This is a genomic window from Escherichia sp. E4385, from assembly GCF_963883145.1.
Lineage (GTDB): Bacteria > Pseudomonadota > Gammaproteobacteria > Enterobacterales > Enterobacteriaceae > Escherichia.
In genome coordinates, this window is record NZ_CAWOOJ010000022.1 from 1 (window position 1) to 56,450 (window position 56,450).

Annotated in this window: 54 protein-coding genes, 1 tRNA gene, 1 pseudogene and 1 other annotated feature (1 of these 57 running past the window's edge); of the genes and pseudogenes, 34 read left to right on the top strand and 22 right to left on the bottom strand. The window is 50.5% G+C overall.

Annotated features, from left to right (window positions below; all coding sequences use genetic code 11):
* The first annotated feature begins 93 nt into the window (after nt 1-93).
* Nucleotides 94-492 carry a YidB family protein gene (locus AACS80_RS21395; protein WP_205712847.1) on the top strand — a complete coding sequence of 133 codons (399 nt, stop codon included), beginning with the start codon at nt 94-96 and terminating at the stop codon, nt 490-492.
* 114 nt (nt 493-606) lie between these two features.
* Nucleotides 607-1,419, top strand: a complete 813-nt coding sequence (gene yidA / locus AACS80_RS21400) for a sugar-phosphatase (RefSeq protein WP_130215106.1) — start codon at nt 607-609, stop codon at nt 1,417-1,419.
* A 43-nt stretch (nt 1,420-1,462) separates the two neighbouring features.
* On the opposite strand, the gene AACS80_RS21405 is transcribed toward yidA, so the two are convergent.
* Complete coding sequence (locus tag AACS80_RS21405) at nt 1,463-2,119, bottom strand: YidX family protein (RefSeq protein WP_135410594.1); 657 nt, start codon at nt 2,117-2,119, stop codon at nt 1,463-1,465.
* A gap of 277 nt (nt 2,120-2,396) precedes the next feature.
* On the opposite strand from AACS80_RS21405, the gene dgoR reads away from it, so the two are divergent.
* The 7 genes from dgoR to AACS80_RS21440 all read left to right on the top strand — a co-directional run bounded on the left by dgoR (nt 2,397) and on the right by AACS80_RS21440 (nt 9,339).
* A complete protein-coding gene (gene dgoR, locus AACS80_RS21410; RefSeq protein WP_135408397.1) occupies nt 2,397-3,086 on the top strand; it encodes a D-galactonate utilization transcriptional regulator DgoR in 690 nt (229 codons plus the stop codon).
* A 75-nt stretch (nt 3,087-3,161) separates the two neighbouring features.
* Nucleotides 3,162-4,310, top strand: coding sequence for a galactonate dehydratase (dgoD, locus tag AACS80_RS21415; RefSeq protein WP_135408399.1), 1,149 nt, complete (start codon nt 3,162-3,164; stop codon nt 4,308-4,310).
* Nucleotides 4,311-4,367: 57 nt separating this feature from the next.
* Nucleotides 4,368-5,423, top strand: coding sequence for an alcohol dehydrogenase catalytic domain-containing protein (locus AACS80_RS21420; RefSeq protein WP_130261112.1), 1,056 nt, complete (start codon nt 4,368-4,370; stop codon nt 5,421-5,423).
* Nucleotides 5,424-5,433: 10 nt separating this feature from the next.
* Nucleotides 5,434-6,201, top strand: coding sequence for a gluconate 5-dehydrogenase (idnO, locus tag AACS80_RS21425; RefSeq protein WP_135410593.1), 768 nt, complete (start codon nt 5,434-5,436; stop codon nt 6,199-6,201).
* Between the two features lie 64 nt (nt 6,202-6,265).
* The gene (locus AACS80_RS21430) at nt 6,266-7,285 is read left to right on the top strand and encodes a TRAP transporter substrate-binding protein (RefSeq protein WP_130261110.1); all 1,020 of its coding nucleotides are present in this window, start codon (nt 6,266-6,268) and stop codon (nt 7,283-7,285) included.
* 89 nt (nt 7,286-7,374) lie between these two features.
* Complete coding sequence (locus tag AACS80_RS21435; protein ID WP_138183988.1) at nt 7,375-7,881, top strand: TRAP transporter small permease; 507 nt, start codon at nt 7,375-7,377, stop codon at nt 7,879-7,881.
* A gap of 177 nt (nt 7,882-8,058) precedes the next feature.
* Nucleotides 8,059-9,339, top strand: a complete 1,281-nt coding sequence (locus AACS80_RS21440) for a TRAP transporter large permease (protein ID WP_130261108.1) — start codon at nt 8,059-8,061, stop codon at nt 9,337-9,339.
* A 2-nt stretch (nt 9,340-9,341) separates the two neighbouring features.
* Here AACS80_RS21440 and cbrA read toward each other — a convergent pair whose 3' ends face one another.
* Nucleotides 9,342-10,412 (bottom strand): colicin M resistance lipid reductase CbrA, encoded by a 1,071-nt coding sequence (gene cbrA, locus AACS80_RS21445; protein WP_135410590.1) that lies wholly within the window; start codon nt 10,410-10,412, stop codon nt 9,342-9,344.
* Nucleotides 10,413-10,512: 100 nt separating this feature from the next.
* On the opposite strand from cbrA, the gene AACS80_RS21450 reads away from it, so the two are divergent.
* Nucleotides 10,513-11,727, top strand: coding sequence for a DUF3748 domain-containing protein (locus AACS80_RS21450; protein ID WP_205713203.1), 1,215 nt, complete (start codon nt 10,513-10,515; stop codon nt 11,725-11,727).
* A gap of 1 nt (nt 11,728) precedes the next feature.
* Here AACS80_RS21450 and AACS80_RS21455 read toward each other — a convergent pair whose 3' ends face one another.
* Nucleotides 11,729-12,061, bottom strand: coding sequence for a YceK/YidQ family lipoprotein (locus AACS80_RS21455; protein ID WP_130206784.1), 333 nt, complete (start codon nt 12,059-12,061; stop codon nt 11,729-11,731).
* A 238-nt stretch (nt 12,062-12,299) separates the two neighbouring features.
* Nucleotides 12,300-12,372: a sequence feature (ROSE (Repression Of Heat Shock gene Expression) occurs in the 5'-region of heat shock genes and acts as an RNA thermometer to modulate expression.), on the top strand.
* On the opposite strand from AACS80_RS21455, the gene ibpA reads away from it, so the two are divergent.
* From ibpA to AACS80_RS21470, 3 genes are all read left to right on the top strand, one after another.
* Complete coding sequence (gene ibpA, locus AACS80_RS21460) at nt 12,366-12,779, top strand: small heat shock chaperone IbpA (RefSeq protein ID WP_001243437.1); 414 nt, start codon at nt 12,366-12,368, stop codon at nt 12,777-12,779. (Overlaps the previous feature by 7 nt.)
* A gap of 110 nt (nt 12,780-12,889) precedes the next feature.
* Complete coding sequence (ibpB, locus tag AACS80_RS21465; RefSeq protein ID WP_001243426.1) at nt 12,890-13,318, top strand: small heat shock chaperone IbpB; 429 nt, start codon at nt 12,890-12,892, stop codon at nt 13,316-13,318.
* A 196-nt stretch (nt 13,319-13,514) separates the two neighbouring features.
* A complete protein-coding gene (locus tag AACS80_RS21470; RefSeq protein ID WP_130206782.1) occupies nt 13,515-15,176 on the top strand; it encodes a putative transporter in 1,662 nt (553 codons plus the stop codon).
* A 77-nt stretch (nt 15,177-15,253) separates the two neighbouring features.
* Here the strand turns inward: AACS80_RS21470 and yidI are convergent, their stop codons facing one another.
* The gene (gene yidI, locus AACS80_RS21475; protein WP_130261106.1) at nt 15,254-15,703 is read right to left on the bottom strand and encodes a protein YidI; all 450 of its coding nucleotides are present in this window, start codon (nt 15,701-15,703) and stop codon (nt 15,254-15,256) included.
* A 108-nt stretch (nt 15,704-15,811) separates the two neighbouring features.
* Between yidI and AACS80_RS21480 the strand changes: the two genes are divergently transcribed.
* The 3 genes from AACS80_RS21480 to AACS80_RS21490 are packed head-to-tail and all read left to right on the top strand — an operon-like array spanning nt 15,812 to nt 17,005.
* A complete protein-coding gene (locus AACS80_RS21480; protein WP_000703955.1) occupies nt 15,812-16,159 on the top strand; it encodes a YidH family protein in 348 nt (115 codons plus the stop codon).
* Entirely contained in the window at nt 16,149-16,511 is a 363-nt protein-coding gene (locus AACS80_RS21485) for a DUF202 domain-containing protein (RefSeq protein ID WP_130206779.1), read from the top strand. Before AACS80_RS21480 ends, AACS80_RS21485 begins: the two co-directional genes overlap by 11 nt.
* On the top strand, nt 16,508-17,005 hold the full coding sequence (locus AACS80_RS21490) for a radical SAM protein (protein ID WP_130206778.1): 498 nt from the start codon (nt 16,508-16,510) through the stop codon (nt 17,003-17,005). The genes AACS80_RS21485 and AACS80_RS21490 overlap by 4 nt, the downstream gene beginning before the upstream one ends.
* A 7-nt stretch (nt 17,006-17,012) precedes the next feature.
* On the opposite strand, the gene emrD is transcribed toward AACS80_RS21490, so the two are convergent.
* Nucleotides 17,013-18,197, bottom strand: a complete 1,185-nt coding sequence (gene emrD, locus AACS80_RS21495; RefSeq protein ID WP_130261104.1) for a multidrug efflux MFS transporter EmrD — start codon at nt 18,195-18,197, stop codon at nt 17,013-17,015.
* 297 nt (nt 18,198-18,494) lie between these two features.
* On the bottom strand, nt 18,495-18,584 hold the full coding sequence (gene tisB, locus AACS80_RS21500; RefSeq protein ID WP_135408417.1) for a type I toxin-antitoxin system toxin TisB: 90 nt from the start codon (nt 18,582-18,584) through the stop codon (nt 18,495-18,497).
* Nucleotides 18,585-19,147: 563 nt separating this feature from the next.
* Here tisB and ivbL point away from each other — a divergent pair.
* The 7 genes from ivbL to uhpT all read left to right on the top strand — a co-directional run bounded on the left by ivbL (nt 19,148) and on the right by uhpT (nt 26,428).
* Nucleotides 19,148-19,246, top strand: coding sequence for an ilvB operon leader peptide IvbL (gene ivbL, locus AACS80_RS21505; RefSeq protein ID WP_001300753.1), 99 nt, complete (start codon nt 19,148-19,150; stop codon nt 19,244-19,246).
* Nucleotides 19,247-19,351: 105 nt separating this feature from the next.
* Entirely contained in the window at nt 19,352-21,040 is a 1,689-nt protein-coding gene (ilvB, locus tag AACS80_RS21510; RefSeq protein ID WP_135408419.1) for an acetolactate synthase large subunit, read from the top strand.
* Between the two features lie 3 nt (nt 21,041-21,043).
* On the top strand, nt 21,044-21,334 hold the full coding sequence (ilvN, locus tag AACS80_RS21515; RefSeq protein ID WP_104920000.1) for an acetolactate synthase small subunit: 291 nt from the start codon (nt 21,044-21,046) through the stop codon (nt 21,332-21,334).
* Nucleotides 21,335-21,406: 72 nt separating this feature from the next.
* The gene (gene uhpA / locus AACS80_RS21520; protein ID WP_000633668.1) at nt 21,407-21,997 is read left to right on the top strand and encodes a transcriptional regulator UhpA; all 591 of its coding nucleotides are present in this window, start codon (nt 21,407-21,409) and stop codon (nt 21,995-21,997) included.
* On the top strand, nt 21,997-23,505 hold the full coding sequence (uhpB, locus tag AACS80_RS21525; protein WP_130261101.1) for a signal transduction histidine-protein kinase/phosphatase UhpB: 1,509 nt from the start codon (nt 21,997-21,999) through the stop codon (nt 23,503-23,505). Before uhpA ends, uhpB begins: the two co-directional genes overlap by 1 nt.
* Before the next feature lie 9 nt (nt 23,506-23,514).
* The gene (gene uhpC, locus AACS80_RS21530; protein ID WP_135410595.1) at nt 23,515-24,834 is read left to right on the top strand and encodes an MFS transporter family glucose-6-phosphate receptor UhpC; all 1,320 of its coding nucleotides are present in this window, start codon (nt 23,515-23,517) and stop codon (nt 24,832-24,834) included.
* A 202-nt stretch (nt 24,835-25,036) separates the two neighbouring features.
* Nucleotides 25,037-26,428: a hexose-6-phosphate:phosphate antiporter gene (gene uhpT / locus AACS80_RS21535; RefSeq protein ID WP_130261100.1), complete on the top strand. Its 1,392-nt coding sequence runs from the start codon at nt 25,037-25,039 to the stop codon at nt 26,426-26,428.
* 46 nt (nt 26,429-26,474) lie between these two features.
* Here the strand turns inward: uhpT and adeD are convergent, their stop codons facing one another.
* Nucleotides 26,475-28,241, bottom strand: coding sequence for an adenine deaminase (gene adeD / locus AACS80_RS21540; RefSeq protein WP_135410589.1), 1,767 nt, complete (start codon nt 28,239-28,241; stop codon nt 26,475-26,477).
* 174 nt (nt 28,242-28,415) lie between these two features.
* Between adeD and adeQ the strand changes: the two genes are divergently transcribed.
* The 3 genes from adeQ to nepI all read left to right on the top strand — a co-directional run bounded on the left by adeQ (nt 28,416) and on the right by nepI (nt 31,665).
* Nucleotides 28,416-29,750: an adenine permease AdeQ gene (adeQ, locus tag AACS80_RS21545; RefSeq protein ID WP_016159934.1), complete on the top strand. Its 1,335-nt coding sequence runs from the start codon at nt 28,416-28,418 to the stop codon at nt 29,748-29,750.
* A gap of 52 nt (nt 29,751-29,802) precedes the next feature.
* Nucleotides 29,803-30,255: a DUF1198 family protein gene (locus tag AACS80_RS21550; RefSeq protein WP_130206763.1), complete on the top strand. Its 453-nt coding sequence runs from the start codon at nt 29,803-29,805 to the stop codon at nt 30,253-30,255.
* A 219-nt stretch (nt 30,256-30,474) separates the two neighbouring features.
* A complete protein-coding gene (gene nepI / locus AACS80_RS21555) occupies nt 30,475-31,665 on the top strand; it encodes a purine ribonucleoside efflux pump NepI (RefSeq protein WP_135410587.1) in 1,191 nt (396 codons plus the stop codon).
* Between the two features lie 40 nt (nt 31,666-31,705).
* Here nepI and yicS read toward each other — a convergent pair whose 3' ends face one another.
* Entirely contained in the window at nt 31,706-31,999 is a 294-nt protein-coding gene (yicS, locus tag AACS80_RS21560; RefSeq protein ID WP_064526021.1) for a protein YicS, read from the bottom strand.
* A 220-nt stretch (nt 32,000-32,219) separates the two neighbouring features.
* Here yicS and nlpA point away from each other — a divergent pair, with 220 nt between their 5' ends.
* Nucleotides 32,220-33,038, top strand: a complete 819-nt coding sequence (nlpA, locus tag AACS80_RS21565; protein ID WP_130261096.1) for a lipoprotein NlpA — start codon at nt 32,220-32,222, stop codon at nt 33,036-33,038.
* Nucleotides 33,039-33,041: 3 nt separating this feature from the next.
* Here nlpA and AACS80_RS21570 read toward each other — a convergent pair.
* A pseudogene (locus AACS80_RS21570) lies at nt 33,042-33,966 on the bottom strand (carboxylate/amino acid/amine transporter).
* Between the two features lie 205 nt (nt 33,967-34,171).
* On the opposite strand from AACS80_RS21570, the gene fliB reads away from it, so the two are divergent.
* The gene (gene fliB / locus AACS80_RS21575) at nt 34,172-35,386 is read left to right on the top strand and encodes a flagellin lysine-N-methylase (RefSeq protein WP_135410585.1); all 1,215 of its coding nucleotides are present in this window, start codon (nt 34,172-34,174) and stop codon (nt 35,384-35,386) included.
* Nucleotides 35,387-35,548: 162 nt separating this feature from the next.
* Here fliB and AACS80_RS21580 read toward each other — a convergent pair.
* The 3 genes from AACS80_RS21580 to xanP all read right to left on the bottom strand — a co-directional run bounded on the left by AACS80_RS21580 (nt 35,549) and on the right by xanP (nt 39,197).
* Nucleotides 35,549-35,643 (bottom strand) — tRNA-Sec (locus tag AACS80_RS21580).
* 331 nt (nt 35,644-35,974) lie between these two features.
* Nucleotides 35,975-37,684 carry an AsmA family protein gene (locus tag AACS80_RS21585; RefSeq protein WP_135410584.1) on the bottom strand — a complete coding sequence of 570 codons (1,710 nt, stop codon included), beginning with the start codon at nt 37,682-37,684 and terminating at the stop codon, nt 35,975-35,977.
* Between the two features lie 121 nt (nt 37,685-37,805).
* Nucleotides 37,806-39,197, bottom strand: coding sequence for a xanthine/proton symporter XanP (xanP, locus tag AACS80_RS21590; RefSeq protein WP_135410583.1), 1,392 nt, complete (start codon nt 39,195-39,197; stop codon nt 37,806-37,808).
* 279 nt (nt 39,198-39,476) lie between these two features.
* Between xanP and gltS the strand changes: the two genes are divergently transcribed.
* Complete coding sequence (gene gltS, locus AACS80_RS21595) at nt 39,477-40,682, top strand: sodium/glutamate symporter (RefSeq protein WP_130206745.1); 1,206 nt, start codon at nt 39,477-39,479, stop codon at nt 40,680-40,682.
* 188 nt (nt 40,683-40,870) lie between these two features.
* Here gltS and recG read toward each other — a convergent pair whose 3' ends face one another.
* From recG to gmk, 5 genes are read right to left on the bottom strand one after another with little or no spacing between them, the layout of a single operon-like run.
* Nucleotides 40,871-42,952, bottom strand: a complete 2,082-nt coding sequence (gene recG / locus AACS80_RS21600; RefSeq protein ID WP_135410582.1) for an ATP-dependent DNA helicase RecG — start codon at nt 42,950-42,952, stop codon at nt 40,871-40,873.
* A 5-nt stretch (nt 42,953-42,957) separates the two neighbouring features.
* Nucleotides 42,958-43,647: a tRNA (guanosine(18)-2'-O)-methyltransferase TrmH gene (trmH, locus tag AACS80_RS21605; RefSeq protein WP_131161530.1), complete on the bottom strand. Its 690-nt coding sequence runs from the start codon at nt 43,645-43,647 to the stop codon at nt 42,958-42,960.
* A 6-nt stretch (nt 43,648-43,653) separates the two neighbouring features.
* A complete protein-coding gene (gene spoT / locus AACS80_RS21610; protein WP_130206741.1) occupies nt 43,654-45,762 on the bottom strand; it encodes a bifunctional GTP diphosphokinase/guanosine-3',5'-bis pyrophosphate 3'-pyrophosphohydrolase in 2,109 nt (702 codons plus the stop codon).
* Between the two features lie 18 nt (nt 45,763-45,780).
* Nucleotides 45,781-46,056 (bottom strand): DNA-directed RNA polymerase subunit omega, encoded by a 276-nt coding sequence (gene rpoZ, locus AACS80_RS21615; RefSeq protein ID WP_000135058.1) that lies wholly within the window; start codon nt 46,054-46,056, stop codon nt 45,781-45,783.
* 54 nt (nt 46,057-46,110) lie between these two features.
* Nucleotides 46,111-46,734 carry a guanylate kinase gene (gene gmk / locus AACS80_RS21620; protein WP_010344504.1) on the bottom strand — a complete coding sequence of 208 codons (624 nt, stop codon included), beginning with the start codon at nt 46,732-46,734 and terminating at the stop codon, nt 46,111-46,113.
* A 258-nt stretch (nt 46,735-46,992) separates the two neighbouring features.
* On the opposite strand from gmk, the gene ligB reads away from it, so the two are divergent.
* Complete coding sequence (ligB, locus tag AACS80_RS21625; RefSeq protein WP_135410581.1) at nt 46,993-48,678, top strand: NAD-dependent DNA ligase LigB; 1,686 nt, start codon at nt 46,993-46,995, stop codon at nt 48,676-48,678.
* Here ligB and AACS80_RS21630 read toward each other — a convergent pair.
* Together AACS80_RS21630 and AACS80_RS21635 are read right to left on the bottom strand one after the other, a co-directional pair.
* Complete coding sequence (locus AACS80_RS21630; protein WP_064526048.1) at nt 48,675-49,292, bottom strand: trimeric intracellular cation channel family protein; 618 nt, start codon at nt 49,290-49,292, stop codon at nt 48,675-48,677. The genes ligB and AACS80_RS21630 overlap by 4 nt on opposite strands.
* A 251-nt stretch (nt 49,293-49,543) precedes the next feature.
* Complete coding sequence (locus AACS80_RS21635) at nt 49,544-50,407, bottom strand: YicC/YloC family endoribonuclease (protein WP_000621326.1); 864 nt, start codon at nt 50,405-50,407, stop codon at nt 49,544-49,546.
* Between the two features lie 126 nt (nt 50,408-50,533).
* Between AACS80_RS21635 and rph the strand changes: the two genes are divergently transcribed.
* The 3 genes from rph (at nt 50,534) to AACS80_RS21650 (ending at nt 53,214) form a co-directional block, all read left to right on the top strand.
* Nucleotides 50,534-51,250, top strand: a complete 717-nt coding sequence (gene rph / locus AACS80_RS21640) for a ribonuclease PH (RefSeq protein WP_130206735.1) — start codon at nt 50,534-50,536, stop codon at nt 51,248-51,250.
* A gap of 65 nt (nt 51,251-51,315) precedes the next feature.
* The gene (gene pyrE, locus AACS80_RS21645) at nt 51,316-51,957 is read left to right on the top strand and encodes an orotate phosphoribosyltransferase (RefSeq protein ID WP_000806177.1); all 642 of its coding nucleotides are present in this window, start codon (nt 51,316-51,318) and stop codon (nt 51,955-51,957) included.
* A 297-nt stretch (nt 51,958-52,254) separates the two neighbouring features.
* The gene (locus AACS80_RS21650) at nt 52,255-53,214 is read left to right on the top strand and encodes a reverse transcriptase family protein (RefSeq protein ID WP_135410580.1); all 960 of its coding nucleotides are present in this window, start codon (nt 52,255-52,257) and stop codon (nt 53,212-53,214) included.
* A gap of 45 nt (nt 53,215-53,259) precedes the next feature.
* Here the strand turns inward: AACS80_RS21650 and slmA are convergent, their stop codons facing one another.
* The 3 genes from slmA to coaBC all read right to left on the bottom strand — a co-directional run bounded on the left by slmA (nt 53,260) and on the right by coaBC (nt 55,619).
* Nucleotides 53,260-53,856 (bottom strand): nucleoid occlusion factor SlmA, encoded by a 597-nt coding sequence (slmA, locus tag AACS80_RS21655; protein ID WP_130206731.1) that lies wholly within the window; start codon nt 53,854-53,856, stop codon nt 53,260-53,262.
* A gap of 106 nt (nt 53,857-53,962) precedes the next feature.
* Nucleotides 53,963-54,421 carry a dUTP diphosphatase gene (gene dut, locus AACS80_RS21660; protein ID WP_000976070.1) on the bottom strand — a complete coding sequence of 153 codons (459 nt, stop codon included), beginning with the start codon at nt 54,419-54,421 and terminating at the stop codon, nt 53,963-53,965.
* Nucleotides 54,399-55,619 (bottom strand): bifunctional phosphopantothenoylcysteine decarboxylase/phosphopantothenate--cysteine ligase CoaBC, encoded by a 1,221-nt coding sequence (coaBC, locus tag AACS80_RS21665; RefSeq protein WP_130215156.1) that lies wholly within the window; start codon nt 55,617-55,619, stop codon nt 54,399-54,401. Before coaBC ends, dut begins: the two co-directional genes overlap by 23 nt.
* Before the next feature lie 171 nt (nt 55,620-55,790).
* On the opposite strand from coaBC, the gene radC reads away from it, so the two are divergent.
* On the top strand, nt 55,791-56,450 hold the 5' portion of the coding sequence (gene radC, locus AACS80_RS21670) for a RadC family protein (protein WP_130215158.1). Its footprint extends 9 nt past the window's final position; only the first 660 of its 669 coding nucleotides appear in the window; it begins with the start codon at nt 55,791-55,793; the stop codon falls past the right edge of the window.

Genomic DNA, 56,450 nt, shown 5'->3' on the forward strand with positions numbered 1-56,450 from the left:
CAGGAGGTGGTCTTTTACTTCTGCAATCCGCAATTATCATCCCGCAGAACTATACTTTTTGAGTCAACACGTAACGCTTTACAGGTGATTATCATGGGGCTTTTTGATGAAGTTGTAGGTGCCTTTCTGAAAGGCGATGCGGGGAAATATCAGGCGATTTTAAGTTGGGTTGAGGAGCAGGGCGGCATTCAGGTGCTGCTGGAAAAACTGCAAAGTGGCGGCTTAGGTGCCATTCTCACATCCTGGTTGAGTAACCAACAAAGTAATCAACCGGTGAGCGGAGAACAACTGGAGTCGGCGCTCGGCACAAATGCGGTGTCCGATCTCGGGCAAAAACTCGGTGTTGATACCAGTGCTGCTTCCAACATGCTGGCGGAACAATTGCCGAAGATTATTGATGCTCTATCGCCGCAGGGCGAAGTTTCGCCACAAGCCAATAACGATTTGCTTTCCGCAGGGATGGAACTGCTGAAAGGAAAACTTTTCCGCTAAGCAAAAGGGGAGCACGCAACGCGCGTTGCATCCCCGTTTTCCCTCAGGTGTTGTACTGATTTTTGAGCGCAATCGCGTTAGCATGGGTCAGGAAACAATCTACCTGGGGAACTCATGGCTATCAAACTCATTGCTATCGATATGGATGGCACCCTTCTGCTGCCCGATCACACCATTTCACCCGCCGTTAAAAATGCGATTGCCGCAGCTCGCGCCCGTGGCGTGAATGTCGTGCTAACGACGGGGCGCCCTTATGCAGGCGTTCACAACTACCTGAAAGAACTGCACATGGAACAGCCAGGCGACTACTGCATTACTTACAACGGCGCGCTGGTACAGAAGGCTGCTGATGGCAGCACCGTGGCGCAAACAGCATTGAGCTATGACGACTATCGTTTCCTGGAAAAACTCTCTCGCGAAGTCGGTTCTCATTTTCACGCCCTGGACCGCACCACGCTGTACACCGCCAACCGTGATATCAGCTACTACACGGTGCATGAATCCTTCGTTGCCACCATTCCGCTGGTGTTCTGCGAAGCGGAAAGAATGGACCCCAATATACAGCTACTGAAAGTGATGATGATTGATGAACCCGCCATCCTCGACCAGGCCATCGCGCGCATTCCACAGGAAGTGAAAGAGAAATACACCGTGCTGAAAAGTGCGCCGTACTTCCTCGAAATCCTCGATAAACGCGTTAACAAAGGTACGGGTGTGAAATCACTGGCCGACGTGTTAGGTATTAAACCGGAAGAAATCATGGCGATTGGCGATCAGGAAAACGACATCGCAATGATTGAATATGCAGGCGTTGGTGTGGCAATGGATAACGCTATTCCTTCGGTGAAAGAAGTGGCGAACTTTGTCACCAAATCCAACCTTGAAGATGGCGTGGCGTTTGCTATTGAAAAGTATGTGCTGAATTAATCTGTGGGCGGGCAAACGGCATGAATGCGTTTGCCCGCAGCGATTAACAATTTCTGGTCGTGCATAAAATCAGGAACTGGAGTGGTGACGTTACTATATCCAGCGTAAGAGTGACTGGTAGCAGCGCATTAACGAGGCCGCGCGGGACGCCATCTGTTGCTTTGTACTCATAAAATCCCACCGTAAAGGGTTGATGGAAAACCATCACGTTTGAGTAATCCGCTTTTTTATTTTTCTGGTGGATAGAGCCTTTCAAGCCGTCAAGTGCCCAGGTACAACGCCGGGTATCACAAATAAAACCATATTGTGTTGCCAGTGCCTTATCTTCTTCGTTGTTCCAGTCGTAATAGAGCGTAATAGCACCAGAGAATTTCTTATTACTGCTGCTTAAAATAAATTTCGCGTTCTCAGAAACGGTGATTCTTTCACCATGAATTGCCGGATCGTTCAGCATTTTAACCACCTCACCGCCGCCGGTGGTCAACAGATAGTCCAACGATTCACCAACAAAAACATAGCCTTTCGTACCGTTACTATCCTCTGCCAGCGATAAACCCTTAATCGTGTCTGACCGCCATTGCTCGGCATGTGGAGGGCTTGCGGTATTAAAAACCAGTCCTGCGGTGATACATCCGGTCAACGCAAATGCCAAAGAACACAAACCGGCAGCCTTAAAAAATCCTTTAAAATTCAACTTCATGATTAATCCTTTAAACAAGAGTGCTAAGCCGTTGAAAGCATACTCTTATTTCCCCCCTGTTTAGCGTCCGACATCCCTTTTCAGATTTCTGCCCGACGCATGTCATTTTTTATGTATTGTTCTTTTTGTGATCTAAATTGTAGTACAACAATATAAATTTGTACTACATTACGCGCACGGCAAACGCGAATGTCATCACGCTGGTACTACAAAGTTGCCGCGTTATGCATCGATCGGGGTAAAGTAGGGAAGAACATACAGAGCACAAGGACTCTCCATGACTCTCAATAAAACCGATCGCATCGTCATTACGCTGGGTAAACAGATCGTTCACGGCAAATACGTGCCAGGCTCGCCGCTTCCGGCCGAGGCGGAACTCTGTGAGGAGTTTGCAACCTCGCGCAACATCATCCGTGAAGTGTTCCGTTCGCTGATGGCGAAGCGGCTGATTGAAATGAAACGTTATCGCGGGGCGTTTGTGGCAGCGCGTAACCAGTGGAATTACCTCGACACTGACGTACTGCAATGGGTGCTGGAAAACGACTACGATCCACGGCTTATCAGTGCCATGAGCGAAGTGCGAAATCTGGTGGAACCGGCGATTGCCCGTTGGGCAGCAGAGCGCGCGACTTCCAGCGATCTGGCGCAGATTGAATCGGCGCTGAACGAGATGATTGCCAACAATCAGGACCGCGAAGCGTTTAACGAAGCGGATATTCGCTACCACGAGGCGGTGCTGCAGTCGGTACATAACCCGGTGTTACAGCAACTTAGCATTGCAATCAGTTCGCTGCAGCGGGCTGTTTTTGAACGAACCTGGCGAGGGGATGAGGCCAACATGCCACAAACTCTCCTGGAACATAAAGTGTTATTCGATGCGATACGGCATCAGGACGGCGATGCGGCAGAGCAGGCAGCACTCAGCATGATTGCCAGTTCGACACGCAGGCTGAAAGAGATTACGTAATAGCGTGTTGCACTGCCTCTAACCAGGGCGCGTCCTTGCCGCGTTATTTATCACGGTGTATTGAGAGGCAGTGCAATGAAAATAACTAATATCACCACATATCGTTTACCTCCCCGCTGGATGTTCCTCAAAGTTGAAACAGACGAAGGGGTAGTAGGTTGGGGGGAACCGGTCATTGAAGGCCGTGCCCGCACGGTTGAAGCGGCGGTACATGAACTAGGTGATTATCTGATAGGTCAGGATCCATCCCGCCTCAACGATTTATGGCAAGTGATGTACCGCGGCGGATTTTATCGCGGTGGCCCCATTTTAATGAGTGCCATCGCCGGAATTGACCAGGCGCTATGGGATATTAAAGGTAAGGTACTGAACGCTCCGGTTTCACAACTTTTAGGTGGTCCGGTTCGTGACAAAATTAAAGCCTATAGCTGGGTAGGCGGCGATCGTCCGGCAGATGTTATCTCCGGTATCCAGACTCTGCGTGAGATTGGCTTTGATACCTTCAAACTGAACGGCTGTGAAGAACTGGCGCAGGTTGATAATTCCCGTGCGATTGATGCCGCGGTGAACACCGTAGCGCAAATCCGTGAAGCATTTGGCAATGAAATTGAATTTGGTCTTGATTTTCATGGTCGCGTTAGCGCACCGATGGCGAAAGTGTTGATCAAAGAACTGGAGCCGTATCGCCCACTGTTTATTGAAGAACCTGTTCTGGCAGAACAAGCCGAGTATTATCCCAAACTGGCAGCGGCAACGCATATTCCGATTGCTGCAGGGGAACGTATGTTCTCGCGTTTCGATTTCAAACGCGTTCTGGAAGCAGGTGGTATTTCTATTCTGCAACCAGACCTGTCCCACGCCGGTGGTATTTCCGAGTGCTACAAAATTGCCAGTATGGCGGAAGCCTATGACGTAATGATTGCGCCACATTGTCCTCTGGGACCCATTGCACTGGCAGCCTGCCTGCATATCGATTTTGTCTCCTGGAATGCAGTATTTCAGGAGCAGAGTATGGGGATTCACTACAATAAAGGCGCGGAATTACTCGATTTTGTGAAAAACAAAGAGGATTTTAATATGGTTGGCGGTTATTTTAAGTTGCTAACCAAACCAGGGCTTGGTGTGGACATTGACGAAGAAAAAGTCATTAACTTTAGTAAAAATGCCCCAGACTGGCGTAATCCATTGTGGCGTCATAACGATGGTAGTGTTGCCGAATGGTAATATTCTAAACCATATTAATAATATAATTAATATGAATATATCACTAAGGAATGGTTTATGTCTTATCAGGAAAAAACATTTACTGGACTGGCATGTTATATCAAAGGTGAACAGGATCTGGTTGTTGAACAAAAAATAACATCAATTGAAAAAGGTCATGTTGCTATTAAAATTAACCGTGGCGGAATTTGCGGTTCAGATATTCATTATTTTTATCATGGTGGTGTTGGTGATATAAAATTACAGCACCCGATGTTATTAGGTCATGAGATTATTGGTACGGTAATTGATTCTGGTGAATCACAAACCTTGATGGTTGGACAAAAGGTAGCAATTAATCCGTCTCTATCTTGTGGTCACTGTAATTATTGCCTGGAAGGTAAAGGTAATCACTGTACAGATATGCTTTTCTTTGGAAGCGCAATGCGCACTCCCCATATTCATGGGGGCTTTGCTGACTATTTATCTGTGGCTCCTATGCGCTGTGTACCCTATGATTGTAACTGCTCTGACAAGGTTATGGTTTTTGCTGAACCTCTTGCGGTTGCTTTACATGCGATTAATCAAGCCGGAAGTCTTGTGGGGAAAAATATATTAGTAAGTGGGGCCGGTCCCATCGGATGTCTCATTATTGCAGCAGCTAAAGCGTGCGGCGCACTTTCTGTTACTGCATTTGATGTAAGTGAAAAGAGTTGCGGTCTGGCCAGTACTATGGGGGCAGATGAAGTAATTAACCCTGTTGATGAGGAATTGTTGTCGCCATATCTGAATAATAAAGGTTTCTTTGATATTTCCTTTGAGGCATCAGGTGTGGAGTCTGCACTACAGGGCGTTATTCATGTCACTAAACCAACAGGTATTATTGTACAGGTAGGTAATAGTCGGGGATTGCCAGGTGTTCCGGTAATGCAAATTGTTGCAAAGGAGTTAACGCTCAAAGGTACTTTTCGTTTTTGTAGTGAGTTTAATAACGCTGTACGTTGGCTTGAAACTGGGCGTATTGATCCCTCCCCGTTAATATCAGCTGAATTACCGGCATTACAGATTCATGAGGCAATCAGATTAGCTGCTGATAAAACACGCTCTGCAAAAGTCCAGATTATCTTTAATTAAGGATACGAAAATGGAAAAGGATATTTTTGACCTGACAGGAAAAAGAGCATTGATTACTGGTTCAGCGCAAGGAATCGGTTATCTACTGGCGAAGGGGCTTGGTAAGCGTGGCGCAGAAATTATTATTAATGATTGCAGTGCTGAAAAAGCTGAAAAAACGGCATTAGAGTTATGCTCTATGGGGATTTCTGCTCATTCCTTTCCCTTTGATGTGACGAATTTTTCTCAAATAGAAACTGAGATAGCGCGTATAGAGGATGAAATCGGTCCTGTTGATATTCTTATTAATAATGCTGGGATTCAGCGTCGCCACCCATTTATAGAGTTCCCTGAGTCAGATTGGGATAGCATAATTAATGTAAATCAAAAAGCTGTTTTTATGCTTTCTAAATACGTTGCCAGATATATGATACAACGTAAATCAGGGAAGATAATAAATATCTGTTCGATGCAAAGTGAATTAGGACGAGCAACCATTATCCCATATGCAGCATCGAAAGGTGCGGTAAAAATGCTTACCAGAGGGATGTGTGCTGAGCTGGCTAAATATAATATTCAGGTTAATGGTATTGCGCCGGGATATTTTGATACTGAAATGAATAAGGCGCTGGTGAATAATCATGAATTTACTAAGTGGTTATGTCAAAGAACACCTGCAGGGCGTTGGGGTAAACCAGATGAACTCATTGGCGCAGCAGTATTTCTGGCAGCGGATGCGTCAAATTTTGTTAATGGTCATATGATTTTTGTTGATGGTGGAATGTTGGCTGTTGTTTGACGATGTACTGAGATTACTCAGATGTAATTAGAGGAAGTTAACGATATCTAAAGGAGAGTATCTAATGAATTTTATGCAAAGTATTAAAGCTATTGCTTGTTCTTGCCTGTTAGTTTCCAGTTTTTCCAGTACATCGTGGGCTGCAGAATTTGTAGCTAAAATGGGGCATTCAATGCCAAATGAGCATCCGCAATCCAGAACGGTGGAAAGGTTTGCAGAGTTGGTTAAAAAAGGAACGGATGGTCGAGTTAATATTCAGGTTTATTCCGGTGGTGTGCTTGGTGGCGATGAAAAAATGCTGCGTGCGACTCAGGCCGGAACACAGGAAATTTATTATGGTTCTTTAGCCCCAATCTCTGGTCGAGTTAAAGAACTTCAAATTTTTGATTTCCCTTTTGTTTTTAATGATATGGATGAAGTTGACTATGTTTTCCAGGGCGCTATGGGGCAAAGGCTGTTCAAACTTCTTGAACCGTTGGGATTAGTTGGCCTTGCATGGGTAGAAACCGGTTTCCGGCAAGTATCAAATAATAAACGACCTATTAATAAAGTCGAAGATATGAAGGGGCTGAAAATTCGCGTTATGCAAAACCAGGTCGCCCTTGAGACGTTTAAAGCAATGGGGATTAATGCGTTGCCTATGGATTTCGCCGAAGTCTTCACTGCTCTTGAAACGGGGGTGATTGATGGTCAGGAAAACCCGCTTATCCATATGTACGCAAATAAAATGCAAGAAGTACAGAAATACGTCACCATTACTAATCACGTTTATACTTCAAGTATTATCATAGTTTCAAAGAAATTCTGGGATAAATTATCTCCTGTAGATCAACAGGTTATTGAAAAATCTGCGAAAGAAGTACAACAATTTCATCGTAATATTATGAGTGAAGCTGATAAAGATGTTGTCAAGAAATTAACTGACGCGGGCGTTCAGGTTGTAACACTACCACCGGAGGAAGTAGATAAGTTGCGTATAGCAGTAAAACCGGTAGTGGCAAAATATACTCCAATGGTTGGAGAAACCTTTGTTAAAGAGTTTTATGCTGAAGTTGAGAAAGCTCGAGCACAAAAAAATCATTAACGATCCGATATCCAGGTAATTTTCTGACGAAATTACCTGGGTGTATATATTTCATTGCTGAATAAGTTAATGATATTCATGGAGGATTTATGTTATCAGTGCTAAAAAAACTCAATGATTTTTTTTATGCCTTTATGGATTTTATTCTTGTTGCTTGTATGGTTGTGATGTTTCTTCTTATTTTTATAAATGTCATGATGCGTTTCATTTTTAATGATTCTATTGATATTGCTGAGGAGTTGCCCCGTTTTCTTTTTGTCTGGATGACATTTATTGGTGCCGTAATTGCATTGAGAGAAAAAACACATATCAATGTAAACATCATTACTGCAAGGTTATCTCTCTTGGGAAAAATGACGTGTTGGGTCATTTGTCAGATAATAATAATAATCTGTGCTGGATATATGTTCTACAGTACGTTACTGCAGCATGAGATATTGTTTTTTAATTTATCTCCAGTAATGATGATTAGTATGATTTTTGTCTATGGCGTTAGCTATATTTCAGGTCTTGCCATGCTGTTTAATGCTGCTGGTAATCTGATGCAATTTTTTTCTGGAAAAATAACAGAAAAAGATATAGATGTAACTCTATAACGTGTTTTTAATAATTATGAACAACTTGCGCCAACGACACTTAATGTTATATGTATGTTGGCAAATTTCATTCACCCTAATAATTTGCTTCGGTAAATTAATCTGCGCGCTTGTATCTGTCGCTTTATCGGAATGTAAATTCACTGGGATGAAAATTATATCATGTGAGAGAATAATATGACTATTTTGATATTTGTCGGTTCTCTGCTGAGTTTGATAGCACTCGGATTACCTATTGCATTTGCGTTAATGGCCTGTGGTATTATTCTAATGTACTGGCTCGGCTTTACCGACCCACAAATTGTTATGCAAAATATGTGGGATGGTGCCAATAGTTTCCCGTTACTGGCTGTACCCTTTTTTATGTTAGCTGGCGAGTTTATGAATCATGGAGGAATAACTCGGAGAATTATTGAAATAGCCAGTGCTTGTGTTGGTCATATTCGTGGTGGATTAGGATATGTTGTTATTTTTACCGGCTTAATCATGGGCGCATTATCAGGGTCAGCAGTTGCAGATACGGCAGCATTGACAGCAATGCTATTACCCCTGATGAAATCATCTGGTTATAACACAAATCGCTCAGGTGGATTAATTGGTTGTAGTGGTATTATTGCGACTATTGTTCCACCATCAATACCTATGATTTTGTATGGTGTAAGTGGGCAGGTTTCTATTACAAAACTTTTTATGGCAGGAATTGTCCCCGGTATCTTAATGGCGGTTGCATTAGTGTTAACCTGGAAATTTTTTGGGGTTAAAAATGAAAATGTAGAGCCTGCCGCCAGAGTTCCGATGAAAAAAAGGTGGCGTATTATTGCTAAAGGATTTTGGGCATTATTATTACCTGTTATTATCATCGGTGGATTACGCTTGGGAGTTTTTTCTCCAACTGAGGCAGCAATAATAGCGGCAGCGTACTCCTTATTTGTTGGAATGGTCATTTATCGTGAGATCACAATCAAAGATCTCTACGCCTTATTTTTAAATGCAGCAAAAACAACATCGATTGTTATGTTCCTTGTTTGTGCAGCATCTCTCTCAGCCTGGCTTATTACGGCGGCCAATATTCCTCTTCAATTGATAGAGATTCTTGAGCCGGTAATGGACAATCGAATACTACTCACATTCACCCTAATGTTGCTGATTCTGGCGATTGGTTCTGCTATGGATTTAACACCAACTGTTCTGGTGCTAACACCCATTTTAATGCCAGTATTGAAAATGGCACATATTGATCCCGTATATTTCGGGGTGTTATTTATCATGAACGTGTCAATTGGATTATTAACACCGCCAGTTGGTTCAATTCTCAATGTTGTTAGTGGTGTTGGTAAAATACCGATTGAGAAATTAATAAAAGGTGTTTTACCTTTTTTACTGGCAGAAGCTGCAGTGATGTTTTTACTGGTATTGTTCCCTGATATCGTCTTAATGCCACTAAAATGGATGATGTGATTTTATCCATTATTCAAATTAGACGGAATATGCGCCACACCACTGCGCATAATCCACTTTCTTAAAGCCGGTGCGGTCAGGCATCGGCTTTTGACTATCTTGCCGAAGAGTTTTAAACGCAGTTTGCGGGTGGCGCGCCAGTAGGCGGCGTTGCTCTTCTCCGGCTGTTTCAGTAACACCGAACGCAGAATGTCTGCGCTATCCAGCGCATAGCTTATCCCCTCCAGTGAGCTGGCGCTGATAAATCCCGCTGCTTCACCAATCAGAAAGGCGTTGTCCTTACCGCAGACAAAATCCTGCCAGCGTGAGGGAAACAGCACCGTGCATTTTTCGCTTTTCACCGCCTTACCAAACTGGAACTGAAAGGCGCTCATTTTCTCTTTCAGCGTCGTGAAACGCGTCTGACCGTCTTTCATTGGATAAGCACCGCCAAAGATAAAATAACCGTCTTTGCTGATACTCCATGAGTAACAGTCAGTTATCGCATTATCAAAAATGCAGGAGTAGAACGGTACCGGATGTTTCTCTGCAAACCACTGCTGGATAGCGACATATTTACGGATTTGATGATCCGGGTAGAGATGTCGCCGCACCATCGAGTTGGCACCATCGGCACCGACCAGATAGCGGGCAGTAATATGCTGCTCCCAGCCGTCTGCGCGAAAAATGACATGCCATTTATCATCCTCACGCCAGATTTTTCGACACAGTCTGTCGTGGTAAACCTCAACGCTGGCGGGGATCAGCGATTTCATCCACAAGTCGAAAGCATGGCGATTAATATTGATATAGCTTCGCTGGTAGTTACGCGTGAGCGATGCGGCGACGTCGACGGTTTTGACGCTGAAAATCTGCGGGTTGGCGATCACATCGACAGGAAGCGTCAGTCCATCGCGAATAAAAGATCGCTGCGCGTCCGGAGCCAGCAGACCGCCACAAGGTTTGCTGAAACCTTCAGTACCATGCTGGTGCTTTTTATCCAGCGCGATCACCTGCATTTTGCCTGCTAACTTTCGCGCCAACGCCGACCCTGCCGGGCCGAGGCCAATAATCGCCACGTCAAAATGTTCCATCTTTTCACTCACATTCATCACGATGGCAAAAGACTAATGTCTGAAAGTGAAGTCCTTGTGAAGTATGATGGCGGGAACCGTTTTGTATCAGGACCGCGCCATGAAACAGATAACCTTTGCTCCCCGTAATCACCTGCTCACCAATACCAATACCTGGACTCCCGACAGCCAGTGGCTGATATTTGACGTGCGTCCTTCTGGCGCGTCGTTTACCGGTGAAACCATTGAGCGTGTGAATATCCATACCGGCGAGGTCGAGGTTATCTACCGCGCGTCACAGGGCGCGCACGTCGGCGTGGTGACCGTTCATCCGAAGTCAGAGAAGTATATCTTCATCCACGGCCCTGAAAATCCTGATGAAACATGGCATTACGATTTCCATCACCGTCGCGGCGTGGTTGTTGAAGACGGCAAGGTGAGCAATCTCGATGCAATGGATATTACTGCTCCGTACACCCCAGGGGCGTTACGCGGCGGCAGTCATGTACATGTCTTTAGCCCAAACGGTGAAATGGTGAGTTTTACCTATAACGACCACGTGCTGCATGAACGCGATCCAGCGCTGGATTTGCGAAACGTCGGGGTGGCTGCGCCGTTTGGTCCGGTCAATGTGCAAAAACAGCATCCGCGTGAATACAGCGGTAGCCACTGGTGCGTGCTGGTGAGTAAAACAACGCCCACGCCGCAGCCTGGCAGTGATGAAATCAATCGTGCTTATGAAGAAGGATGGGTAGGAAACCACGCTCTGGCGTTTATTGGCGATACGCTTTCGCAAAAGGGCGAGAAAGTGCCGGAGCTGTTTATTGCTGAATTGCCGCAAGATGAAATTGGCTGGAAAGCGGCAGGTGATGTGCCGTTAAGCGGAACGGAATCAACTCTGCCCGCGCCACCGCGTGGCGTCGTGCAGCGACGTTTAACCTTTACGCACCATCGTAATTACCCGGGGTTAGTCAACGTCCCGCGCCACTGGGTGCGGTGTAACCCACAAGGAACGCAAATCGCGTTTTTAATGCGTGATGATAACGGCATTGTGCAACTGTGGCTTATCTCGCCACAGGGGGGCGAACCGCGCCAGTTAACACATAACAAAACGGATATTCAGTCAGCATTCAACTGGCATCCATCGGGAGAATGGCTGGGCGTTGTGCTGGATAACCGTATTGCCTGCGTACACGCGCAAAGCGGCGAAGTTGAGTATTTAACCGAAAATCACGCCAACTCACCTTCAGCGGACGCGGTGGTCTTCTCGCCGGATGGTCAATGGCTGGCGTGGATGGAAGCCGGCCAGTTGTGGATAACCAAAACTGGCCGCTAAATCAGTTCACGGGCATTCTGGCTGGTGGAATGACGGCATTGATGGCTTGCGCGTCGGCTTCGCTTTTTTCCACGCGCGAGCGCACTGAACTGTCTTTGCGGAACGCATCCCATGGCAGAAGTAGCGTATCCATGACTGCGGTAAATGGCATATCGAGAATTGCCAGCGATTTGGTTCCCCAGTTTGTTGTGTCATCACCAATCATGGTGGCACTGGCGCGGGTGCCGGGATACGTTCCCTCCTTCCCCCCGGTATGGGACATTACGCTGGAGCATCCTCCGAGTAACGTCATTCCGCTGCATATCATGAGCGCTAACAACACATTTCTTATCATAATAAATTCATCTGTTGATCGTGGGTGTTGGCATGATGTGTTATAGCGATCCCTTGCTGAAAATAACATCATCATCATGTCGCACTGTGGCGGCTATCGCACTTTAACGTTTCGTGCTGCCCCCCAGTCTATGCAATAGACCACAAACTGCAAAAAAAAGTCCGTCGAAAAGACTTGAAAAGTGCATATCCAGACCCATTTTTATACCGTAGCCAATGAGAACACGCCTGATGGGTGTTCTGGCTATCCGACCTGTCCATTGTGGAAGGTCTTACATTCTCGCTGATTTCAGGAGCTATTAATTATGCGTAACTTTGATTTATCCCCGCTTTACCGTTCTGCTATTGGATTTGATCGTTTGTTTAACCACTTAGAAAACAACCAGAGCCAGAGTAATGGCGGCTACCCTCCGTACAATGTTGAACTGGTAGACGAAAACCATTACCGCATTGCTATCGCGGTGGCTGGCTTTGCCGAAAGTGAACTGGAAATTACCGCCCAGGACAATCTGCTGGTAGTGAAAGGTGCTCACGCCGACGAACAAAAAGAGCGCACCTATCTGTACCAGGGCATCGCTGAACGCAACTTTGAACGTAAATTCCAGTTAGCTGAGAACATTCATGTTCGTGGCGCTAACCTGGTGAACGGTCTTCTGTATATCGATCTCGAACGCGTGATTCCTGAAGCGAAAAAACCGCGCCGTATCGAAATCAACTAATTCTCTAAGGCCGCAGTGCGCGGCCTGACATTTGATGCTCGCCGTCAGGGAGCATATGCGAATCTTCGGATTTGCAGGTACTTACTCGCTTCTTAGAAGGAGAAATGACTATGCGTAACTTCGATTTATCCCCACTGATGCGTCAATGGATCGGTTTTGACAAACTGGCCAACGCACTGCAAAACGCCGGTGAAAGCCAGAGCTTCCCGCCGTACAACATTGAGAAAAGCGACGATAACCACTACCGCATTACCCTTGCGCTGGCAGGTTTTCGTCAGGAAGATTTAGATATTCAACTGGAAGGAACGCGCCTGAGCGTAAAAGGCACGCCGGAGCAGCCAAAAGAAGAGAAGAAATGGCTGCATCAAGGGCTTATGAATCAGCCGTTTAGCCTGAGCTTTACGCTGGCTGAAAATATGGAAGTCTCTGGCGCAACCTTCGTTAATGGTTTACTGCATATTGATTTAATTCGTAATGAGCCTGAACCCATCGCAGCGCAGCGTATCGCTATCAGCGAACGTCCCGCGTTAAATAGCTAATTAGCTATTCTCTTTGCCCCGCCAGTTTGGTGGGGCTTTTTTTTGCCTGCAATCTTCAACAATGTTTTAATTTTCGCCAATTTAAGATGTTCCGGCACTTTCTTTACCGTGATAATGTGCGCCATAAGGCAAATCTGCTTCACCGATTCAGCCATAATCCGTAGCAATTAAAATGTTATTTCAAGAGAAATGGACGATGAGTGATATAGCATTAACGGTCAGTATTCTGGCTTTGGTGGCGGTCGTCGGGTTGTTTATCGGCAACGTCAAGTTTCGCGGTGTTGGATTGGGCATTGGCGGCGTGCTGTTCGGTGGGATCATCGTCGGCCATTTTGTTTCACAGGCGGGGATGACATTAAGCAGCGACATGCTGCATGTTATCCAGGAATTTGGTCTGATCCTGTTCGTTTATACTATTGGTATTCAGGTGGGGCCGGGCTTCTTTGCCTCGTTGCGTGTCTCCGGATTACGCCTCAATTTGTTTGCTGTTTTGGTTGTCATCCTCGGTGGTCTGGTCACCGCCATCCTGCATAAACTTTTCGATATTCCACTTCCCGTAGTACTGGGGATTTTCTCCGGCGCGGTCACCAATACACCAGCGCTGGGTGCAGGTCAGCAGATCTTACGCGACCTGGGGACACCGATGGAGATGGTCGATCAGATGGGGATGAGCTATGCGATGGCGTATCCATTTGGCATTTGCGGCATTTTGTTCACTATGTGGATGCTGCGGGTTATTTTCCGCGTCAATGTTGAGACTGAGGCGTTGCAACACGAGTCCACGCGGACTAACGGTAGCGTGCTGATCAGGACCATTAACATCCGTGTTGATAACCCTAACTTACATAATTTAGCGATTAAAGATGTACCGATTCTCAATGGCGATAAAGTTATCTGCTCGCGATTGAAACGAGAGGAAACCCTCAAAGTACCTTCTCCGGAAACCATTATTCAGTTGGGCGATTTGCTTCATCTGGTGGGGCAGCCTGCGGATTTACATAATGCGCAATTGGTGATTGGTCAGGAAGTGGATACCTCGCTGTCGACGAAAGGCACCGATCTGCGCGTCGAACGCGTGGTGGTCACCAATGAGAATGTGCTTGGTAAACGTATTCGCGACCTGCACTTTAAGGAGCGTTATGACGTCGTTATTTCGCGCCTGAACCGTGCTGGCGTTGAATTAGTTGCAAGTAGCGATATTAGCCTGCAATTTGGCGATATTCTCAACCTGGTTGGACGCCCGTCCGCGATTGATGCCGTTGCTAATGTATTAGGTAATGCGCAGCAAAAATTGCAACAGGTACAAATGTTACCGGTGTTTATTGGTATTGGGCTTGGCGTATTGTTGGGTTCCATTCCGGTGTTTGTGCCTGGATTCCCGGCTGCGTTGAAGTTGGGGCTGGCGGGTGGTCCGCTGATTATGGCGCTGATCCTCGGGCGTATCGGCAGCATTGGTAAGCTTTACTGGTTTATGCCGCCAAGTGCCAACCTGGCGCTGCGCGAACTGGGTATCGTACTGTTTCTCTCGGTAGTTGGCCTGAAATCCGGCGGCGATTTTATCCATACACTGGTGGATGGCGAAGGGTTAAGCTGGATAGGCTATGGCGCATTGATTACTGCAATTCCGCTGATCACGGCTGGCATTCTGGCGCGGATGTTAGTCAAAATGAATTATCTCACGATGTGCGGGATGCTCGCGGGTTCAATGACCGATCCTCCGGCACTGGCGTTTGCCAATAATCTTCATCCTACCAGTGGCGCGGCAGCGCTCTCTTACGCCACGGTGTATCCGTTAGTTATGTTCCTGCGCATTATCACACCACAGTTACTGGCGGTGCTTTTCTGGAGTATCGGCTAACGCTTTTCCGGGTGGAGTCGCCATAAATGGTTCTCCACCTGGCATTCACAATGCATTTCTGAACATTACCGCGTTGCTTAAACCAGTGAACCGCCGGTCAGGAAGGAAAAGATAAGGAATATCAGCAAAATGCTGCACACGATGCCGATACCAAAAAGTAAGGTATGGAAAGCCAGCGTCCCGCCGCCAAATACCAGTGCGCCTCGAATGCCCCAGCGATTTTCCTTACGCATACCGCCAACAAATGCGCAGAGTAGCGCGGCAATGGCCAGTGCGATACCGCCTTGATCGAGGATTTTATCGACATCCACGTCCTCTTTTTTCTCCACGGTGGTAATTTTTTCACCTTTTATTCCGGCGAGAAGACCTCTTTTAATTTCAGCCGTTTTGTCCGCCACGATGCTTTCCAGCGTTGGTGGTGGCGCGGCAAAAGGGCCGAATGAAAAGTGGATAATACCCATCAATAAAGCGATAGCACCGAACAGCATGCCCAGTGAACTGCTTTTATTTTGCGCTATGATACCCATCTGACCTCCTTGTAATGGATGGCAAAAGCATATCAGGAAACGGGCGGACGAAATTCTTAAAAATAACCGCTAAAGGCAGAGCGTTAGTGAAAGTGCAAAGGAGCAACAATGAAAATTTCCCGCCTTGGAGAAGCGCCTGATTACCGCTTTTCGTTGGCTAATGAACGTACATTTCTGGCATGGATCCGTACCGCGTTGGGATTTCTGGCGGCGGGCGTCGGGTTGGATCAACTTGCGCCAGACTTCGCTACGCCCGTCATTCGTGAGCTGCTGGCGTTATTGTTATGCCTGTTTTCCGGCGGATTAGCGATGTATGGCTATCTGCGCTGGTTACGCAATGAAAAAGCGATGCGTCTGAAAGAGGACTTACCCTATACCAACAGCTTATTAATCATCAGCTTAATATTGATGATCGTAGCGGTAATAGTCATGGGGCTGGTGCTGTATGCCGGATAGTCGCAAAGCCAGACGCATTGCTGATCCCGGACTTCAGCCAGAACGGACATCGTTGGCGTGGTTTCGCACCATGCTGGGTTATGGCGCGCTGATGGCGCTGGCAATTAAACACAACTGGCATCAGGCCGGCGCGTTGTTCTGGATTTCTATTGGCATCCTCGCCATTGTGGCATTAATACTTTGGCGCTATACCCGTAATCGTAATTTAATGGATGTGACTAATAGTGATTTTTCTCAATTTAACGTCATCCGTGACAAATTTATGATCTCCCTCGCGGTGTTATCTCTTGCAATACTGTTTGCTGTGACGCATATACATCAACTAATCGTATTGATTGAGAGAGTCGCATGACAGGAAGTCAGGTTGTAAATGCTGAAGAGGACAGGCATAAACTGGTTGTAGAGTATAAAGATGCGCTACAACCTGCCGATTTTTATCAGAATTTCAAACAGCGGGGTCTTCGCTCCGTGCAACTTATTCCCCATATAGAATTTGATGACCGGGGCGAGCTGACAGCTTCTTCGGTGACGGCTGAACTGTGGGGGCAATTTTTAATCGCTCTGTTCGAGCGTTGGGTGCGTGCAGATATTGGTCGTATATCAGTCGAACTTTTTGACGCCACGCTGCAAAAATGGTGCGGGAGCGAAAACGTACAACTTCGGCGGGAGTGTCAGGTGTGCGACTGGCGTCGCTTGTGCCGACATTCCCAGGAGGATTGTCCTGGCAACGTGCTTTGTGTTGGCTATCAAGCTTTTTATTCCCACTCTGCGCCGCACATGCGGGTGATGCGTGACCTGATAAAGCAGCATCGTTCTCCTATGGAGTTGATGACGATGCTGCGGTGACGTGAGCTTAAACGGGCTGCCCCTGATGCGACATCCGCGTCGCCAGCGGTAGCCAGCAAAGCACGATCAACAATCCCATTAAGGTCATCAACAACCCCAGGCTGCCCTGACCGGTTTGCGGCAGCATCGCGGAGAGCGACGCCAGCACGCCGGAACCAATGTTTTGCAGGCCGCCGACCAGCGCACCAGCCGTGCCAGCAAGGAAGGGGAATGGCTCCATTGCGCCGCTGGTTGCCAGCGGAAACAGCATCCCGGCACCGAAAAAGAACAGCGCGGCGGGAACGAGCAACGTCCAGACATTCATCACGCTAAACCAGCCAGGGATCCACATCATCATTCCTGCCAACAGGCAACAGATAACCGACTGCCACATTAACGTAGAGAAACGTTTATTCGGTCGACCAGCAAACCATGCGCCGAAGAATGCCGCTGGAATTGGCAGAATAAACAAAATACTGACTGTCATACTGCTCAACCCTAACACTGCCCCCATCAACACACCGGAACAGGCTTCGAAAGCGGCAATCCCTGCCAGACCACCAATTAACATCAGCAAATAGCAGTTAAAGCTGCCATTGCCAAAGAGTGTTTTATAACTGGTGAGCAGGCGCGTACGCGGCGCATCGGCAGGGCGTGTTTCCGGCATCCAGCGCGCCATGCTGAACGTCACACTGGCACAAAGCACCAGTAAAAACAGATAACAGGCCCGCCAGCTCCACAGGGTATTCAGCAGGCCGCCAATGAGTGGTGCGAGCAACGGACTTACGAGAATCCCCATATTTAACATGCTATTAGCGTGACGAAGCTGTGTCCGTTCATATAAATCACGCGGCAATGTACGCGCCATTACGCCGCCGACACCGGTCCCCATCCCCTGAATCGCACTGGCGGCAATTAACACCGTCAGGCTGGAAGTGGTGACTGCCACCAGTGTCGCCAACATAAAAATGGACATTCCGACGAGGATCACCGGGCGGCGTCCCACTCTGTCGGAAATTGGGCCATAAAATAGTTGTGAGATACCGTAGGTCAGCAGATAAGCGCCCATTACGCTCTGCACCGCCCCTTCACGGACGTTGAGATCTTGTGCCATATCGGCAATAGCAGGAATATAAATAGTTTGTGCCATCTGACCGACGGCCACGAGTAATACCAACATCAATAATAAATTGACGTTTCTATGCCTTTTCATTATCACGGACGCTTTTAAAAATATATTTAGAATAAGTTACTACGCATTCGAATAAATGCAGGAGAGGAATCTATCACATTGATAAATGTTAGCCAGATATATATACGGAATGATGAATAACAAAACGGCAGAAAATATAAACAACAGCGGCAATAAATGTTGCCGGAAGGGACTTTAGCTTAAATAAATACTGTAGGTCGGACAAGATGCGTCAGCATCGCATACGACACCAATCTGCCAGCAGAATATGAAAGGGGAACGGTTTCCCGCTCCCCTTTAGTGCGGCTTGAATCTGAATCACTTCGGGTATTTCAGAACAGCATCAAGCAGTTGCAGTGCCGCAACAATGAGTTTGAGGATAAGAATGGCAATATCCACCAGGCTCATACGCGTCTCCTGTGGTTCAGGAGCACTGCCAGCTGACGTACCTTTCCGCTGCCTGTTGCCAGCTGTTGCGTACGCAGCTTCTTCAGAAGAAACGTTGTGCTTGTTGACATAACACAGTGTGCTCACGCGGGGTTAAGGCGCTGACGGCACCACCCGTTTCAGCCAGGACTTAGTGCGCCGGGTAACGATGCGGCCCCGCATAACACATTGCGTACAGTGATATTATAGAATTATACTGTACAAATAAACAGTAAAAATTAGACAAAATCCAAACTGTGATCGATACTCAATTATGCGCTAAATAAGTCAAAATTCGTGCCGAAATTGCGTGTTCTACGCGGAACACGTATACTTTCAGTGTTGACATAACACAGTGTGCTTTGCGGTTACCAGCCGCGGGCGGCTGACAAAACCTCGCTCCGGCGGGGTTTTTTGTTACCTGCATTTCAGTACAAAACGTGATCAACCCCCCAATTATTCCTTGATGAAAAATTTTCCATTGTCTCCCCTGTAAAGCTGTGTTTGTATAAATATTGTTAAACACAAAACCAACAAGGTCCCCAATGACTACTTCCATGCTCAACGCAAAACTACTACCAACTGCGCCATCCGCCGCAGTGGTCGTCGTGCGTGTGGTGGTGGTCGTCGGCAATGCGCCGTAGGGACTGGAACAACACACGATTCCAAAACCCCGCCGGCGCAAACCGGGCGGGGTTTTTCGTTTAAACACCTCCCGGAAAGTCGGCCCAGAAGAAAAGGACTGGAGCATGGCAAGTTCGGGCACAACATCGACACGTAAGCGTTTTACCGGCGCAGAATTTATCGTTCATTTCCTGGAACAGCAGGGCATTAAGATTGTGACGGGGATTCCGGGCGGTTCGATTCTCCCTGTTTACGACGCCTTAAGCCAAAGCACGCAAATCCGCCATATTCTGGCCCGTCATGAACAGGGCGCTGGCTTTATCGCCCAGGGAATGGCGCGCACCGACGGTAAACCGGCGGTTTGTATGGCCTGTAGCGGGCCGGGTGCGACTAACCTGGTGACCGCCATTGCCGATGCGCGGCTGGACTCCATTCCGCTGATTTGCATCACCGGCCAGGTTCCCGCCTCGATGATCGGCACCGACGCCTTCCAGGAAGTGGACACCTACGGCATATCTATCCCCATCACCAAACACAACTATCTGGTCAGGCATATCGAAGAACTCCCGCAGGTCATGAGCGATGCCTTCCGCATTGCGCAATCAGGCCGCCCTGGCCCGGTGTGGATAGACATTCCTAAGGATGTGCAAACGGCGGTTTTTGAAATTGAAGAACAGCCCGCGGCGGCAGAAAAAGCCGCCGCGCCCGCCTTTAGCGAAGAAAGTATTCGTGACGCTGCGGCAATGATTAACGCCGCCAAACGCCCGGTGCTTTATCTGGGGGGCGGTGTCATTAACGCGCCCGCGCGGGTGCGTGAACTGGCTGAGAAAGCGCAGCTGCCCACCACCATGACCTTAATGGCGCTGGGCATGTTGCCAAAAGCACATCCGCTGTCGCTGGGCATGCTGGGGATGCACGGCGTGCGCAGCACCAACTATATCTTGCAGGAGGCGGACCTGCTGATTGTTCTCGGTGCGCGTTTTGATGACCGGGCAATTGGCAAAACGGAAGAGTTCTGCCCGAACGCCAAAATTATTCATGTGGATATCGACCGCGCGGAGCTGGGTAAAGTTAAGCAACCGCACGTGGCGATTCAGGCGGATGTTGATGATGTGCTGGCGCAGCTGATCCCGCAGGTGGAAGCCCAGCCGCGTGCAGAGTGGCACCAACTGGTGGCGGATTTGCAGCGCGAGTTCCCGTGTCCAATCCCGAAAGCGTGCGATCCGTTAACACATTACGGGCTGATTAACGCCGTTGCCGCCTGTGTCGATGATAACGCGATTATCACCACCGACGTGGGTCAGCATCAGATGTGGACGGCGCAGGCTTATCCGCTCAATCGACCACGTCAGTGGCTGACTTCTGGTGGGCTGGGAACGATGGGCTTCGGTTTACCCGCAGCGATAGGTGCGGCGCTGGCTAACCCAGATCGCAAAGTGTTGTGTTTCTCCGGCGACGGTAGCCTGATGATGAATATTCAGGAGATGGCGACCGCCAGTGAAAACCAGCTGGATGTCAAAATCATCCTGATGAATAACGAAGCACTGGGACTGGTGCATCAGCAACAGAGTCTGTTCTACACGCAGGGCGTTTTTGCGGCCACCTATCCGGGAAAAATCAATTTTATGCAAATCGCTGCCGGGTTCGGCCTCGAAACCTGTGATTTGAATAATGAAACCGATCCGCAGGCGGCATTACAGGAAATTATCAATCGCCCTGGTCCGGCGCTGATCCACGTACGCATTGATGCTGAAGAAAAAGTGTACCCAATGGTGCCGCCAGGCGCGGCAAATACTGAAATGGTGGGGGAATAAGCCATGCAAAACACAACTCATGACAACGTGATTCTGGAACTCACCGTTCGCAACCATCCCGGAGTAATGACCCACGTTTGTGGGCTTTTTGCCCGTCGTGCTTTTAACGTCGAAGGCATTCTTTGTCTGCCGATTCAGAACAGCGACAAAAGCCACATCTGGCTACTGGTCAATGACGATCAGCGACTGGAACAAATGATAAGCCAGATAGACAAACTGGAGGATGTGGTGAAAGTGCAGCGTAATCAGTCCGACCCGACAATGTTTAACAAGATAGCCGTATTTTTTCAGTAACCGCTCAAGGCTTGAACAGTGGCGCGCTTATCGTTAAGGTAAGCGCGTTTTTTTACCCGCCAGGACAAGACCATGATAACCGTTGCTCTTATAGACGATCACCTTATCGTCCGCTCCGGCTTTGCGCAGCTGCTGGGGCTGGAACCTGATTTGCAGGTAGTTGCCGAGTTTGGTTCCGGGCGCGAGGCGCTGGCGGGGCTGCCGGGGCGCGGTGTGCAGGTGTGTATTTGCGATATCTCCATGCCCGATATCTCCGGTCTGGAGCTGCTAAGCCAGTTACCGAAAGGTATGGCGACAATTATGCTCTCCGTTCACGACAGTCCGGCGCTGGTTGAACAGGCGCTTAACGCGGGGGCGCGCGGCTTTCTCTCTAAACGCTGTAGCCCGGACGAGCTGATCGCTGCCGTGCATACGGTTGCAACTGGCGGCTGTTATCTGACGCCGGATATCGCGATTAAACTGGCATCGGGCCGTCAGGACCCGCTAACCAAACGCGAACGCCAGGTGGCAGAAAAACTGGCGCAAGGGATGGCGGTGAAAGAGATTGCCGCCGAACTGGGGTTGTCGCCAAAAACTGTGCATGTACATCGTGCCAATCTGATGGAAAAACTGGGCGTCAGCAACGACGTTGAACTGGCGCGGCGCATGTTTGATGGCTGGTGATGAAGACATTTTTCTCCCGCTTGAATACTGTAGTTTCCTGCTTTTTTATCTTCTCTGCCGCATGGTTTTGCCTGTGGAGTATCAGCCTGCACCTGGTTGAACGACCGGATCTGGCGGTATTGCTGTTTCCGTTCGGTCTGCGACTGGGGCTGATGTTGCAATGCCCGCGCAGATACTGGCTGGTGCTGATGGGCGCAGAATGGCTGCTGATTTACTGGCTGACGCAGGCGGTTGGGTTAACGCATGATCCGTTATTGATGATCGGTAGTTTGCTGACGTTACTTCCTGTGGCGTTGATTTCCCGTTATCGCCACCAGCGCGACTGGCGCACGTTGCTGTTACAGGGCGCGGCACTGACGGCGGCGGCGTTATTACAGTCATCACCCTGGCTTTGGCATGGGTACGGAAACGAGCCCTGGAACGCCCTACTGATGACCTTAACCGGCGGCCTGACGCTGGCCCCCATTTGCCTGGTGTTCTGGCACTATCTGGCGAATAACACCTGGCTGCCGCTGGGGCCATCGCTGGTTTCCCAGCCGATCAACTGGCGTGGGCGGCATCTGGTCTGGTATTTGCTGTTGTTTGTTATCAGCCTGTGGTTGCAACTGGGGCTGCCGAACGAACTCTCGCGCTTTACCCCGTTTTGTCTGGCGCTGCCGATTATCGCCCTGGCCTGGCATTATGGCTGGCAAGGGGCGCTGATTGCGACGCTGATGAACGCCATCGCGCTGATCGCCAGTCAGACCTGGCGCGATCATCCGGTCGATTTATTGCTTTCGCTGCTGGTGCAAAGCCTCACTGGCCTGTTACTGGGCGCAGGCATCCAGCGGTTGCGTGAACTTAACCAGTCGCTGCAAAAGGAACTGGCGCGTAATCAACATCTTGCCGAGCGGTTGCTTGAAACCGAAGAGAGTGTGCGTCGCGACGTAGCGCGTGAACTGCACGATGATATCGGCCAGACCATCACCGCCATTCGTACTCAGGCTGGCATTGTCCAGCGGCTGGCGGCGGATAACGCCAGTGTGAAACAGAGCGGACAGCTCATCGAACAACTGTCGCTGGGCGTTTACGACGCGGTTCGCCGCTTGTTAGGGCGGTTACGTCCGCGCCAGTTGGATGATCTGACCCTGGAGCAGGCCATCCGTTCATTGATGCGGGAAATGGAGCTGGAAGGGCGCGGCATTGTCAGTCATCTCGAATGGCGGATAGATGAATCAGCGCTAAGTGAGAACCAGCGCGTAACTCTATTTCGTATCTGTCAGGAGGGGCTGAACAACATTGTGAAACATGCAGATGCCAGTGCGGTTATCCTGCAAGGCTGGCAGCAGGATGAGCGTTTAATGCTGGTGATTGAAGACGATGGTAGTGGTCTGCCGCCAGGTTCCGGGCAGCAAGGTTTTGGCTTGACCGGAATGCGCGAGCGCGTAACGGCGCTGGGCGGCACATTGACCATTTCCTGCCTGCACGGCACGCGTGTCAGCGTTTCTCTACCTCAACGTTATGTTTAAGGCTTGATGATGTTGCCGTTTCTGAAAGCACCTGCCGACGCACCGCTGATCAGCGATAAAAGTGAAATTGATGCTCGCTACCGCTACTGGCGTCGGCATATTTTGCTGACCATCTGGCTGGGCTATGCGCTGTTTTACTTCACGCGTAAAAGTTTTAACGCCGCCGTACCAGAAATCCTTGCCAACGGCGTGCTCAGCCGTAGCGATATCGGCCTGTTAGCAACGCTGTTTTACATTACCTACGGCGTATCGAAATTTGTCTCCGGCATTGTCAGTGACCGCTCTAATGCCCGCTATTTTATGGGGATTGGGCTTATCGCCACGGGCATCATCAACATTCTGTTTGGCTTCTCCACCTCGTTGTGGGCGTTTGCCGTGCTGTGGGTGCTGAACGCCTTTTTCCAGGGCTGGGGTTCGCCGGTTTGTGCGCGTCTGTTGACTGCCTGGTATTCTCGTACCGAGCGCGGCGGTTGGTGGGCATTATGGAACACGGCGCATAACGTCGGCGGCGCATTGATCCCCATCGTGATGGCCGCTGCTGCGGTGCATTATGGCTGGCGTGCTGGGATGATGATTGCCGGTTGTATGGCGATAGTCGTGGGGATTTTTCTTTGTTGGCGGCTGCGCGATCGCCCGCAGGCGTTAGGTTTACCGGCGGTCGGAGAATGGCGGCACGATGCGCTGGAAATCGCCCAACAACAAGAAGGGGCGGGGCTGACGCGTAAAGAGATCCTCACCAAATATGTGTTGTTGAATCCGTATATCTGGCTGCTTTCGTTCTGTTATGTGCTGGTCTATGTGGTTCGTGCGGCGATCAACGACTGGGGCAACCTGTATATGTCCGAGACGCTGGGCGTCGATCTGGTCACGGCGAATACGGCAGTAACGATGTTTGAACTGGGCGGGTTTATCGGTGCGCTGGTAGCCGGTTGGGGCTCGGACAAACTGTTTAACGGCAACCGTGGGCCGATGAATTTGATTTTTGCTGCGGGGATTTTGCTCTCTGTTGGCTCGCTGTGGTTGATGCCATTTGCCAGCTACGTGATGCAGGCAACCTGCTTCTTCACCATTGGTTTTTTTGTCTTTGGCCCGCAGATGTTAATTGGTATGGCGGCGGCAGAGTGTTCTCACAAAGAGGCGGCAGGTGCGGCGACGGGGTTTGTCGGCTTGTTTGCTTATCTGGGGGCGTCGCTTGCCGGTTGGCCGCTGGCGAAAGTGCTGGATACCTGGCACTGGAGTGGTTTTTTCGTGGTTATCGCCATTGCTGCCGGGGTTTCGGCACTGTTGTTACTGCCCTTTTTGAACGCCCAGGCACCACGCGAAGCGTGATGCATCTCACTTTTCTACCTCATATCCGGCAAAACTAAGAAATTTTCCTGGTTTTGCCTGGACGCTATCTCAAGCCTGATTTGCTGCAGGTTTTTACAATGCCATCATTCGTTAATTCTTTCCCAAAATAATTCAAGTTGCAGGAACGCGAGCAGCTAAGGCACCTGCGGCCTGAAGTATGAAGGGAAATCAGGAGTAACCCATGCTGGCTTTCTTAAACCAGGTTCGCAAGCCGACCCTGGATCTTCCGCTCGAAGTGCGGCGTAAAATGTGGTTCAAACCGTTCATGCAATCCTATCTGGTGGTCTTTATTGGCTACCTGACGATGTACCTGATTCGCAAGAACTTCAACATCGCACAGAACGACATGATCTCGACCTACGGGTTGAGCATGACGCAGCTGGGGATGATCGGCCTGGGCTTCTCCATCACTTACGGCGTGGGTAAAACGCTGGTTTCCTACTACGCCGACGGCAAAAATACCAAACAATTCCTGCCGTTCATGCTGATCTTGTCCGCTATTTGTATGCTGGGCTTCAGCGCCAGCATGGGCAGCGGCTCGGTTAGCCTGTTCCTGATGATTGCCTTCTACGCCTTAAGCGGTTTTTTCCAGAGCACCGGCGGTTCATGCAGTTACTCCACGATTACCAAATGGACGCCGCGTCGTAAGCGCGGGACCTTCCTCGGTTTCTGGAACATTTCCCACAACCTCGGCGGCGCGGGGGCGGCGGGTGTGGCGCTATTCGGCGCAAATTACCTGTTCGACGGTCACGTGATCGGCATGTTTATCTTCCCGTCGATTATCGCGTTGATTGTCGGTTTTATCGGTCTGCGTTACGGCAGCGACTCCCCTGAAGCGTATGGTCTTGGCAAAGCTGAAGAACTATTCGGTGAAGAGATCAGCGAAGAGGACAAAGAGACGGAATCCACCGACATGACCAAGTGGCAGATCTTTGTTGAATATGTTTTGAAAAACAAAGTGATCTGGCTGCTGTGCTTCGCCAACATCTTCCTGTACGTGGTACGCATTGGTATCGACCAGTGGTCAACCGTGTACGCTTTTCAGGAACTGAAACTTTCTAAATCGGTGGCGATTCAGGGCTTTACGCTGTTTGAAGCCGGTGCTCTGGTTGGCACGCTGCTGTGGGGCTGGCTCTCTGACCTGGCGAACGGGCGCCGTGGCTTGGTGGCGTGTATTGCACTCGCGCTGATTATCGCCACGCTTGGTGTGTATCAACACGCCAGCAACCAATATATCTATCTGGCTTCTCTTTTTGCATTAGGTTTCCTGGTATTTGGTCCGCAACTGTTGATTGGCGTAGCGGCTGTTGGCTTCGTACCGAAAAAAGCGATCGGCGCTGCCGATGGGATTAAAGGCACTTTCGCCTACCTGATTGGTGACAGCTTTGCCAAATTAGGTCTGGGAATGATTGCCGATGGTACGCCAGTGTTCGGCCTCACCGGCTGGGCAGGCACCTTCGCTGCACTGGATATCGCCGCTATTGGCTGTATCTGCCTGATGGCGATAGTCGCGGTGATGGAAGAACGAAAAATCCGCCGCGAGAAAAAAATTCAGCAGTTGACAGTGGCATAAACGTAACTGGTGACTTTTGCCCGGCATGACGCCGGGCTTTTTTTTATTATTCCGTGACTTCCAGTGTGGTGAAGGCAAACTTCTCGCCATCAAACAGCCCCTGACTGGTCAGTTTCAATGCGGGGATCACCGGCAGGGAAAGAAACGCCATCTGAATAAACGGTTCATCCGGTAATGGGCCACATTCACGGGCGGCGACTTTTAACGCGTCAATTTGCTCCGCCAGTGACTGCGCCGTGTCGGTGCTCATCAGCCCGGCAATGGGCAACGGCAGATGACTCTGTACCTGGCCGTTACGGACCACGCACAGCCCGCCGCCATCCTGAATCACCTGGTTGGCCGCCAGCGCCATCTCTTCTGCGCTACGACCGATCACCACAATATTATGGCTGTCATGGCTGACTGTCGCCGCCAGCGCGCCTTCATTCAGGCCAAAGCCGCCGAGCAAACCACAGGCCGGAGCCAGACGTTGCCCGTAACGCTCAAGTACGGCAATAAAGCACACATCATCGCGATCAAAACCATTTTCGCTGTAGACGCTGGAGCGGGAGTGCGTGATCAGTTCGTTATGGATGACATCAATGACGCGATAGCGTTTTCCGGGGGTAAATTGCAGGGCAAAGTCGCTGGCGGAAACTGGCTGGCGGGCAATGGTATTGCCATATGGCGGGGCGGATTGTGCCAGTCTCGCCGACTCTTCTGCCTGCAAGGTTTGTGCGTCAATCGGTTCGCCTTTCACCAGTACCTGTTGCACAGTGACTTTACGGGCGTCACTTAACAGGACAATGTCGGCCTGCTTGCCGGGAGCCAGTAAACCGAGATGATTCAGACCAAAATGGCGCGCCGTCGACCAGCTGGCTACGCGATATGCCACATGCAACGGCACATTGTGTTGTTCAATCAGGCGGCGAATTAAGGCGTCGATATGCCCTTCGTGAGCGATTTCCCACGGGTTACGGTCATCAGTACAAAGCATGCATTGTGGGCTGTTAAATTCGTTGATCAACGGAGCCAGCGCGTTGAGATTGCGGGCAGCGGACCCTTCGCGGATCATCAACGACATGCCGAGTTGTAATTTTCGGCGTCCTTCTTCCAGCTGATAACTTTCGTGGCAGTTTTCAATACCCGCGGCAATATAGGCGTTAAGTTCTTTACCGCTTAGACCGGGGCAGTGACCATCCAGAGTCAGATGGCGAAAGGCGTCCAGTTTATCGAGCAGCGCATTTTGTCCACTAATTACGCCAGGGTAGTCCATCATTTCGGCCAGACCAGTAACCTGCGGATGGTCGCGCCAGGCGAGCATCTGTTCGAGCGTAAAACTGGCACCATTAACATCGCAGCCTTCCAGAGCGGGTACGCAAGAGCTGACTTGCAAATACTGGTTTTGCTTTGCCTGTTCGGCACAGCGGGCAAACCAGGCAAATCCAGCTTCGCCCATCACGTTGACGATTTCATGAGGGTCGCAAATTACAGTTGTGAGGCCGCGTGGCAGGGTAGCTGTTTCAAAAGTGACCGGCGTCATCATGCTGGATTCAATATGCAGGTGAGCATCAATAAACCCCGGCACCGCCGTTGCGCCGCGGGCATCAATCCGCCGCAAAGCCTGAGCGTCGGCATATTCTTCGCCAACACCGGCAATGTAACGTCCTTTAATCACAATCGGGCCGGGAATTTCTCCGCCATTGATCAGATCCAGAATAGCGACATTATCAATAATATAATCGGCAACAGCGTCGCCACGGGAAACAGCCAGCAAATCCTGGTATTCGGCTCGACTAATGTGATGAAATTTATGGTTAATAGGATTATTCATATTTTTCTCATTTTGATTTTATCAATTTGATTATTATTTATCATAAAGAAACATCGCGTGATTATTAAAGAATATCCATTAATGTGCAATTGAAATGTGATAATTATCACTGAACCGTTGTTGTCATTTGTTTTACAAAAGCAAAGGATTAAATCTCCTCCAATGGACAAAAAAATGAATAATGACAATACCGATTACGTGAGTAATGAATCAGGGACGCTTTCTCGATTATTTAAACTGCCACAACATGGGACTACCGTCCGCACAGAATTGATTGCGGGGATGACCACTTTTTTAACTATGGTGTACATCGTTTTTGTTAACCCACAAATACTCGGTGCGGCACAAATGGACCCGAAAGTGGTGTTTGTCACCACTTGTTTGATTGCCGGCATCGGTAGTATTGCGATGGGGATATTTGCTAACTTGCCCGTGGCGCTGGCGCCGGCAATGGGGCTGAACGCCTTCTTTGCGTTCGTGGTTGTAGGGGCGATGGGCATCTCCTGGCAGACCGGAATGGGGGCGATATTCTGGGGGGCAATAGGGCTATTTTTGCTGACTCTTTTTCGTATCCGTTACTGGATGATCTCTAACATTCCGTTAAGTTTACGTATTGGTATCACCAGTGGTATCGGGCTATTTATTGCCTTAATGGGATTAAAAAATACCGGTGTTATTGTCGCCAATAAAGACACGCTGGTGATGATTGGTGATTTAAGTTCCCACGGCGTGTTGTTAGGTATTTTAGGGTTTTTTATTATAACCGTGTTGTCATCGCGTAATTTTCATGCGGCGGTGTTGGTTTCTATCGTCGTTACTTCCTGTTGTGGATTATTTTTCGGAGATGTTCATTTCAGCGGAATCTATTCTATTCCACCTGATATTAGCGGTGTTATTGGCGAGGTTGATTTGAGCGGGGCATTATCGCTTGAGCTTGCCGGTATCATTTTCTCCTTTATGTTGATCAACCTATTTGATTCATCAGGAACATTAATTGGTGTAACTGATAAAGCTGGCTTAATAGATAGTAACGGTAAATTCCCTAACATGAATAAGGCGCTATATGTTGATAGCGTGAGTTCGGTGGCTGGCGCGTTTATCGGAACTTCCTCTGTTACCGCCTATATTGAAAGTACTTCTGGCGTAGCGGTCGGCGGTCGCACGGGGCTGACTGCGGTTGTTGTTGGCGTTATGTTCCTGCTGGTTATGTTCTTCTCACCGCTGGTGGCGATGGTTCCACCTTACGCCACCGCCGGGGCGTTAATCTTTGTTGGCGTGTTGATGACCTCAAGTCTGGCGCGCGTTAACTGGGATGATTTTACCGAATCGGTACCTGCATTTATCACCACGGTGATGATGCCCTTTACTTTCTCGATCACTGAAGGGATTGCGCTCGGCTTTATGTCTTACTGCATCATGAAAGTGTGCACCGGGCGCTGGCGCGATCTGAATCTGTGTGTGGTGGTTGTAGCGGCATTGTTTGCGCTGAAAATCATCCTGGTGGATTAGTATCTGATAAGCGTTTCCAGATATCATGAGTGCCGGTTACGCAGGAGAACTCATGATCTGGATAATGCTCGCTACGCTGGTGGTGGTGTTTGTGGTTGGTTTTCGGGTGCTGACATCCGGGGCCAGAAAAGCGATTCGCCGCCTCAGCGATCGGCTGAATATTGATGTTGTACCCGTTGAGTCAATGGTCGATCAAATGGGAAAGTCAGCCGGTGACGAATTTTTACGTTATCTGCATCGCCCGGATGAGTCGCACCTGCAAAATGCCGCGCAGGTGTTGCTTATCTGGCAGGTTGTCATTGTCGATGGTAGCGAGCAGAACCTGCTGCAATGGCATCGGATTTTACAAAAAGCCCGCCTTGCCGCGCCGATTACCGATGCTCAGGTCAGGCTGGCGCTGGGTTTTCTGCGCGAAATAGAGCCTGAAATGCAGGAGATTAATGCATTCCAGATGCGCTACAACGCATTTTTTCAGCCTGCTGAGGGCGTTTACTGGCTGCATTAAAACCGCTTTGCCTGATGCGACGCTGGCGCGTCTTATCAGGCCTACAGACCGAGTACGGATAAGGCGTTCACGCCGCATCCGGCAATCTTTGTCTTGTTCCGTTTCGATCTTACCCCTACCTCATGCAACACTGTAAAAGTTGCAAAAACGTTAAATGTGTCACACATTTCAATGTTAAACTGATCGGCTTTTCCCCTGAAACATGCCACGGGTAACACCATGAGTGAATATATCGAAGAAAACCGCGGCGCGGGCGCCATTACCCGACCGAACTGGTCAGCCGTTTTCTCGGTGGCGTTTTGCGTCGCCTGTCTGATTATCGTTGAGTTTTTGCCCGTCAGTTTGTTGACGCCGATGGCGCACGATTTAGGCATTTCGGAAGGGGTTGCCGGGCAATCGGTGACCGTAACCGCTTTTGTGGCGATGTTTGCCAGTTTGTTTATTACCCAGACCATTCAGGCCACTGACCGCCGCTACGTTGTCATTCTGTTCGCTGTTTTGCTGACGCTTTCCTGCTTACTGGTTTCCTTTGCCAACTCATTCAGTCTGCTGTTAATCGGTCGCGCCTGTCTGGGGCTGGCACTGGGTGGATTCTGGGCGATGTCGGCGTCGCTGACCATGCGCCTGGTACCGCCTCGTACGGTGCCGAAGGCGCTGTCGGTGATCTTCGGCGCGGTGTCCATTGCGCTGGTAATTGCCGCGCCATTGGGCAGTTTTTTAGGCGAGCTTATCGGTTGGCGCAATGTCTTTAATGCGGCGGCGGTGATGGGCGTGCTGTGTATTATCTGGATTATCAAATCATTGCCTTCGCTGCCTGGCGAACCGTCACATCAGAAACAAAATGCCTTTCGCCTGTTGCAGCGTCCGGGGGTGATGGCCGGGATGATCGCCATCTTTATGTCCTTCGCCGGACAGTTTGCTTTTTTCACTTATATTCGCCCAGTGTATATGAATCTGGCGGGATTCGGCGTTGATGGCTTAACGCTGGTGCTGTTGAGTTTTGGTATCGCCAGTTTTGTTGGTACATCGCTTTCGTCGTTCATTCTCAAACGTTCGGTGAAACTGGCCTTAGCGGGCGCACCGTTTGTACTCGCCCTGAGCGCGCTGGTACTGACGCTGTGGGGAAGCGATAAAATTGTTGCTACCGGTGTGGCGATTATCTGGGGGCTGACCTTTGCTTTAATTCCCGTTGGCTGGTCAACGTGGATCACTCGCTCATTGGCCGATCAGGCAGAAAAGGCTGGGTCTATTCAGGTGGCCGTTATTCAGCTTGCCAATACCTGCGGTGCGGCAATCGGCGGTTATGCGTTGGATAACATTGGTCTGACTTCGCCGCTGATGTTGTCCGGCACATTGATGTTGCTGACTGCATTGTTGGTTACGGCAAAGGTGAAAATGAAGAAATCCTGATATCAGGTAAAGAAGCGTTGGTCAGTGGTTGTTGCCGTACTTACATATCCGGGCATTCTACCTTACCCAACGCTTCCCAATAATTGCTCTGATTATTACGTTCCATCGCCACGATGGCCTCGCGTATGTGTTGTTTATTGTTTTCATCTGACAACATTAACTTTTCCCACGCTTCATCTGACAACGATGCCTTCGGGGTGCAAATTTTCCGCAAATCCTCTAATACCGTATTTTTCTCTTTTGCGGACTGCAGTGAGCTAAAAGGCGACTCGGCGTATACGATGCCTGGCATAGCGAAAAAAGTGAAAATAAGCAGTAGTGTCGTTGGTTTCATGGATTCAACCTTTTACAAATGTGTATCGAATGAAGCATAAGTGTAGTTTGCTTTCATCGCTCTCATCATGCTGTACGAAACGCGCTTGCGTGGTCAGTAAGAAGTGCCAGACCTTATATTCCACTTTTATTCCTTTTTATTCTTATCGATAGCGTTTCGTTTTTTAAATCGCAGCGACCTTACCGCTATAGTCAGGTAATCATTAATAAAAGGATAAAAAATGAAACTGACAACACATCATCTACGGACAGGGGCAGCATTATTTCTGGCGGGGATCCTGCTGGCAGGCTGCGACCAGCAAAACAGCGATGCAAAACACATTAAAGTTGGCGTCATTAACGGTGCCGAACAGGATGTGGCAGAAGTCGCTAAAAAAGTGGCCAAAGAGAAGTATGGTCTTGAAGTTGAATTGGTTGGATTTAGTGGTTCGTTGTTGCCGAACGATGCAACTAATCAGGGTGAACTGGATGCCAATGTCTTCCAGCATCGTCCTTTCCTTGAACAGGATAATCAGGCGCACGGTTACAAACTGGTGGCGGTAGGAAATACCTTTGTCTTCCCCATGGCTGGCTATTCGAAAAAAATTAAAACAGTCGATCAGCTAAAAGAAGGAGCGACAGTAGCGATTCCGAATGATCCGACCAATCTGGGGCGTGCGCTGTTACTGTTGCAAAAAGAGAAACTTATTACCTTAAAAGAGGGGAAAGGTTTACTGCCAACGGCGTTGGATATTACTGAGAATCCACGCCATTTGCAGATAATGGAGCTGGAAGGGGCACAGTTGCCACGTGTACTGGACGACCCGAAAGTGGATGTAGCGATTATCAGCACCACTTACATCCAGCAAACAGGACTTTCTCCGGTTAACGACAGCGTATTTATTGAAGATAAAAATTCACCATATGTGAACATTCTGGTGGCGCGGGAAGATAATAAGGATGCAGAAAACGTGAAGGAGTTTCTGCAATCTTATCAGTCACCAGAAGTTGCTAAAGCGGCAGAAACCCTCTTTAACGGTGGCGCGGTGCCTGGCTGGTAATGATCAACCGTACCGCGCCGGACGATTACATTTTTCTGGCGCGGCGGCGGGAATCCATTGAAATCAAAATCACCGATGACAGAATCAGTAGCGTTCCCAGCCAATCTGGTAATGTGAAGGTGATCCCCAGCAACAGCAAAGAGAGCAGCGCGCTACTTAATGGTTCTGCGCAACTCAAAATACTGGCTTTCGGCCCGCCAATTAACTGTGCACCTTTCAGATACAGACTAAAGGTCAGCGAAGTTCCAATTACCACCAGATAGAAAAAAGCCAGGATCAGGCTGCCATTAACCACGAAATTTGTTCCTTGCCCGGCATAAAAGGGCAGCAGGACCATCCCACCAATGAGCATACTCCAGCCGACGACGGGCAGCGTGCCGTAACGGGCAATGAGCGTTGAGGGGTATGTCGTATAGAATGCGGCAGCAAAGGCTGAAGCAACTCCCCAGAACAGCGCAGCAGGAGAGATCGACAACGATGTTGGATTACCGTGGGTGACCAGCAAAAATGTGCCTATCAGGGAGGTCAAAATCGCGGTAAATACCAGAATACCGGGGCGCGATTTTCGTACCAGTGAGAACCAGGCCACGATAATCGTTGGTGATAAAAATTGCAGCACCGTTGCTGTAGCTGCATTGGATTTTTCAATCGTCAGTAAGAAAGTTAGCTGGACGGTCAGGGCGCCAACAATGGAAAAAATAAGCAGGCTGATGGCATCTTTATGATTCTTAATGATTGAGAAGACTTTATCGCCGTGGACAAAAGAGAGCGTCAGTAGAATAAATCCGGCAAATATCAGCCGCGTCATGGTCAGAAACTGCGATGACATCTGACTTTGTTCCATGATGTATTGCGCGCAAACGCCTGAACTTCCCCATAATACGGCGGCAATCAGAACGTTCATCATCCCCTTTCTGGTGGAACCCATTTTTCCCTCTGCATACTGTTTTGTCGTTTATGTATGCAGGCATGATAGCAAAAATGGTGAGAATGACCCCTTCCGGTAAACCCGTCATTTGATGGGGGCGAGCATTTATGAAACGAGTGAAATACTTGTTAAACCGTCAGGTTATGACGTTATCATTTTGTTCTGACAGCGTGCTACTGTTCTCTTTTTAAACGCGAAGAATGTTATGCAAATCCATAAAGTAGTAACCCCCGAGTTTGTGAAGAAGTTTGCCTGCGTCGGCCCCAACTGCCTGATTTCCTGCTGTCAGGGCTGGAAGATACACATCGACAAGAAAACCCATCATACTTACCTCAACGAACAACACCCGAAAATTGCCCAGTTGGCGAAAGAGAATTTATTACGGGTGCGAAATGGTAAAAGCCGCTATTCGATAATCAAACTGGACGCGCAGGGTCAGTGTCCGTTTCTCGATGAAAATAAACTCTGCCTGGTCCATCGCGATCTGGGAGAAAAAGCACTTTCAGAAACCTGTTCTACTTATCCACGTAGCAAAAAGCACTACGCGGATACAACTCGCCATTCGATGGTGCTCTCATGTCCAGAAGTAGCCCGACTGGTATTGTTTGATGCCGACAGCATGTTAGTGCACGAACAGGATGATCTGTTGGCGAAGGCGAAAAACACCTTCACCGCCAGCCAGCCGGTTAATCAGATCCACCAGATTGTGTATCTCTTTGCCTGGCACCTTCTACAGGCGCCATCGTTGAACGTTGAAGAAAACCTGATGGCGCTGGCACAGTTTATGGTTTATCTGCAGCGCATTGAGTTCGATCTGCACAACCATTTTGCGCAGGCTGAACAGTACCATCAGGAGCTATTAAGCGAGCTGTCGGCAGGTATTAGCCTGATGAGTCAATCAACGCCTACGGAGTCGGTGGGATTGAAGGTGCGTGCGCTGACGGTATTGGGTTCGCTTATCGCGAATAAGAGCAGCAGGGATCGTATTATTGCTGACGCGCATCGAAAGATGGCGGTGTACTTAGACGTAGCAAACAGCCCGGATAAGCAGGCTCTGGCTGACAAGTTTGCTGTCCTGAATAAACAGTGGCAGCAGCTTTGCCAGGATTCTATCCTTAGCGCCCCGCATGTATTGCGCAATTTACTGACCTACAAAATTTACCACTGCCATTTTCCGGATGCTGATTTCTCAACGGTCATGCGCCAGGTTTACCGTTTAATTCTCGACTATTTCTATATTAAGCATTTGTTGAGTCTGACATCGCTGGAAGCAACTCTGGATGAGGCAACGGTACTGAAAATTGTGGCGAGCCTTGCCGAGTCAACCTTGCATTCGTCAACGATTAACCAGCGAATGAATGAAGCGATCGACATGATCAATGCCGGGGACGATCTCTCCTGCCTGCTGTTGATTCGTTAAATTCGCCTGTTGGGGACTGGGTTAAGCGTTTGTCTGGCATGTCGCTTCCGCTGTAATAAATATTAAGAACAACTTCGGTAAAGCAGGTTGAATCATGAACAGAAGAAATTATCTGCTTTAAACGGTATTACAAGGGATTGGTGAACGTCAGAAGAGGCATTTTGGCGGAAGATCACAGGAGTCGAACCTGCCCGGGACCGCTGGCGGCCCCAACTGGATTTGAAGTCCAGCCGCCTCACCGGAGACGACGATCTTCCGCGCCTCGATTGCTACATGGAGGCGGGGCGCATTATAGCTACTTCCTCGCCTTATCACATCCCCCATCACACTTTTTTCCGCTTCGTTTCGCCTTGCCATGATCCTCTTCACAGAAACTCTCGGCAAATCCATAAGTTACGCTTTGGCACAACCGCGCTCCCAGAAAAAAGAAACGTAAGTTGATAACAAAAAATAGCAATATCCGTATTCTTAAGGATGGTTTACGCCGTGCAATGAGCGGGAACGAACATGGTAATTGGATACTCTACTGTTTGTTATTTATTGAAAAAATTCCGGGTACGGCTGTGTCGTACCCGGTGAGATTGATTTTTACTGCACTGGCTCCGTTGACGTAACTTCGCCACTGGAAACGACGCCAGCATTCATGGTTTGGGTCACTTGCTGTTTTTCAACGTTCACGGCATGGAGTTGCCCGTTAACCGTGGGTTTTAGCGGTGCATCGGCCTGAATATCGCCGCTGGCGGTAAGCTGAATATTGCCGTCGCCAGTCAATGGTAATTCAGGCCATCCCCACGGTTGCAAAATATTCACCGGCACACCGCGTCCGTTCAGGCTGATATGAGTCTGGCGCTGCGGCGTTTGTGAAACACTGGCTGTGGCTTCCAGAATGCCTTTCTCGGTAAACGCGCTAAGTTCGCTGATATTCACCGTGCTGCTGTTGGCGGCCAGTGCCAGCGACGGACGGCGAACATCAACACGATTGAACGTCGCGGCGGCGGCATTCAGATTCGCTGTGCCACTCCAGACGCCCCATTGGTGATTGGCAACCAGTGTCAGATTCGCGCCATAGCCATCGAGCGCGGTGAGTTGCCACGGGAAGGCCGGGTCGATATCAATGATCAGGTTGCGGCTGGCGCTAAATCTCTTCAGTTGCAGACTGTTTAACCAGCCGGGTGTCGTTTCCATCCATAACTGTTGCCAGTTTTTTGGCAGGGTATATTCCAGCCCGACAATTGCCGCATCATCGAGGATCAGCGTTTTCCCGTCGCGTTGCCAGTTTCCTGACGTTCTCACCATGCCACCTTCCCAACGGCTGGTAAACTGGCGCAGCGCCACGCCCTGCGGGGAAAATTCTGCGTTCATAATCGGGTCAAACAAATGCAGCGAACCATAAATAAACTCGCTGGCATTCATCGACAGCTTTCCTTCCTGTGTCTGCCAGTCATCTTTACTGAAGGTCATGTTGCGTAAGCTGAGATCGAGATCGGTCACCGCCCAGTCCGGGCCTTGTAGGCGAGCATCTATCACTTCCAGGCGACCAATCTGTAACGAAGGCACAGAGCGCAATGGCGCAAAGAAATCCGTCAGCGATTTTTCGCTTTGCAGACGGATATCCGCCATGCGCAGGTTTTCCACCTGCCAGCTACCGTCGGCGTTACGCTGCGCGTTTCCGGTTAATGTACCGCGCGCGATATCGGCACCCAGATTGGTCAGCGTAACGCGATCGTTATCAATACTGCCTTCAACCAACACATTGGTGGCAGGAACATCATTGAGCGACAGGGAGCCAGCACTGAATTGAATCTGCGCTTTCGTTCCCAACACTTTACCGGCTTCTGGCGACCACGGAATGACGCCGCCATTTACCCGCTGAGCACTTAATTTCCACTCGCTATTTGGGCTATTAAATGCCATATCGCGCAGTTGCAGGCGATCGGCTTTGAACGGTAGCGGGGCGGTCTGGTCGGTGAGATTCAGCGTCCCGTTTTCCAGCAGAATGGTATCGACATGGCGCGGTTCGGTCAGTTGCCGACTACTCAAGGCGATATCAACACTTTTTGCCACCAGGGTAGCGGGCTGTCCATCACGACCAAACGTGACGTTCTCCAGTATGATATGAGACGGCGCGGAAAAGCGGTGATCCATTGCCCCGAAGACCAAATGGTAGTCGCTATTTTCGGAAATCCATGCGCTGATATGCTCCGCACCCCAACGGGTTTGCAGAAGAAAATAGAGGCCAGTTATCACTACGAGTAGCGCGACGAAAATGTAGAGAAGCAGCTTCCCAATAAATTTCATAGTCTTCCATCCCGCGAAATACACATAAGGGAGTTATGCACGATTTACGCGCATTCCTCAAGGCGGGAATGGTGAAAGAGAGTCGCTGCGGCGGTAAAGAAACTTACCGCCGCTAAGTGAATTACGGTTTTTCCGGCGGGAAAATCAGGTTCAGCACAATGGCAGTAATACCGCCAGCGGCAATACCTGAAGAGAGCAGGTTTTTCAGCCAGTCAGGGGCAAATTGCAAAATCAGCGGCTGCTGAGAAACGCCCAGACCGACGGCCAGCGACAGTGCAATAATCAGAATTGCCCGACGGTTCAATGGCTCGCGGGAAACGATGCGTACACCGGATGCGGCGATGGTGCCAAACATCACAAGCGTAGCGCCGCCCAGAACTGGCTCTGGGATGTGTTGCACGAAACCACTCACTGCCGGGAACAGGCCCAGCACGATCAACATCAGCGCCACCACAAAACCGACATAACGGCTGGCAACACCCGTTAACTGAATTACACCGTTGTTCTGTCCGAAGCAGGAGTTCGGGAAGGTGTTAAATACTGCCGAGACAAACGAGTTCAGGCCGTTTGCCAGCACGCCGCCTTTCAGACGTTTCATGTACAGCGGGCCGGAAACCGGCTGTTCGGAAACGTCAGAGGTCGCGGTGATATCGCCAATGGTTTCCAGCGATGTGATCATAAAGACCAGCATCAGCGGCAGCAGTAGGCTCCATTCAATACCAAGACCATAATAGAGCGGCGTTGGTACCATAATCAGTTCTTGCGTCATCGGTTCGTTGCTTTCTGGCAACATACCCATAAACCACGCCAGCGCATATCCGGCCGCCATCGCAATCACCAGCGAGGCCACGCGTAAGTAAGGGTTACGTTGGCGGTTAAGCAGGATGATTAAGGCTAAGACCACGCCCGCCAGCAGCAGATTTTTCGGTGCGCCAAAGGTGTTATCGCTCATCGCCGCATAGCCACCACCAATGGATGTTAACCCAACCTGAATTAGCGACAGGCCGATAATCATCACCACGACGCCAGAAACCAGCGGCGTAATAATGCGGCGCGCCAGATGCAGAACACGGGAGATCACCATCTCCGTGCAACTTGCCAGCATCAGGGTACCAAACAGTGCCGCCATCATGGTGGGAACATCAGCACCACCGGTCTTCAGCGCCGTGCCGCCCATAATCAGCGGGGCAACGAAGTTGAAACTGGTCCCCTGAATCGACAACAACCCGGAACCTACCGGCCCCCAGGCTTTAATCTGAATAATCGATGCCACACCGGAGGCAAACAGCGACATACTAATAATGTGTTGTGTGTCCTGTGCCGGTAAACCTAGCGCCTGGCAGATGAGAAGCGCAGGGGTGATAACCGCGACAAACATCGCCAGCAGGTGCTGACAGGCGGCAAACAAGGTTTGAGGAAGCGGCGGACGATCTTCAAGACGGTAAATCAGTTCGCTGTTTTGAGCCTGCGCAACCGGTTGCGCATTTTCTGACTCGAGGGTGGAAACAGACATCGAAAACAATCCCGTGGTAGCAAAGCGGGCATTTTAGCTGACCGAAAGGCAAAAGCAAACGTTTGCCAGCCATTCTTCTAAATATTTAAATGCGATAAATGCACTTTTTTATATAACTTTTGGTTGTTTTCTGCTTAAAATCCATGCCATTTTTCTATTTTCAGCTGAGAATTCGAACCAGGAAAGCATGACTCGATACTCGTCATATTTCGCCTTACTGCAAATGCGCGATGATGTATGACGAGTATGAAAGAGTGGTGCGGACACAAAGGAGTAACTATGTTTCATCTCGATACTTTAGCAACGCTTGTTGCCGCAACGCTAACGTTGCTGCTCGGGCGAAAGTTGGTCCATTCCGTCTCCTTTTTGAAGAAATACACCATACCTGAACCGGTTGCCGGAGGGCTGCTGGTGGCGCTGGCGCTGTTGGTGCTGAAAAAAAGTATGGGCTGGGAAGTCAACTTTGATATGTCCCTGCGCGATCCGTTGATGCTGGCTTTCTTTGCCACCATCGGCTTGAACGCCAACATTGCCAGCTTACGTGCCGGTGGCCGTGTGGTGGGGATTTTCCTGATTGTGGTTGTTGGTCTGTTGGTGATGCAAAACGCCATCGGTATTGGTATGGCCAGTCTGTTAGGTCTTGATCCGCTGATGGGGCTGTTAGCAGGGTCTATTACGCTTTCTGGCGGTCATGGGACTGGCGCGGCGTGGAGTAAATTGTTCATTGAACGTTATGGCTTCACCAACGCGACGGAAGTAGCGATGGCCTGTGCGACGTTCGGTCTGGTGTTGGGCGGTCTGATTGGTGGCCCAGTGGCGCGTTATCTGGTGAAACACTCCACCACGCCGGACGGTATTCCGGATGACCAGGAAGTCCCGACCGCGTTCGAAAAGCCTGATGTGGGGCGCATGATCACCTCGCTGGTGCTGATTGAAACTATTGCGCTGATTGCTATCTGTCTGACGGTAGGGAAAATCGTTGCGCAACTTTTGGCTGGCACTGCTTTTGAATTACCAACCTTCGTTTGTGTGCTGTTTGTAGGCGTGATTCTGAGCAACGGTCTGTCAATGATGGGCTTTTATCGCGTCTTTGAACGTGCGGTATCGGTGCTGGGTAACGTTAGCCTGTCGTTGTTCCTGGCGATGGCTCTGATGGGCCTGAAGCTGTGGGAACTGGCTTCGCTGGCGCTGCCGATGCTGGCGATTCTGGTGGTACAGACCATCTTCATGGCGTTGTATGCCATCTTCGTCACCTGGCGCATGATGGGCAAAAACTACGATGCGGCGGTGCTGGCTGCGGGTCACTGTGGCTTTGGTCTTGGCGCGACACCAACGGCAATCGCCAACATGCAGGCGATTACTGAACGCTTTGGCCCTTCACATATGGCCTTCCTGGTGGTGCCGATGGTCGGTGCGTTCTTTATCGATATCGTTAACGCCCTGGTGATTAAGCTGTATTTAATGTTGCCGATTTTTGCGGGTTAACCGATGAAGCGGCGGTAGAAGTGCCGCCGCAACAAAGACAAATGCCTGATACGCTTCGCTTATCAAGCCTGCATATTGATTCGCAAATTATTGAATTTGTAGGTTTTTGTAGGGCGGATAAGGCGTTCACGCCGCATCCGGCAGGAAGGTAGATCAACCTGAAACGGCGGTCTTCTCACCGCCGCCTTTTACGCATTTGAGTAACGTTCGGTCTCTGGCATCCAGCGTTCTATCAGGGCTTTTGCCTGCTGTGGGTAACGTTCGTGAATATGTCGCGCCAGGCGCTGAACTTCCGGGATCATCGCCTGGTCGCGCAGTAAATCTGCCACTTTAAATTCGGCATTACCCGTCTGACGTGTGCCTAACAGTTCACCCGGTCCGCGTATCTCCAAATCTTTCTGCGCAATCACAAAACCGTCGTTACTGTCACGCAGCACTTGCAGGCGGATTTGCGCCGTTTTGGAGAGCGGTGTTTTGTAGAGCAGGACACAGTGAGAAGCCACCGCGCCACGACCTACACGCCCGCGAAGCTGGTGTAACTGCGCCAGACCCAGACGCTCCGGGTTTTCGATAATCATCAGACTGGCGTTAGGCACATCAACGCCGACTTCAATAACAGTGGTGGCAACCAGCAGGTGTAGCTCGCCTTGTTTAAACGACGCCATCACTGCCTGCTTCTCGGCTGGTTTCATCCGCCCGTGCACCAGACCGACATTCAACTCTGGTAGCGCCAGTTTCAACTCTTCCCACGTGGCTTCCGCCGCCTGCGCTTCCAGTAATTCCGATTCTTCAATCAACGTACAAACCCAGTACGCCTGACGGCCTTCCGTAATGCAGGCGTGGCGCACGCGGTCGATAATATCGTTACGGCGCGTATCAGGAATTGCCACTGTCGTCACTGGGGTACGTCCTGGCGGCAGTTCATCAATGACCGAGGTGTCGAGATCGGCATACGCGGTCATTGCCAGCGTGCGGGGGATCGGCGTGGCGGTCATGATCAACTGATGTGGATGGAAGCCCTGTTGCTGGCCTTTCTCCCACAATGCCAGACGCTGATGCACGCCAAAGCGATGCTGTTCGTCGATTATCACCAGCGCTAGGCCGTTAAACTGCACCTGTTCCTGGAAAATGGCATGAGTGCCAACAATCATCTGCACCTGACCGCTGGCGATGGCTTCTTGCTGAGCCAGTCGCGCTTTACCTTTCTGCTTACCGGCGAGCCAGCCCACTTCGATACCGAGCGGTTCAAACCAGTTGCGGAAGTTATTGGCGTGCTGCTCGGCAAGTAACTCGGTTGGCGCCATCAATGCCACCTGTTTACCGTGAGCAATCGCACGCAGCGCGGCGAGGGCGGCAACCAGCGTTTTACCGGAGCCTACATCGCCTTGTACCAGGCGCATCATCGGTACATCGAGCGCCATATCGCGCTCAATCTCCGCCACTACGCGTGCCTGTGCGCCCGTTGGCTTGAACGGTAAGGCGGCGAGGAGTTTATTTTTCAGCGCGTCACTGGCGCTAAGCGGCTGGGCATGGAAACGTTGCGCTCCGGCGCGTAACGCCAGCATGCTAAGGTTGTGCGCCAGCAGTTCTTCCAGAATCAGACGACGTTGCGCCGGATGCTGCCCGGTTTCCAGATCGCTAAGTTGCAGCGTTGGCGGTGGGCGATGCAGAGTGCGCAACGCTTCCGGTAACGTCATCATTCCTTGTGACAGTTCCGGCGGCAGGAGTTCTTCAATGGCGCAGGTGTCGAGCAGATCCAACGCCTGATCGGTCAGTTTTCGAAGCGTCGCCTGCTTTACGCCTTCCGTTGTTGGGTAAACCGGCGTGAGCGTTTCCTGCAACTCTGGCGTACTGAGATCGCCCTGCACGCGGTATTCCGGGTGGATCATCTCCGCACCATATTTGCCGCGCTTTGCTTCGCCATAGGCCAGCACGCGGTGGCCCGTCGCCAGGCTATTTTTCATTGCTGCGTTGAAGTTGAAAAAGCGCATGGTGAGAATGCCGGAACCGTCGCTAATCTGGCAGGTCATCATTCGCCGACCGCCGAAGGAGATATTGCAGTTCAGCACTTCGCCTTCCACCGTGGCATAAACGCCCGGCAGTAGCTCACCGATGGGGTAGAGATGGGTGCGATCTTCGTAGCGCAGGGGAAGGTGTAAGAGTAAATCCTGCACGGTATGCAGATTGATTTTCGCCAGCTTGTTACTTTGCGCTGCACCAACGCCCGTTAGGGAACTGAGTGGGACAGCATCTAACAGGCGACCTTTCATGGCGCTTACCCTGCGGCCTGCATAGTGGCCCACCAGTCGGCATCAGCTTCAATCTCGCCTTGCTGATTGACATGAGGGTAGGGCAGACCTTTGCGTTTCGCGACTTTCGCCAGCACCGGATAGCCGCCTTCAAACAACAGGCGTTGTTGCTCTGCTTCCGGCAACATACTGTTTTCACGCAGGTACATGCCTGCGTTTTGCCGCTGGCGCTGGGCTTCGTAAAGAATGAGGGCTGAGGCAACAGAAACATTCAGCGACTGCACCATGCCGATCATCGGAATGATGATGTCCTGATCCGCCAGGGCTAATGCTTCCTGAGTGATGCCCGTTTTCTCCTGACCCATCAAAATACAGGTCGGGCGGGTGTAATCAATTTCGCGGAAATCGACAGCGTTATCAGAAAGATGGGTTGCCAGAATCTGCATGCCCTGGCCTTTCAGATGGGCGACGGCATCGCCAATGGTACGGTGCGTTTTCACCTGTACCCAACTGTTGCTGCCAGCCGCAGCCGAAGCCATAGTGCGCATCCGGCTGCCAGGCCAGACGGCGTGGACTTCATGTACGCCAACGGCATCTGCAGTACGAATAATCGCAGAAACGTTATGGGGTTTGTGGACCTGCTCCATGCAGACGGTCAGATCAGGCTGCCGCCTGGCGAGCACTTCGCAGATACGTGCATAACGTGTTGGGTTCATAAAACATTAATTTCGGTTTCGGGTGACTTTAATCACGTCTGGCATCACGCGGATTTTGCGCATGATATTCGCCAGATGCACACGGTCACGGGCGGTCAGACGAATAAAGGCGCTGTAGACGCGACCATCCTTTTCTTCTGTATTCAAACTTTGAATATTGGAGTTGGTCGTATTGATCGCCGCCGTCAGGTTAGCTAATGCGCCCTGATGATTGAACATCTCCACCTTGATTTCGGTGATGAACTCTTGCGCCGTCTCTTTATCCCATTCCACAGCCATAAATTTCTCTGGCTCTTTCTGGTAGCCACGGATGTTACGACAGGATTCATGGTGGATCACCAGACCTTTACCGGGGCTGACGTGAGCGATAATCGGGTCGCCAGGAATTGGGCGGCAGCATTTCGCAAAGGTGATCAGCACACCATCGGCACCTTTAATTGGCAGATGTCCGTGACTTTGGGTCGCCGGTGGAATGGAAGCGTCCCCATGTTGCAGATTCTTCGCGACCACCACGCTCATCGCGTTGCCAAGACCAATTTCCGCCAGCAGATCGTCAAGCGTAGCCAGCTTCATGCGGTCCAGTTCACGCTGAATATTTTCCTGCGGGATTTCATTGAGCTTACGGCTACCACCCAACGCATGGTTGAGCAGGCGGCGGCCCAGGCTTACAGAATCATCACGCTTGAGGTTTTTCAGCAACTGACGAATTTTGGCGCGCGCTTTCGAGCTGACGACAAAGTTCAGCCATGCGGCATTCGGGCGAGCGCCAGGTGCGGTAATGATTTCAACGGTCTGGCCGCTGGAGAGCGGCTGCGACAGCGGGTAAGGCTGACGGTCGACGCGCGCGCCCACGCAGGCATGACCGATATCGGTATGCACCGCATAAGCGAAGTCGACGGGCGTTGCACCGGCAGGCAGTTCGACAATGCGCCCTTCCGGTGTGAAAACGTAAATCTCATCCGGGAAGAGATCGGATTTAACGCTCTCGATAAATTCAAACGAGCTACCGGCGCTCTGTTGCAGCTCCAGCAGGCTTTGCATCCAGCGCTGGGCGCGGATTTGCGCGGTAGTACTGGTTTCGCCGTGCTCTTTATAAGCCCAGTGTGCGGCAACACCCATTTCCGCCATCTGATCCATATCTTCGGTGCGGATCTGGACTTCAACCGGCACGCCGTGCGGGCCAATCATCGAGGTGTGCAAAGACTGATAGCCGTTCGCTTTGGGAATGGCGATATAGTCTTTCACGCGACCCGGACGCGGCTTGTACAGGCTGTGCATCTGGCCGAGCACGCGATAACAGGTGTCGGAATCATTGACGATCACGCGGAAGGCGTAGATGTCCATGATCGAGTGAAAACGCTGCTCTTTGAGCACCATTTTGCAGTAGATCGAATAAAGATGCTTTTCGCGACCACTGACGCGGCACGGTATTCCCGCTTCCTGCAAACGCCCTTCGATTTCCGAGAGGATTTTTTGGATCATCTCTTTACGGTTGCCGCGCGCGGCTTTCACCACTTCTTTGATTACGCGATAACGGTTGGGATACAGCGCTTCAAAACCCAGCTCTTCGAGTTCGGTTTTAATGTGGTGGATACCTAAACGGTGCGCCAGCGGGCTGTAGATTTCGAGAGTTTCACGGGCGATGCGGCGACGTTTGTCCGGGCGAAGTGAGCCCAGCGTGCGCATGTTGTGGGTACGGTCTGCGAGTTTGATGAGAATGACGCGGATATCCTGCACCATCGCCATAATCATCTTGCGAAAGTTTTCGGCCTGCGCCTCTTTCTTATCGCGGAACTTGAGCTTATCAAGCTTTGATACTCCCTCTACCAGTTCGGCGACGCTTTTACCAAAAAGCTGTTCCATGTCCTGGTAGGTGGCGGGAGTATCTTCAATCACGTCATGCAGCAGCGCTGCCATTAGCGTTTCATAGTCGAGTTTCATCTCGGCCAGAATGCAGGCAACCGCGACCGGGTGCGTGATATAGGGTTCACCGCTTGAACGTGTTTGCCCCTCGTGAGCATCACGTGCAACGAGATACGCCTGCCGCAGACGTTTGATTTGGTCTTCCGGCAGGTAGTTTTGAATCAGTTGATTCAGGCTTTCAAACAGATACAAGGGCGACCCGCTTTGTGATTAACGACGACCTTCAGCAATAGCGGTAACGGCTTGTAATTCAGCGGCTTCCTGCTCTTGCTGTTCCTGGCGTTCGCGCACGTCGAGGATCTGGTTGTTGATCAGACCTTCTTCGATTTCGCGCAACGCGATTACTGTGGTTTTATCGTTTTCTTCCGGTACCAGCGGATCCTTTCCGCCTACCTGCATCTGACGAGCGCGACGCGCGGCGACCAGTACCAGGTCAAAACGGTTACCAATTTTCTCTACAGCGTCCTGAACAGTTACGCGTGCCATACTTAAAAAGCTCCACAGGTGAAGAAATGACTGGGCATGATACTGAAAGAAGGTTCAGTCTGCCAACAATTTGCTGATTAAAGCGTCATGACGCTGCTTTTGGCGGCTCATGCGCAAGCGTTCGGCGCGAATGATAGTCTTTAGATCACCCAGAGCGGTGTCGAAATCATCATTCACTATTAAATAATCATATTCGGCGTAATGGCTCATTTCTGCAACTGCTTGCGCCATACGCTTTGCAATGACCTCTTCGCTGTCCTGACCTCGACCCCGTAAACGGCGGTCTAACTCAATTTTTGACGGCGGTAAAATAAAGATACTCCGCGCATGCGGCATTTTCTGGCGAATTTGCTGCGCGCCCTGCCAGTCAATATCCAGAAAAACATCCACGCCGCTCGCCAATACTTGCTCAATGGCCTCGCGTGAAGTGCCATAGTAATTACCGAACACTTCCGCGTGCTCAAGGAATGCATCTCTGCTAATCATCTCTTTAAATTCATCATGATTAACAAAGAAGTAGTGTTCACCATGGACTTCACCCGGACGCGGTGCGCGCGTGGTGTGTGAAACAGAAACCTGAGTGTCGTACAACGGTTGAGTTTTTAATAAAGCCTGAATCAGGCTGGATTTACCCGCGCCACTGGGGGCAGAAACAATATAAAGCGTGCCTTGAGCCATGAGTATCTTTCGTATGTGATTAAGCGAAATAAAGCCTATATACGGGCTTATTATACACGGCGCGGCCATGTGACGTAGCCCTTGCTCACACTTTTTGCGCAAAGTTGTTGCGTTTTGCGTACCTGTTTCCGCAATTCCCGGTCATTTACTGCAACAAGAACGATTCTCTGGAAGCGTCCTCGTAGACTCCGTTTTTGCCACTCGGTTTTGCATTCATCTCGTTGTATATCTGCCCGCCTGACTACAGCGGAGGTGACGATGAAAGTATGGATTGCAGTGTTAATGAGTATTTTGTGCTGGCAATCATCAGCGAAGGCGGTCTGTCCGGCCTGGTCGCCAGCCAGAGCGCATGAAGAAATCTCCCGCCTACAACAGCAAGTAAAACAGTGGGACGATGATTACTGGAAAAAAGGGAAAAGTGATGTGGAAGATGGGGTTTACGATCAGTTAAGCGCCCGCCTTGCACAGTGGCAACGCTGTTTTGGCGAAGAGACAACGGGTGACGCTATGCCGCCGCCGTTGAGTGGCACGGTTATCCATCCGGTTGCGCATACGGGGGTACGTAAGTTAGCGGATAAAAATGCGCTACGTCTGTGGATGCATGAGCACAGCGATCTTTGGGTACAGCCAAAAGTTGATGGCGTTGCGGTAACACTGGTCTATCGTGATGGAAAACTGATTAAAGCGATCAGTCGTGGCAATGGGCTTAAAGGTGAGGACTGGACGCAGAAAATACGCTTGATTCCTTCTGTACCGCAATCTGTTAGCGGAGCTTTGGCCAACAGCACCCTGCAGGGTGAGATATTTCTCCAGCGTGAGGGGCATATCCAACAACAAATGGGAGGAATGAATGCCCGTTCAAAGGTCGCTGGCATTTTGATGCGCCAGGACAATAGCGACACGCTGCATTCACTGGGCGTGTTTATCTGGGCGTGGCCGGATGGACCACAGTTGATGGCCGAGCGATTACAGCAGCTTGCTACTGCGGGCTTTACTTTGACGCAGAAGTATACCCTTGCGGTGAAAAGCGCAGACGAGGTTGAGCGAGCACGTAATGAGTGGTGGAAAGCGAAATTGCCCTTCGTCACCGATGGCGTGGTGGTGCGAGCGGCTAAGGAAGCCGAATCCCGTCATTGGCTACCGGGTCAGGCGGACTGGCTGATAGCGTGGAAATATCAGCCTGTGGCCCAGGTTACTGAAGTAAACGCGATACAGTTTGCTGTCGGTAAGAGCGGAAAAATCTCGGTGGTGGCGTCACTCGCGCCTGTCATGCTGGATGATAAAAAAGTCCAGCGGGTGAACATTGGTTCCGTCAGAAGTTGGCAGGAGTGGGACATTGCACCAGGCGATCAAATCCTTGTGAGTCTTGCCGGTCAGGGTATTCCACGCATTGATGAAGTGGTCTGGCGCGGTGCTGAACGCACAAAACCGACGCCGCCAGAAAACCGTTTTAACGCGTTGACCTGCTACTTTGCTTCTGATGTTTGTCAGGAACAATTCATATCGCGATTAGTTTGGCTGGGATCAAAACAGGTTTTGGGGCTGGAGGGCATCGGTGAATCTGGCTGGCGCTCGCTACATCAGACGCATCGCTTTGAGCATATTTTTTCCTGGCTTTCATTAACGCCAGAGCAATTGCAGCACACGCCGGGGATCGCGAAGAGTAAAGGTGAGCAGTTATGGCATCAGTTTAACCTGGCACGTCAGCAGCCTTTTACTCGCTGGGTGATGGCAATGGGAATACCGTTAACCCAAACGGCGCTTAATGCCAACGACTTCAGCTCCTGGGCGCAACTTTTGCAGAGAAGCGAACAGTATTGGCAGCAACTACCGGGGACAGGGCTGCGTCGCGCAAGTCAGGTTATGGAATGGAAGGATAATGCGCAAATCAAGATGCTGGGCAACTGGCTGGCTGCCCAGCAGATCACAGGTTTTGTGCCTTAGTGACCTTCGTGGCTGTAATAAAAAACCGGTAATCCCAGTTTAAGACGCAGCGCCAGCAAGCGAGCGAAAAAGCCGAATACCAGGGTGGAAATAATCACCACATCATGGTTAGAAACATAGTGTTGCAGCGCGATATACAGCACGGCGGAAGCAAAGGAAACCCCGGCGTACAGCTCTTTCTGGAATACCAGAGGGATGCGTTTACAGAACATATCGCGCAAAACGCCGCCAAACACGCCAGTCGTCACAGCCGCGACAACGGCAATGATCGGGCCGTGTCCCATATCCAGCGCGACCTGTGCGCCAATGATAGAAAAAACCACCAGTCCGAGTGCATCGAGCACCAGAAAGACTTTACGCAGGTAAGGCATCACGGGAGCAACGATAGTGGTGAACACGGCGGCGGTGGCGACGATAATCACATACTCCGGGTGTTTGACCCAGCCAAGCGGATAGTGGCCCAGCAGAATATCGCGCACTGACCCTCCGCCAATTGCGGTGGCGGTCGCAATGATAATTACGCCAAATGTATCCATGCGCCGCCGTCCGGCCGCCAGCGCCCCTGTCATGGCTTCGGCAGTAATGCCAACCAAATACAAAATGTGTAACAGCATGGTTTTCCCCCTAAAAATCTGCCTGGCAGGGTAGCGATTTGTGTGCATTGTCACGATTGAGATTTTTTAAGGAGAGAATGGATTGATAATTTGTAGTTATGTGAAATTGCTATTTTCTGTAGCAGGAATGCATTTTTCTGATTTTGTGATAAGTAAAATGCATTAGAAAAAGTATGGAGTAAATAAATATGAGGACGAAACTATATGCGTAGCGCCGCTGTAATTAACAACGGCCTACGGAGATATGCCGCTTACTCGATGTTCTGAATCTGCTCGCGCATTTGCTCGATCAACACTTTCAGCTCGATGGCGGAGTTTGTCACTTCGGCATTGATAGATTTCGACGCAAGAGTGTTCGACTCGCGGTTGAACTCCTGCATCATAAAGTCCAGACGACGGCCAACAGCTTCTTTTTTCTTCAGAATGTTGTACGTCTCTTTAACATGCGCTTCGAGGCGGTCCAGCTCTTCGGCAACGTCAATTCGTTGTGCCAGCAGAACCAACTCCTGCTCCAGACGGTTGTTTTCCAGTTGCACCTGGGCGTCTTCCAGCTTCGCTACCAGACGCTCACGCTGCCATTGCAGGATTTCCGGCATATGGGCGCGGACTTTGACCACTTCGGCGGTGACGCCTTCCAGACGCTGCTCGATCAATGCTTTCAGCGCCTGACCTTCGGTTTCACGCGCGATGATAAAGTCGTCCAGGGTGCCATCGAGAGCCGCAAGAATTTCAGCAGCAATGGCGTCGAGATCCTGCTCCTGAGCTGCCATCACGCCCGGCCAGCGCAGAATATCAACCGGGTTGATTTCCCCTTCGTCGCTCTGCATTTTTACCCAGTTCGCAGCAGTTACCAGCTGTTTAGCCAGTTTTTCGTTGAGGATCAGCTCACCTTGCGCGCTGACATCTGGCTCATAGCGCAGGGTACATTCCACTTTACCGCGCGTCAGGCGAGAACGAATACGCTCGCGAACGACAGGTTCAAGGCTACGGAACTGCTCCGGCAGACGAAAGTAAGTTTCCAGATAACGCTGGTTTACCGAGCGCATTTCCCAGGTTGCGCTCCCCCATTCACCCTTGATTTCACGCCGGGCGTAGGCGGTCATACTGCGGATCATAGACGTTCCTGTTTATAAAAGGAGAGGTGGAAGGATTATAGCCATCGATGCCTTGTCAGGATAGGAATAACCGCCGGAAGTCCGTATAATGCGCAGCCACATTTGTTTCAAGCCGGAGATTTCAATATGCGTCCAGCAGGCCGTAGCAATAATCAGGTGCGTCCCGTTACCCTGACTCGTAACTATACAAAACATGCAGAAGGCTCGGTGCTGGTCGAATTTGGCGATACCAAAGTGTTGTGTACCGCTTCTATTGAAGAAGGCGTGCCGCGCTTCCTGAAAGGTCAGGGCCAGGGCTGGATCACCGCAGAATACGGTATGCTGCCGCGTTCTACTCATACCCGTAATGCCCGTGAAGCGGCGAAAGGTAAGCAGGGCGGCCGCACGATGGAAATCCAGCGTCTGATCGCTCGTGCATTGCGCGCCGCAGTAGATTTGAAAGCCCTCGGTGAGTTTACTATTACGCTGGATTGCGACGTACTTCAGGCCGATGGCGGCACCCGCACTGCTTCTATCACCGGTGCTTGTGTTGCACTAGCCGATGCCCTGAATAAACTGGTTGAAAATGGCAAGCTGAAAACCAATCCAATGAAAGGGATGGTAGCCGCGGTTTCTGTCGGTATTGTTAACGGCGAAGCGATTTGCGATCTGGAATACGTTGAAGACTCAGCGGCTGAAACGGACATGAACGTGGTGATGACCGAAGACGGGCGCATCATTGAAGTGCAGGGAACGGCAGAAGGTGAACCGTTCACCCACGAAGAGCTACTGACCTTGTTGGCCTTGGCTCGAGGGGGAATCGAATCCATTGTAGCGACGCAGAAGGCGGCGCTGGAAAACTGATTTTTAAGGCGACTGATGAGTCGCCTTTTTTTTGTCTGTAGAAAAGTAAGATGAGGAGCGAAGGCATGAAACCATATCAGCGCCAGTTTATTGAATTTGCGCTTAGCAAGCAGGTGTTAAAGTTTGGCGAGTTTACGTTGAAATCCGGGCGCAAAAGCCCCTATTTCTTCAACGCCGGGCTGTTTAATACCGGGCGCGACCTGGCACTGTTAGGCCGTTTTTACGCTGAAGCATTGGTGGATTCCGGCATTGAGTTCGATCTGTTGTTTGGCCCTGCTTACAAAGGGATCCCGATTGCCACCACAACCGCCGTGGCGCTGGCGGAGCATCATGACCTGGACCTGCCGTACTGCTTTAACCGCAAAGAAGCAAAAGATCACGGTGAAGGCGGCAATCTGGTTGGTAGCGCGTTACAAGGGCGTGTGATGCTGGTGGATGATGTGATCACCGCCGGGACGGCGATTCGCGAGTCGATGGAAATTATTCAGGCCAATGGCGCGACGCTTGCTGGCGTGCTGATTTCGCTCGATCGTCAGGAACGGGGTCGCGGCGAGATTTCGGCGATTCAGGAAGTTGAGCGTGATTACAACTGCAAGGTGATCTCTATCATCACCCTGAAAGACCTGATTGCCTACCTGGAAGAGAAGCCAGAAATGGCGGAACATCTGGCGGCGGTTAAGGCCTATCGCGAAGAGTTTGGCGTTTAAAAATATGCGCTGCGCAGGGTTTTTGCTGTGCGCAGCGTGATGCGTTTTAAGATATCGTGTTAATCTGCTTTCGCCAGCAGTGGCAATAGCGTTTCCGGCCTTTTGTGCCGGGAGGGTCGGCGAGTCGCCGACTTAACGCCAGTAGTATGTCCATATACCCAAAGCCGCTTCATTGTACTTAAGTACGCTTCGCGTACGTCGCGCTGACGCGCTCAGTACAGTTACGCGCCTTAGGGATGGTTTGATGGTATTGCCGCTGTTGGCGCCTCTTTTGGCCGCCGTGATGTGGAGAGTGGAATGGATGCTACCCGGATAACCCTTCTGGCGCTCGATTTGTTCGGCTCGCCGGGCTGGAGTGCCGATAAAGAAATACAGCGGCTGTATGCGCTCAGTAATCATGTCGGACGCCATTACCGATGCATTATTCTTTCTAAGCGCCACGGTGGTCAGCGGATGCTGCTAGCCCCTGATTACTTGCTCAAAACCGTACAGCGCAACATTCTTAAGAACGTACTTTCACGATTTCCGCTTTCCCCTTTTGCTACCGCCTACCGGCCAGGTTGCCCAATCGTCAGCAACGCGCAGCCTCACTGCCAACAGTCGCAGATCCTGAAACTCGATATCGAAAACTTTTTCGATAGCATTAGCTGGTTACAGGTCTGGCGTGTGTTTAGCCAGGCTCAGTTGCCACGCAATGTGGTAACCATACTGACCTGGCTTTGTTGCTATAACGACGCGTTGCCGCAGGGGGCGCCAACTTCGCCTGCCATTTCCAATCTTGTGATGCGCCGTTTTGATGAGTGCATTGGGGCATGGTGCCAGACACGAGGAATTATCTATACCCGCTACTGCGATGACATGACCTTTTCAGGTCACTTCAATGCCCGCCAGGTTAAAAATAAAGTGTGCGGATTGTTAGCGGAGCTGGGCCTGAGCCTCAATCAACGCAAAAGCTGCCTGGTTGCGGCCTGTAAGCGCCAGCAGGTAACCGGGATTGTTGTTAATCACAAACCACAGCTTGCCCGTGAAGCGCGCCGGGCGCTGCGTCAGGAGGTGCATTTGTGCCAAAAATATGGCGTTATTTCGCATCTTAGTCATCGGGGTGAACTTGATCCTTCTGGCGATCTCCACGCACAGGCAACGGCGTATCTGTATGCTTTGCAGGGAAGAATAAACTGGTTATTGCAAATCAACCCTGAGGATGAGGCCTTTAAACAGGCGAGGGAAAGTGTAAAGCGAATGCTGGTGGCATGGTAAGAAAAGCATCAGGCAGACGTTTCTGCCTGAACGTTTAGGGGAGAATTACTGCAACTGCGCAGCAATTAGTGGCCAGCGGGCGTCAAAATCATCCGTCGGGCGGTATTTAAACTCGCTGCGGACAAATCGTGACAGCATACCTTCACAAAATGCCAGCAACTGGCTTGCCAGCAGCGTTTCATCGGTGGTGTAACCTTCACCCTCACGCATTCTCTTTTCACGCAATACCTGACGCAACTGCGCTTCAATACGCTCGAACAGTTGGTTGATGCGCCCTTGCAGGCGGTCTTGTTCAAACATCAGCGCATGCCCGGTAAGGATGCGGGTCAGGCCAGGATTACGCTCACCAAAACCGAGGAGCAACAACACAATCAGACGCAGGCGCGTTGTGGTGTCCTTCTCATCTTTCAGAATCAGATTGATGCGAGTAATCAGGCTATCTTCGATAAACTCAATCAGGCTATCGAACATGCGGGTTTTACTGGGGAAGTGGCGATACAGAGCCGCTTCGGAAACGCCGACGGAGGCGGCCAGTTTCGCTGTCGTGATACGTTGGCTTCCATCGCTGGATTCCAGCATCAGCGCCAGAGACTGAAGTATTTCTTCGCGACGGTTCCTTTTCGCAGTTTGTTTTTCTGCCATGTTACAAAATACCCCTGAAAATAAGCACTTGCCAGGCGGCACCCACGCTATGACCGCAAACGAAATGTTTGCGGCAATGTTATGACGTTATTTGGATGCGTATGTGTTACTGACGACCAGAGTGACCAAAGCCGCCTTCACCGCGGTCGGTGGCGTCAAAATCTTCCACCAGATTAAATTCGGCCTGTACCACCGGAACAAAAATCATCTGCGCGATACGTTCGCCTGGTTGAATGGTGAAGCTGTCCTGGCCACGGTTCCACACGGAAATCATCAACTGGCCCTGATAGTCAGAATCGATCAATCCTACCAGGTTGCCGAGCACGATACCGTGCTTATGTCCCAATCCGGAGCGCGGCAGCATCATCGCCGCCAGTGAAGGGTCGGCAATATGAATCGCCAACCCGGTAGGTACCAGGGTGGTGTCGCCCGGCGCCAGTTCTACGGCGTCGTCGAGACAGGCGCGCAGGTCAAGTCCGGCAGAACCAGAAGTGGCATAAGTCGGGAGCGGAAATTCCTTCCCAACGCGCGGGTCCAGAATCTTAACGTCGATTTTTTTCATCATAACGGGTCACGATCTCGTCGAGTAATAATTGGCCAAGGAGCTCTTTGCGCTCAAGCGGTAAGACTTTATCTCCGTCTTGCCAGAAAAGGTGTAATGCATTGCTGTCGCTGTTAAATCCTTGAGTTGGCCGGGAAACATCGTTCGCGCAGATCAGATCAAGGTTTTTACGAATACGTTTTTGCCGGGCGTATTCTTCCACATTATTTGTTTCGGCCGCAAATCCAACAACATAAGGCCTTTGGTCTTTTAGTGCGGCAACTCCAGCGACGATATCAGGGTTTTTGACCATTTTTATTGTTAATTCATCCCCCTGAGTCGCCTGCTTTTTGATTTTTTCACTGGCGACAGCGGCTGCGCGATAATCAGCCACGGCGGCGCAACCGATAAAAATATTTTGCTGCTGTACAGAGGCCTTCACAGCGGCTTCCATCTCCAGTGCGGTCATCACATCCACACGTTTAACAAACGGCGGTGTCGGTAGCGAAACCGGTCCGGAAACCAGTGTAACGTTCGCTCCACGACGGGCAGCGGCTGCGGCGATAGCAAAGCCCATCTTGCCGGAGCTGTGATTAGAGATATAACGCACGGGATCGAGCGGTTCACGCGTAGGGCCGGCGGTAATCATAATATTCAGATGTTTCAGGTCGTTGACGGGCGAAAAATGTGCGACAGCCATATCCACAATGGTTAATGGATCGAGCATTCGCCCAGGGCCGATATCACCACAGGCCTGACTGCCGCTATCTGGCCCCCAGATCAGCAAACCACGTGAGGCAAGTACCTCTAAATTATGTTGGGTAGCCGCAGCACGATACATCTGCTGGTTCATGGCTGGCAGTACGGCAACAGGCGCAGGCGTGGCCAGGCAAATCGTTGACACCAGATCATTCGCCATCCCGGCAGCTACGCGGGCAATCAAATCAGCGGTGGCTGGGGCGAGAATTACTAAATCAGCCCATTTACCCAGCTCAATGTGACCCATAGCCGCCTCGGCTGCTGGATCCAGCAGACTATCGGAAACGGGATACCCAGAAACCGCCTGCAAGCTAAGTGGGGTGATAAAGGCTTTTGCCGCTTCGGTCATGGCTACGCGGACGTCTGCTCCGCGATCGCGCAAACGACGCACCAGCTCAGGGGTTTTATAGGCAGCAATACCGCCGCTGACGCCGAGAACGATTTTTTTACCGGCCAGGCTCATGATGATTTTTCCTGTAGGGGGACACCAGAAGTTGGCGATTTTATCACAATACTTTTGTTGTCGTGCTTTCACCTGAGAATCACTTTGCGAGGCGCTTTCCAGGATTGAAAACTGGCCGTCGATTTAACCAAACGACTATGACAGGATGCGCCCTCCACAAAGGAGGTGAAGGTGAAAAGCAATGTAGAATTGTTGATGCCACGCGAAAAAATGCTGAAGTTGGGCATTGGCGCGTTAACGGATGTTGAACTGCTGGCGTTATTTCTGCGTACGGGGACGCGCGGTAAGGATGTGTTAACCCTGGCGAAAGAGATGCTGGAGAATTTTGGGTCGCTATACGGCTTGTTATCCTCTGAATATGAACAATTTAGTGGCGTTCATGGAATTGGTGTGGCGAAATTCGCCCAGTTAAAGGGAGTTGCGGAACTGGCGCGGCGTTACTACAACGTGCGGATGCGCGAAGAAAGCCCGTTGCTCAGCCCGGAGATGACGAGGGAGTTTTTACAAAGCCAACTTACGGGAGAGGAACGAGAGATCTTTATGGTGATCTTTCTCGATTCCCAACACCGGGTTCTTACTCACAGCCGACTCTTTTCCGGCACGTTAAATCATGTGGAAGTCCATCCACGAGAAATTATTCGTGAAGCGATAAAAATAAACGCCTCGGCGCTGATCCTTGCCCATAATCACCCTTCTGGTTGTGCTGAACCCAGTAAAGCGGATAAACTCATTACCGAACGGATAATAAAAAGTTGTCAGTTCATGGATTTACGCGTGCTCGACCATATCGTGATTGGGCGTGGAGAATATGTTTCTTTTGCCGAACGCGGC

Bases quoted from the DNA above. Each gene is read 5' to 3' on its own strand.
- AACS80_RS21405 (WP_135410594.1), bottom strand. From the start codon at position 2,119: ATGAAGTTGAATTTTAAAGGATTTTTTAAGGCTGCCGGTTTGTGTTCT.
- AACS80_RS21485 (WP_130206779.1), top strand. From the start codon at position 16,149: ATGCCGGATAGTCGCAAAGCCAGACGCATTGCTGATCCCGGACTTCAG.
- rpoZ (WP_000135058.1), bottom strand. From the start codon at position 46,056: ATGGCACGCGTAACTGTTCAGGACGCTGTAGAGAAAATTGGTAACCGT.
- uhpT (WP_130261100.1), top strand. From the start codon at position 25,037: ATGCTGGCTTTCTTAAACCAGGTTCGCAAGCCGACCCTGGATCTTCCG.
- dgoD (WP_135408399.1), top strand. From the start codon at position 3,162: ATGAAAATAACTAATATCACCACATATCGTTTACCTCCCCGCTGGATG.
- recG (WP_135410582.1), bottom strand. From the start codon at position 42,952: ATGAAAGGTCGCCTGTTAGATGCTGTCCCACTCAGTTCCCTAACGGGC.
- cbrA (WP_135410590.1), bottom strand. From the start codon at position 10,412: ATGGAACATTTTGACGTGGCGATTATTGGCCTCGGCCCGGCAGGGTCG.
- AACS80_RS21455 (WP_130206784.1), bottom strand. From the start codon at position 12,061: ATGATAAGAAATGTGTTGTTAGCGCTCATGATATGCAGCGGAATGACG.
- fliB (WP_135410585.1), top strand. From the start codon at position 34,172: ATGCAAATCCATAAAGTAGTAACCCCCGAGTTTGTGAAGAAGTTTGCC.
- uhpA (WP_000633668.1), top strand. From the start codon at position 21,407: ATGATAACCGTTGCTCTTATAGACGATCACCTTATCGTCCGCTCCGGC.
- adeD (WP_135410589.1), bottom strand. From the start codon at position 28,241: ATGAATAATCCTATTAACCATAAATTTCATCACATTAGTCGAGCCGAA.
- AACS80_RS21395 (WP_205712847.1), top strand. From the start codon at position 94: ATGGGGCTTTTTGATGAAGTTGTAGGTGCCTTTCTGAAAGGCGATGCG.
- coaBC (WP_130215156.1), bottom strand. From the start codon at position 55,619: ATGAGCCTGGCCGGTAAAAAAATCGTTCTCGGCGTCAGCGGCGGTATT.
- AACS80_RS21450 (WP_205713203.1), top strand. From the start codon at position 10,513: ATGAAACAGATAACCTTTGCTCCCCGTAATCACCTGCTCACCAATACC.
- ibpA (WP_001243437.1), top strand. From the start codon at position 12,366: ATGCGTAACTTTGATTTATCCCCGCTTTACCGTTCTGCTATTGGATTT.
- ilvN (WP_104920000.1), top strand. From the start codon at position 21,044: ATGCAAAACACAACTCATGACAACGTGATTCTGGAACTCACCGTTCGC.
- ilvB (WP_135408419.1), top strand. From the start codon at position 19,352: ATGGCAAGTTCGGGCACAACATCGACACGTAAGCGTTTTACCGGCGCA.
- AACS80_RS21440 (WP_130261108.1), top strand. From the start codon at position 8,059: ATGACTATTTTGATATTTGTCGGTTCTCTGCTGAGTTTGATAGCACTC.
- adeQ (WP_016159934.1), top strand. From the start codon at position 28,416: ATGAATAATGACAATACCGATTACGTGAGTAATGAATCAGGGACGCTT.
- AACS80_RS21470 (WP_130206782.1), top strand. From the start codon at position 13,515: ATGAGTGATATAGCATTAACGGTCAGTATTCTGGCTTTGGTGGCGGTC.
- pyrE (WP_000806177.1), top strand. From the start codon at position 51,316: ATGAAACCATATCAGCGCCAGTTTATTGAATTTGCGCTTAGCAAGCAG.
- rph (WP_130206735.1), top strand. From the start codon at position 50,534: ATGCGTCCAGCAGGCCGTAGCAATAATCAGGTGCGTCCCGTTACCCTG.
- yidI (WP_130261106.1), bottom strand. From the start codon at position 15,703: ATGGGTATCATAGCGCAAAATAAAAGCAGTTCACTGGGCATGCTGTTC.
- nepI (WP_135410587.1), top strand. From the start codon at position 30,475: ATGAGTGAATATATCGAAGAAAACCGCGGCGCGGGCGCCATTACCCGA.
- AACS80_RS21435 (WP_138183988.1), top strand. From the start codon at position 7,375: ATGTTATCAGTGCTAAAAAAACTCAATGATTTTTTTTATGCCTTTATG.
- AACS80_RS21480 (WP_000703955.1), top strand. From the start codon at position 15,812: ATGAAAATTTCCCGCCTTGGAGAAGCGCCTGATTACCGCTTTTCGTTG.
- AACS80_RS21585 (WP_135410584.1), bottom strand. From the start codon at position 37,684: ATGAAATTTATTGGGAAGCTGCTTCTCTACATTTTCGTCGCGCTACTC.
- dut (WP_000976070.1), bottom strand. From the start codon at position 54,421: ATGATGAAAAAAATCGACGTTAAGATTCTGGACCCGCGCGTTGGGAAG.
- AACS80_RS21630 (WP_064526048.1), bottom strand. From the start codon at position 49,292: ATGCTGTTACACATTTTGTATTTGGTTGGCATTACTGCCGAAGCCATG.
- xanP (WP_135410583.1), bottom strand. From the start codon at position 39,197: ATGTCTGTTTCCACCCTCGAGTCAGAAAATGCGCAACCGGTTGCGCAG.
- yidA (WP_130215106.1), top strand. From the start codon at position 607: ATGGCTATCAAACTCATTGCTATCGATATGGATGGCACCCTTCTGCTG.
- trmH (WP_131161530.1), bottom strand. From the start codon at position 43,647: ATGAACCCAACACGTTATGCACGTATCTGCGAAGTGCTCGCCAGGCGG.
- tisB (WP_135408417.1), bottom strand. From the start codon at position 18,584: ATGAGCCTGGTGGATATTGCCATTCTTATCCTCAAACTCATTGTTGCG.
- dgoR (WP_135408397.1), top strand. From the start codon at position 2,397: ATGACTCTCAATAAAACCGATCGCATCGTCATTACGCTGGGTAAACAG.
- ligB (WP_135410581.1), top strand. From the start codon at position 46,993: ATGAAAGTATGGATTGCAGTGTTAATGAGTATTTTGTGCTGGCAATCA.
- gltS (WP_130206745.1), top strand. From the start codon at position 39,477: ATGTTTCATCTCGATACTTTAGCAACGCTTGTTGCCGCAACGCTAACG.
- uhpB (WP_130261101.1), top strand. From the start codon at position 21,997: ATGAAGACATTTTTCTCCCGCTTGAATACTGTAGTTTCCTGCTTTTTT.
- idnO (WP_135410593.1), top strand. From the start codon at position 5,434: ATGGAAAAGGATATTTTTGACCTGACAGGAAAAAGAGCATTGATTACT.
- AACS80_RS21635 (WP_000621326.1), bottom strand. From the start codon at position 50,407: ATGATCCGCAGTATGACCGCCTACGCCCGGCGTGAAATCAAGGGTGAA.
- ibpB (WP_001243426.1), top strand. From the start codon at position 12,890: ATGCGTAACTTCGATTTATCCCCACTGATGCGTCAATGGATCGGTTTT.
- yicS (WP_064526021.1), bottom strand. From the start codon at position 31,999: ATGAAACCAACGACACTACTGCTTATTTTCACTTTTTTCGCTATGCCA.
- AACS80_RS21550 (WP_130206763.1), top strand. From the start codon at position 29,803: ATGATCTGGATAATGCTCGCTACGCTGGTGGTGGTGTTTGTGGTTGGT.
- slmA (WP_130206731.1), bottom strand. From the start codon at position 53,856: ATGGCAGAAAAACAAACTGCGAAAAGGAACCGTCGCGAAGAAATACTT.
- uhpC (WP_135410595.1), top strand. From the start codon at position 23,515: ATGTTGCCGTTTCTGAAAGCACCTGCCGACGCACCGCTGATCAGCGAT.
- AACS80_RS21490 (WP_130206778.1), top strand. From the start codon at position 16,508: ATGACAGGAAGTCAGGTTGTAAATGCTGAAGAGGACAGGCATAAACTG.
- AACS80_RS21420 (WP_130261112.1), top strand. From the start codon at position 4,368: ATGTCTTATCAGGAAAAAACATTTACTGGACTGGCATGTTATATCAAA.
- ivbL (WP_001300753.1), top strand. From the start codon at position 19,148: ATGACTACTTCCATGCTCAACGCAAAACTACTACCAACTGCGCCATCC.
- gmk (WP_010344504.1), bottom strand. From the start codon at position 46,734: ATGGCTCAAGGCACGCTTTATATTGTTTCTGCCCCCAGTGGCGCGGGT.
- nlpA (WP_130261096.1), top strand. From the start codon at position 32,220: ATGAAACTGACAACACATCATCTACGGACAGGGGCAGCATTATTTCTG.
- AACS80_RS21430 (WP_130261110.1), top strand. From the start codon at position 6,266: ATGAATTTTATGCAAAGTATTAAAGCTATTGCTTGTTCTTGCCTGTTA.
- AACS80_RS21650 (WP_135410580.1), top strand. From the start codon at position 52,255: ATGGATGCTACCCGGATAACCCTTCTGGCGCTCGATTTGTTCGGCTCG.
- emrD (WP_130261104.1), bottom strand. From the start codon at position 18,197: ATGAAAAGGCATAGAAACGTCAATTTATTATTGATGTTGGTATTACTC.